Raw genomic sequence first — 56,533 nt, 5'->3', positions numbered from 1 at the left:
CTACCACAAGGACCTCGCATCGGGCGAATGGCAGGGCTTCATGATCGACTTCGGCAAGAGCCTCGCGGCCAGCCTGAATGCCAAGCTCGACATCCACGAGACCACCTGGGGCAACTCGGTGCTCGACCTGCAATCCAACAAGATCGACGTCTTCTTCGGCCTCAATCCGACGCCGGCGCGCGCGCTGGTGGTCGACTTCTCGGACCCGCTGTTCAACAACGCCTTCGTGCTGGTCGCGCGCAAGGGCTTCGACCCCAAGACCTGGGAGGAGCTGAACAAGCCCGAGGTCAAGATCGCGGTCGACATCGGTTCCTCGCACGACCAGGTCGTGACCAAGACCTGCCCCAACGCACAGATCATCCGCCTCGAGAAGGCCCAGGACGCGACGCTCGCGGTGCAGACCGGCCGCGCCGACTGCCAGGTGCTCGCCGTCGTGCTGGCGCTCACGGTCATGAGCAAGAACCCGTCGGTCGGCCACATCGTGCTGCCGACGCCGACGCAGGCCACCACCACCAATCTGGGCTTTCGCAAGGAGAGCGACCATCGCTGGGTCGAGTACGTCAACAAGTGGATCGCCCAGACGCGCGCCAGCGGCAAGGTCAAGCAGGTGGTGCTGGCCAACATGCAGACACTGTCGGGCGTCAAGCCCGACCAGGTACCGGCCGAAATCAGCTTCTGACGCGCAAGAGCCGCCGTGTACCACTGGGACTTCGAATTTCTCTGGGGCTTTCGCCAGCTGCTTCTCGTCGGGCTCGTCTACACGGCCGCCTACACGGTGATCACCACGGGGCTCGGCCTGCTGATCGGGCTGGCGGTGGCCATGGGGCGGCTCGCGCGCCCCGCCTGGCTGCGCGCGCCGCTCAGGGCCTACGTCGAGGTGTTCCGCTGCACGCCGGTGCTGGTGCAGCTGGTGTGGTTCTACTACGCGCTGCCGGTGCTCACGGGCATCCAGATCTCGGCCGCGCTCGCGGCCGTGCTGGCGCTCTCGCTCTACGGCAGTTCGTTCTATTCGGAGATCATCCGCGGCGGCATCATCTCCATCGACCCCGAGCAGTCCGAAGCAGCGCGCGCGCTCGGCATGCGCCGTGGCCAGGTGATGCGCCGCGTGGTGCTGCCGCAGGCCTTCAGGCGCATGGTGCCGCCGCTGCTCAACCAGTCGATCCTGCAGCTGAAGAACACCTCGCTGCTGTCGGTGCTGGCGCTGCCCGACCTGCTCTACCAGGGCCAGAGCATCGCGCACGAAACCTACCGTCCGCTCGAGGCCTACACCGTGGTCGCGCTCGCCTACTTCCTCGTCCTGCTGCCGGCCACGATCCTGGTCAAGCGCGCCGAGACGCGCCTTTCGAAAACCGCCAACGCATGAATGCTTCCATGATCGAGGTGAGCCACCTCGGCAAGCGCTACGGCAGCAACCAGGTGCTGCGCGACGTCTCGCTGTCGGTCGACAAGGGCCAGGTGGTGGCGCTGATCGGCCCGTCGGGCTCGGGCAAGTCGACGCTGCTGCGCTGCCTGAACCTGCTGATCGTGCCCGACGAAGGCACGGTGCGCGTCGGCGAGCAGTCGCTGGCCTTCCAGGGCGCGGCCACGCGATTGCCCAAGGACGCGGTGCTGGCGGGATTCCGCGCGCGCACCGGCATGGTCTTCCAGCACTTCAACCTGTTCCCGCACATGACGGTGCTGGGCAACGTGATGGAAGGCCCGGTCACCGTGCTGCGGCAGCCCAAGGCCCAGGCCGCGGCCAAGGCGCTGGTGCTGCTGGGCAAGGTCGGACTGCAGGACAAGGCCGATGCCAGGCCCGATCAGCTCTCGGGCGGCCAGAAGCAGCGCGTCGCCATCGCGCGCGCGCTCGCGATGGAGCCGCAGGTGATGCTGTTCGACGAGGTCACTTCCGCGCTCGACCCCGAACTGGTCGGCGAGGTGCTGCGCGTGATCAAGGTGCTGGCCGAGGAAGGCATGACGATGCTGCTGGTCACCCACGAGATGGCCTTCGCACGCGAGGTCGCCGATCGGGTCGCCTTCATGCGCGACGGCGTGATCGTCGAATGCGGCCCGGCGCGCCAGGTGATCGATGCGCCCGCCGAGGCCGCGACGCGCGCCTTCCTGTCACGCTTTCATGAAGGCAGGCCGGCCAGCGCCTGAGTGGATTCGGACTCGGGTGCGCGCTCCGGCTGCGGCGCATGAGCCAGCGCCATCACCGCATGCGGCGCCAGCGCCTTGAACCTGTGGTCGCTCCAGACCTGGCGCCAGCGTCGCGCGCCCGGCAGGCCGTTGCGCAGGCCCAGCATGTGGCGGGCGATGTTCGACCATGGCGTGTCATGCTCGGCCGCCTCGCGCGCCATGTAGTCGCACATCTGCCGTTCGACCTCTTCGCGCGTCAGCGAGGAAGGCGCCTCGCCGAAGAAATCCGCATCCCACGCAGCCAGCCACCACGGGTTGTGATACGCCTCGCGGCCGACCATGACGCCGTCGAGCAGCCGAAGATGCTCGTGCATCCGAGCGCTGCCATCGAAGCCCCCGTTGATCGAGAAGCGCAGCGCCGGGAAGTCGTGCTTCAGACGATGCACGAGCTCGTAGCGCAGCGGCGGCACCTCGCGGTTCTGCTTCGGCGACAGGCCCTTGAGCCACGCATTGCGCGCGTGGACGATGAAGGTGCCGCAGCCCGCTTCGCTCACCGCGCCCACGAAATCCCGCACGAAGGCATAGCTCTCGGTCTTGTCGATGCCGATGCGGTGCTTGACCGTGACCGGCACGTCCACCACGTCGACCATCGCCTTCACGCAGTCCGCCACCAGCTGCGGCTCGTTCATCAGGCAGGCACCGAAAGCGCCGCGCTGCACGCGCTCGCTCGGGCAGCCGCAGTTGAGATTGATCTCGTCGTAGCCCCAGTCCTGGCCGAGGCGCGCGCAGTGCGCGAGATCGGCCGGCTCGCTGCCGCCGAGCTGCAGCGCGACCGGATGCTCCTCGGCGTTGAAGCGCAAATGCCGCGGCACGTCGCCATGGACCAGCGCGCCGGTCGTCACCATCTCGGTGTAGAGCAAGGTGTGGCGCGTGAGCAGGCGATGGAAGAAGCGACAGTGGCGGTCGGTCCAATCCATCATCGGCGCAACGGAGATAACTCTCTCTCCTGGATTCAACAGCTTCGCGTTTTCATTCATTCACTTGGAACCTCTCGTGTGGACTCGCCCGAACAGGCCCATCTCGCGCTGCCCCCATGCACACGGAGCGCACACAAATTACCCATCTTCAAGCAGCTTCCTGCCGGCAACCGACACGCGCAAGTCCACCGCATCGATCTGCATGTCACTGCCATGAAGGACGTGCTGCGGGATCTCCGGCGATCAAGGCCTTTGCCCTCGATGCGAGTTTCTCACGCAGCGGCCGCGTACGGGATTCGCGGCGCAAGCCTACAAGGGCACGGCCGTATTCGCCATGACGGCCTCTGGCGTGCGCGTCAGGCCCGATGCGGGGGGCCGACCGCGAGCGGTGGCTTCCAGGTAGGCGCCGAGCTCCTGCGCATGGCGCACCACTTCCCTGCCGAAGGCAAGGCGGCGCACCTCGTAGCGCTCGAGCGCGGATTCGATCGAGGCGGCATCGCGCAGCGCTTGTGCAAGTGCCACGGCATCCCCCGCGGCCTTGGTGACGCCCATGCCGCAGTGCGGGCGTGCGACGAAGGCGCAGTCGCCCAAGAGCGTGACGCGACCGAAGACAAGGCGCGGGCTCTCCAGGTCATGGATCGGCTGGAACAACAAGGCCGTGGTCTTCTCGACCAGTTCGGCGAACTGCGGCGCCAGCATTCTCCGCGCGTCGCGCCGGGCGGCGTCGAGCAATTCCTGGCGGATGAGCGGCGGCGGAATGCCGTCGGCCCACAGCTTGCCGTCGCCATCGATCAGCATGTCGCGCAACGCCTCTTCATCGACCGGCCGATACCAGACGAAGTTGTAGCGGCGCTGGCCGGGCGCTACGCTGTTGTGCCGGCCGGCGACCGGGTAAGCGATCATCTGCTCATTCGGCGGCAGGCCGAAGGCGAAGTAGGGAAAGACGTCGCGTCGCGCCTGCTCCGACAAGGCCGACTCCTCGACCAGGCCGCGCCAGGCAAGATAGCCCGCGTACACCGGCCGCAGCCGTGGCAGCAATTGCTGGCGCACCGTCGATCGGATGCCATCGGCCGCCACCAGCAAGTCGGCTTTCGCCGCTTCGCCGTCAGCGAAGCGGGCCTCCACCCCACCGGCCTCCTGCGTGAAGGACACGAGGTGCTTGCCCGTGTGATAGCGCGCATCAGGCAGCCCCGAGCGCAGGGTTTGGTACAGCCGCGACCAGGCCGTCAATGTCTGCGGTAGCCGGCATGCAGCGATCCGGCTGCCGTCGGTATCGAGCGTGACGCGCTCCTGCACCTGCACGCCCAGGCTCTCGCCGGCGGGGATGCCGGCCAGCGCGAGCGCCTCGAACAGTTCGGGATGCGTCACGATCCCCGCGCCGCGACCCTGGAGTTCCTCGGCCGCGCGCTCATAGACGTGCACGTCCCAACCTGCGCGCAAGAGCAGATTGGCTGCGAACAAACCCCCGAGCGAACCGCCGACGACGATGACCTTGCCTGCCACTGTGCGCCGCCTGCTCAGACGGCTTCGGAAGCCGGGAAATTCAGTTCGATCACCACGCCCGACGGATCCTCCACAAACAGCTGGTGCAGTCCGAGGTCGGGAACGGTGCGCTCGCGACACGGCAGGCCGGCCTCGGCGATACGCCCGCGCACCCCCGCAAGGTCGGTAGCGGCAAATGCAAGGTGGTCAACGGCGGCACTGCCGCGCAATGTGTCTTCTGCCTTGTCGCCCAAGTACTGCTTGAGGCCTTCGGGGTCATTGCGATCGATGCCGATCAGATGGACCACGCCGTAGTCGGCTTCGTCGCCGCCGCGGTACAGCCAGAGGCCGGGAAAGGGAAAGTGCGGCCGGTAGCCCTCGCGCAAGCCGAGCACCTTGCAATAGAAGTCCCGCGAAGCCTCCAGCGCAGTCGTGCGCACCGAGAAGTGGGCGAGCTTGCCGATGGCCATGGAGATCTCCTGTTGCATTTAACTTATCGAAAGATAAATATTAAGCGCAACAGCAGATCGGCGCAAGTGGCGTCACCTAGCGACCCTTCGGGCCTTCAAGACCGGCGGCACGCCGAGCAGGAAAGTATCGACGCGCAAGTCGATCTGCTCCTCGAGGTTCTTCGGAATCGGCTGCTGGTAAATCCACTTGCGCACGCCCAGGTAGAACACGCTGGAGTGCATCGCCCAGACCAGTTCGACCTCCTCGTCTTCGGCCGCGGCATCGGGCGGATCGGGGATGTCGCAGGCGTGGCGCAGTTCGCGCGCGATCACCAGGAAGTGGCGCTCGCGCAGCCGCGTCAGGTATTTCTGGTTGATGCCGGCGCGGCTCAGGCCGGCATAGATGAAGATGCGCACCCATTCACTGCGCAGCACATAGCGCGCGTAGTCGTGGAAGTAGCGCTTGAGCCGGTCCGACAGCGGCACGGAACGATCCGCCAGCCACTCCTCCCATTCGGGATTCCAGCGGCGGGCGAACACTTCGTCGTAGACCCGATCGACGAGTGCCTCCTTGGTCGGGAAATAGCGGTACAGCAACGGCTGCGTGACCCCCAGTTCCTTGGCCAGGTCGCGTGTGCTGGCGTCAAAGCCGTGGCGCGCGAAGAAGGTGATCGCCGCTTGGACGATCTGGTCCTCGCGGTCCTCGGGGGCCAGACGGCGGCGCGGCGCCGCGACTTCCGCGACAGACCCGTTCGTGATCGAGTCCAGCGCTTTGCGCGGTTCGATGGCGGCTCGGGTTTTCCCTAGTTTATTTATCATATGAACAGTTAGACTAACCAACGAATTATCAATCGATAATCAAACAATAGACGGTAACGGACGTTCGCGCAATTGCCATAGACCCGCCGTCGAAGAGAAACCACTGACCAGGAGACCACGCCGTGAGCAGCGACATCCGCATGGAAGACGAGTATTCCCTCTCGCAGCAAAGCCTGGATCAATTCCGCCACGAAGGTTGGGCCCCGCTGCCCGGGCTGATCAGCCGCGAGCTGGCCGGCGAGATCATGCACAGGCTCTACGCCTCGGACAACACGGTCGCGCCCACCGCCACCGAAAAGTGGATGACCGCCACCGACTACCAGCGCGTGCTGCGCATGCACGACGGCATGGCCTGGAAGGACGACTGGTTCAAGGCGCTTGCACTGTCCAGGCGCATGTCGCAACTGGCGCTGCAGCTGATCGGCGAGGACGAGGGCCTGTTCATCCACGACATGTCCTTCATCAAGACCGGCGACGACGGCGGCGCGACCCCATTCCATCAGGACTTCCCGCACTGGCCCTTCGACCGCACCGGGGCCTTCACCATCTGGATCGCGCTGACCGACATGACCGAGGACATGGGCACGCTGCAGTTCCTGTCGGGCTCGCACCAGGCGGGACCGCTGGGCCGCTTCAGCCGCAGCGTGGGCGACGACATGGTCAAGGCCAAGCCCTGGCTGCTGGAGAAATACCGCAAGGCCGGCGGCCAGCCGCTGCGCGCCGGAGATGCCACGGTGCACGTGGACCTGATGGTGCACGGCGCCGGCGGCAACACCACCGGACGGGACCGCGCCGCCTACACGCTGCGCTACATGCCCACCGACGTGCTCTACACCGGCGCGCCCCACCGGCACTTCGAGAAGTTCGGCCTGACACCAGGCGACGACTTCGCCGATTCCCCACTGGTTCCGCATATTCACCGGAGGCCCGCATGAAGCCCTCCCCGCTGCGCTGCGCGATCGACGATGGCCGGCCGGCCATCGGCATGTTCGTGATGATGGATGGCGGCGCGAGCGCCCGCCTGCTCGCCCACCTCGGCTACGACTTCGTCGTCTTCGACCTGCAGCACGGCGCGATCGACCTGGCAGGCATCGAGGCCGTGCTGGGCGGCGTGAAGGGCACCGAATGCGCGCCGATCGCGCGCGTGCACCCGCGCCGACCAGACCAGATCGAATGGGCCCTGGACCTCGGCGCTCACGGCGTGGTGGTGCCGATGGTCAATTCCGCGGCCGACGCCCGGCTGGCCGTCGACGCCTGCCGTTACGCGCCACAGGGCCGCCGCAGCGTGGCGGCGCTGCGCAACGTGCTGCAGCGAGGCAATGGCTACATGACGAAGGCCAACGACGACGTGGTCTGCATCATCCAGATCGAGCACATCGAGGCTGTGGAGCGCATCGACGAGATCCTGGCAGTGAAGGGCATCGATGCCGTCATGCCCGGCCACGTCGACCTGGCGCTCTCCATGGGTCACACGCTGAGTTACGGCGGCAGCGTATCGAACACCGTGCCGCAGGAAGTGACGGACGCCATCGCCCGCGTGGAGAGCGCTTGCGCCGCGCGCGGATTGCCGGTGATCCCCGTGGCCGGCACGCCGCAGGAATTCGCCCGTGCGCAACAGCGCGGCCAGCGCATCGCCTGCTGCAACACCGATTTCCACCTGTTCCTGCAGGCTGCCGGCGCGCAGCTGCAAGCCTGCCGTGCAGCCATGAACCATCCGACTCCAGGAGACAAGACATGAAGAAGACCCTCCGCGCCATCCTGCTCGGCGCCATCGTCGCTGCTGCCGCGCTCGGTACAGCCGCGCAGAACGCACCCAAGCTCGGCACGATCACCTATGTCGGCTACGAAGGCGCACCGCTGAACCTGACCGAGCAGGTCGCCATCGACCGCGGCCTCTTCAGCGCGCGCGGGCTCGATCTCAAGTTCGTCGGCGCAGCCAATGGCGGCCAGATGGTGTCGTCGCTCATCGGCGGCAGCGCCCAGATCGGCACGCTCACCATCTCCGCCACTGCGCCCTTGCTGAAACAAGGCCAGTGCTTCCAGTACCTCAGCGCCGGCGCCCGCACTTACTACAACCTGGTGGCGCAGCCGGACTTGAAGCTGCCCCATGCCAAGGAGCCGTACCCGAAGAACCTGATCGACCTGAAGGGCAAGAAGATCGCCATCAACGCGCGCGGCACGGCCATGGAATTCATGATGGACGCGATCCTGCGGCAAGCCGGCCTGACACCGGCCGACGTGACCTACATCGCGACCGGCGGCGCGGCCACGGCGGTCGCCGCCTTCCGCAACAAGCAGGTCGACATCGCACTCGACTTTCCGATCCAGGAACAGATGCTCAGGCCAGGCGAGTTCCAGTACATGGCGAAGCTTGCCGAGATGGCCACCAACAATCCGATCTACCACCTGACCCAGGTGTTCTCGGGTGCGAGCTGTGACTACGTCAAGAAGAACCCGCAAGTGGTCGAGGCGTTCTGCTCGGCGGTCGGCGACGCCTACCGCTTCGTCAACGATCCGGCCAACAAGGAGGCCGTGGTGGCGGTGGTACAGAAGTCGCTCAACATCGACAAGCCGACCGCCGAAAGCTTCTGGCAGCAGTACCGCGATTCCTGGCCGTCGGGCAAGATCGACACGGCATCGTGGAACGCTCAGAAGATCCTGCTGCCGGCCGGCACCGAGCTGCCGAACTTCAACGAGTACGTACCCTCGGCCTGCCAGGCCAGGATGTGAGATCGGTGCCCGCCCCGTGAGCTGCATGGATGAAACCGAACCGATCGACATGACGATGGCCAACGCGAAGGCCGCCGCTGGCGGCGCGGCGTCAGACAAGGCACGCGGACTCCCCGAGTGGCTCGCCATCTTGCTGCTGCAGTTCGGCGTGGTGCTGGCCGCCCTCGCGCTGTGGCAGATGGCGGCCAGCTTCGGCTGGGGCGTGAAGGTGGTGGTGCAAAGCCCCGCATCGGTCGCGAAGGCATTCATGGCACTGGTCGCTGGCGAGCAGCTCTGGCCGAATTACTGGGCGACGCTGAAGGCCACCATGGCCGGCCTCGTCATCGCCGTGCTGATCGGCACGCCGATCGGCCTGGCGCTGGGCCTCATGCCCATGGCACAGCGCGTCGTCGCCCCGTTCCTGAGCGCGATCAACGCCATGCCGCGCATCGCGCTGGCGCCCGTCTTCATCGTGGTGTTCGGCATCACGATGTCGGCCAAGGTGGCGCTGGCGGTGAGTCTCGTGGTGTTCATCATGATCCTCAACGCCATCGCCGGCGTTGCCGCGGCCGACCCGGAGTCCGTGCGCATGATGACGGCGCTCGGCGCCTCGCGTGCGCAGACGCTGCGCATGGTCGTCCTGCCTGCGGCGCTGCCGTCCATCCTCACCGGCGTGCGGCTCGGGCTGATCTACTCACTGCTGGGCGTGATCGCTTCCGAGCTGATCGCCTCGGCCGACGGCCTGGGCCAGATGATCGCGCGCAGTGCCGGCGTGTTCGACCTGGCCACCGTGTATGCCGCCCTGCTGTTGCTGATGGTGACGGCGGCGATTTTCAACACCGCCAGCGAGGCGCTCGGCCGCTGGCTGCTGCGTTGGCAGGCGCCCACCGCTCACTGACGCCATGACGAGCCTTCCCATGAACCAGGCCGCCCCAGTGGCCAGCCTGCGCGGCGTGACCGTGCGCTTCGGCAACCGCACCGCCGCGCCCGTCGCCATCCTGCGCGACTTCTCGCTCGACGTGCAGCCCGGCGAATTCCTGGTGATCGTCGGCCGCAGCGGATGCGGCAAGACCACCGTCCTGAACCTGCTGTCCGGCCTGCTCGATGCCAATGCCGGCGCCGTGCAGGTGATGGGCAAGGCGCCCCGCGCCGCACGCGATCATCTCGGCTACATGTTTGCGCGCGACGCGCTGGTCCCCTCGCGCACCGCGCTGGGCAACGTGGAGATCGGGCTCGAGGTACGCGGCGTGCCTCGCACCGAGCGACGGGCGCGCTCGCTCGATTTGATGGCGCGGCTGGGTCTTGCCGGCGCCGAGGCGCGCTATCCATGGCAGCTCTCGCAGGGCATGCGCCAACGGGTGGCGCTGGCGCGCACCTGGGCGCTCGACCCCGACCTGATCCTCATGGACGAGCCGTTCGCCGCCCTCGATGCGCAGACCCGCGAGTCGGCCCGCGCGCAGTTCCTGGCGCTGTGGGAGCGCAGCCGCAGCAGCGTGATCTTCGTGACGCACGACCTGACCGAGGCGCTGCTGCTCGGCGATCGCCTCATCGTCATGGCGCCCGGCGGCCGCATCGTCGAAGACCTGAGCCTGCCTTTCCGCCGCCCTCGCAACGCGCATGAACTGCCTTTCACCGACGAGTTTCGCGCGCTCGAGCGCAAGCTGCGAGACGGGCTGGGCGAGGAGCTGGGCGGATAGCGATCCGAAGCAGAGATTCAGCCCTGCCATCAGTTCAGCGCTTCCCCTGTTCGGTCTTTGATCCAGATCAGTGCCAGCGACGAGACGACCAGCACAACGATCAGGTAGAGCGCCGGTGACAGCTTGCTGCCGGTGTTCTCGATCAGCCAGGTCGCGACGAGTTGCTGGAAGCCGCCGAACAGGACCGAGACGCCGATGACGAACGACATCCCGGTGACGCGCACCTTCTGCGGGAACATCTCCGGGAACAGCGTCAGCGACGGACAGTTCATGAACGCGAGCAGAAGCGACATGCCGGCGACAGCGAGCAGCAGCGTCGATTGCGTCGGCGAGGCGATCAGCCACAGAAACGCCGGATAGATCAGCACCAGCATGCCGATGCGGCCGATGATCACCAGCACCTTGCGGCTGTACATGTCGGCGCATCGGCCGATGAATGGCGAGACGGTGAAGCTCAGCGCGCCCGAGACGAGCGCAGCGAGCAGCGCGGTCGTCGGCGGCAGGTGCAGTTCGCGGATCGCGTAGATCGGCATGTAGAACGCGACCGTATAGGCCGCGACGGCGTTGCCGATACTCAGCAGCGAGCCGAGCCAGATCTCGGTGCCATGGCTCTTCAGTGCCGTCGCGATCACACTGTGCGAACCGTCCCTGTGGCGCAGCGTCTCGCCGAGGTGGCGCCGCAGGTAGGCGCCGACCGGTGCGATCAGCGCGCCGAGCAGGAACGGCACGCGCCAACCCCAGCTCTCGAGCGCGGCCGGTTCCAGGCTCGCCGTCAGCAGCAACGCGACCGCCGCACCGACCGCAATACCCAGCCCCTGGCTGGCGAATTCCCAGCTGCCGAAGAAGCCGCGGTTGCGCGTGTCGGCCTGCTCGATCAGCACGGTCGCCGACGCGCCGACTTCGCCGCCGGCCGAGATGCCCTGGATCAGGCGCGCCAGCACCAGCATCGTCGGGCCGATCAGCCCGGCCTGCGCGTAAGTCGGCGCAAGGCCGATCATCAGGCAACCCAGCGCCATCAGGTTCATCGTGAGCACCATCGCGGCGCGACGTCCGACCCGGTCGGCGAACGCGCCGATCAGCACACCGCCGACCGGCCGCATCAGGAAGCCGACGCCGAAGGTCGCGACCGACAGCATCAGCTGCCCATACGCGCTCGCGCTCGGAAAAAACAGCTTTCCGATCGTGATGGCGAAAAACCCATAGACCGTGAAGTCGAAGAACTCGAGCGCGTTGCCGGCGGTGGTCGCCGCGATGATCTTCCGGCGGCTCGGTCCGGCCCGTGTCACGGAGAGTGCGACGGATGCAGAGGCGGGCATGGGCGCAGCTGTCATGGATTTGTCTCGTTGTGTTGGCGTTGGAATGCTGCCTGCCTGTGTTGCATTGCCTGGCCCGCGGAAACAAATATCATACGTATTACAAGATCAGGCCCGCCAAACCCCGCGTCCCGGTAGCACCTACAGTCTTTGCAGATGAAAAAGAAATCGCAGGTTGCAGCACCCGCGAAAGGCGCCTCACCGGCCCCTGCGGACAAGAAGCCGCAGATGCCGCTTCGGCGGCCGACGCAGCGCGACATCGCGGCGGCCACGGGCCTGTCGCAGACTGCCGTCTCGCTGGTGCTGCGCCATGGCGACGTGCCTGCGGTCTCGGCGGATGCCCGCGCGCGCATCCTGAAGGCCGCGCAGCGCCTGGGCTATGTGCCGAACCGCATCGCACAGAATCTGCAGGCGACCCGCTCGCACACGCTCGCGTGCATCGTCCCGGACATCACGAATCCGACCTATCCGGCAATGGTGCGCGGCTTCCAGGCAGTGTCCCAGGCGGCCGGCTACGACGTGATGATCTTCGACACCGATGCCCAGCCGGAGCGTGAGCGCCAGGCGCTGAACTGGTTGCTGCAGGGCCATGTCGACGGCGTGCTCGCGTCGTTCTTCCATATCGCCGAAGCGGAGCTGGCCGGCCTGGTCAGGCGCGGCACCGCGCTCGTGCTGATCGGGCGCCCGGCGCGCAAGACGTCGACGCAGATCGACAGGCTCTATGTCGACAACGCCGGCGCGGCCCGGGCCATGACGCAGGCGCTGATCGCCAAGAAGCACCGGCACATCGCGATGATCTCGCATCCGCTCGGGCCGGGCGCGGAACGATGCCGTGGCTATCGCAGCGCGATGAAGGATGCCGGGCTGCGAACGATCGACATCCCGGCCGACGGCTTCGTGCAGGACGCCGGCATGCGCGCGATGGCGGAATTCCTCGCGCAGCGGCCGCTCTGCAGCGCGGTGTTCGCGGCCAACGACCTGCTCGCGATCGGCGCGATGGCGGCGATCCGCGCCGTCGGCCTGCGCATTCCGCAGGACATCGCGGTGGCTGGCTTCGATGACATTCCGGCCGCGGCGCTGATGTATCCGGCGCTGACGACGGTGCACCGCTCCGAGCCGGCAATGGGCCGCATGGCCGCCGACATGCTGATTGCCCAGCTCGACGCGCACGGGGCCGAGCGCCCCGGCCGCAGCATCGAGTTGCCTTACCAGCTGGTGATGCGCGACTCGGCCTGATCCTCGGGGCCGCCCGCTCCAGGACGAGTTCCAACAGCCGGCTAAGTCAGCTCGCAACTGACACGTTCCACGCCCCGGTCGGGCGGCTCGTCGAAGCCGGGCTCCAGTCCATGCTTGCGCATGAAAGCCAGCATCCGCCGATTGGCGTCCAGCACGTCGCCGTAGAGGTGGCGCAAGCCTGCATCGCGTGCGCCTGCCATGAGGGTGGTCATCAGCCGGCTCGCCACCCCCGTGCCCTGCCATCCATCCAGCACGCTCAGGGCCAGCTCGGCGCTGCCGCGTTCGGTATCGACGACGAACCAGCCCGCCTCGCCGATGATCTCCTCACCGTCGGCACCCCAGATGCAGGCCACCCAGGCCGAATGCCGGATGCCGTCGGCATTGACCAGGTAGGCGACCAGCTTGGGCGGGGCGCCGCTGATGCCTCCATGGAAGCGATTTCGCCGCGACGGCACGCTCAGTCCCAGCAGAAAGATTTGCATCGTTTGTGCATCCTCCGTGCGCACGCGACGGATGAATACGGCGGGTCGCGCTGGCTGCTGCATGGTCAAGCACTCCGGGCAAGTTCAAAACAAAGGCGCAGTGGAAGGCCGGCCGTCGACAGCCTCGGCGCCAAGGCCAGGCACCGTCCAGGCATCCCATCGTGAATCGTGCCGTTCATGCGCAAGCGGCTTCACGCATCAGACCGAACAAGGTCACGTCGTCATGCGGCTCGAACGCGCCCACGTGCGCAGCCAGTTGCGTGCGCGCGCTTTCGACCATGGCCTGCGCAGAGTCGGCTTCACGGGCCAGCGCGTGTCCCAGTGCTTCCTCGCCAAAGGGCCCCGACACGCCGCGCGCCTCGCTCGCCCCATCGGTGTACAGGAGCAGCCTGGAGCCCGGCTGCATCGTCAGGCTCCGCACTTCACAACGTTGGCCGACCAGCAGTCCCACCGCCGGCCCCGTGATGTCGAGCCGCGTCAGGGTGCCGCCTTCTGCTTGCTGGACAAACGGCGCTTCATGGCCGGCATTGAGGTAGTGCATGCGCCCGCTGTCCGGCTCCAGAAGTGCGAAAAACAAAGTGGCGAACATGTTCTCGTGCCCGTGCACGGTGGCGATGTAGTCATTGACGAACGCCACGCTGCGCACGAGCGTCGCAGGGGGAGGCTCTTCGAGCGTGGCCTGGCAGGCCACCGCGCGCAGCAGCGTGCGGAACAGCGCCATGTAGAGCGCCGCACCCACGCCCTTGTCGCACACGTCGGCGACCGCGAGAGCGAGCGAGCCTCCGGGTATCGCATACGCATCGTAGAAGTCGCCGCCGACCTGCCGGGCAGGCGTACAGCTGGCGCCCAGCGACCATCCCGCCAGGCTCGGCAGTTCCGCGGGCAGGAAGCCTTGCTGGATCCGCTGGCCGATCTGCAATTCTCGGGAGAGTGCCTGCAGCAGCTGGCTCTTGTGATCCTGCAGTCGCTTCTTGGCCAGCGAGGATTCGATGCGCGCTTGCAGCACCACCGGATTGAAGGGCTTGGGGAGGTAGTCGTCGGCCCCCAGCTCCAGGCAGCGCACGACGCTGTCGCTCTCGTCGATGGCCGAGACCATCACCACGGGCAGCTGCGCCAACAGGGGGCTGGCCCGGATGCGCCGCAGGGTTTCGTAGCCGTCCATCTCGGGCATGGTGATGTCCAGCAGCACCAGATCCCAGTCCTGCTGGTGCAGCTTGTCGAGTGCATCGCGGCCGTTGACGGCGACGCCCGCCTCGTGGCCCAGACGCTGGATGCGGCGCGCCAACAGGTCGCGATTGAGCTCGAGGTCGTCGACCACCAGGATGCGCATCGTGCGTTCCAGGTGCTGCGTTGGCGTCGGCTTGGACATCAGGGCTGGGTTCGCAGGATGCTGGCCGCGCCTTCAGGCGGAGACAGGTTCAAGGCGTTCGCGATCTGCGTCGAGCAGCGCGTGAAGATAGGGCAGTTGCTGCAAGGCGGCTTGCTCGCCCTCTTCGATGATGTAGGGCACCTTGTCCGTGTCGAACAGGCGCACGCGTTGCTTGAACTGCGGCAGGATCAGAATCATCTCGGAGTGGTGCGCCGCGCTCTGAAAGGCCAGGCGCGACTTGAGCAGATTGTTCGCGAGGATCGCACTGAGCTGGGCCGCAAAGCGCCCCGCATTGCGGATGTTGTCCTGGTACGGGCTCTCGAAGCCCACCGCGACGATCACGCGGCTGCCGTTCTTCATCGCCACGCTGATCGGCAGCGGGTCGGCCAGATAGCCATCGACCAGAAGCCGGCCGCCCAGTTTCACGGGCGGAAACGCCAGAGGCAGCGAAACGCTGGCGCGGATCGCATCGACCAGGTCGCCGCGGGTGAGATCGACCAGTTCGCCATTCAGGAAGTCCGTGGCCGTGATGTGGAGCGGGATCGGCGTGTCTTCGATGCGCCGTTGCCCGAAAACGTCGCGAAAGGCCGAGAGCATCGGGCCATCGTCACGCAAGCCGAAACTGTCCGCCCGAAAACCGAAGAGCCTGGGTGCCAGCAGGCGCAGGAAGCCCATGTTGTTGCGCTTGGAAGTCATCTTGCGGGTCCAGGTGCGCAAGGTGATATCCGTCATCCTGGCGGCATCGAAGCCGAGGGCGACCCCGGCCGCGAACAGGGCGCCGCCGCTGCAGCCGACCACGCGATCGATCCCGATGCCCGCCTCGGCGAGCGCCTTGACCACGCCGATGGAGGCAGCGCACTTGACGCTGCCCGAGCCGATCACCAGCGTGACCGCAGGCCCCCGGGCCGGCGCGCGCTTCATGCGGCCTCCGTGAAGCTCTCCACCGCGTGGCGCACGTCGGGGAAGATCTTGAGAATGCTGGTGAAGCCGGCGATCTCAAGCACCCGCTTGACCTGAGGCTGCACCGCGGCCATGCGCAGGTCGCCACCGGCGAGGCGGCAGCTCTTGACCGCGCCGAGCAGCGACCGCAGGCCGGCGCTGCTGGTGTAGTTCACGAGCGAGAAATCGGCCACCAGATGGACGTTTCCCTGGGATGTCGACGCCGCAAAGCGCTGAGTCAATTCGTCGGCGTTGAGACTGTCTACGCTGCCTGTGATGGCCAGGACGAAGATCGTGTCGTGTTGGGTGATGGCGATCTGCAAGAGCGTTCTCCGGAAGTCAGTGGGGGTCAGTGGGATGCGGACGGCATCAGGTATTTTTCGATGGTGAAGACGTTGCCGCGCAATGGATGGCGTTGGTAGTGCTGGCGGTCGGAGAGTTGCCGGATCAGGTGCACGCCCAAGCCGCCCAGCGCACGCGCCTCGACCGCGGCGGTGGCGTCCACAGGCGCTACCGACAGCGGATCGAAGGGCCTGCCGCTGTCTTCCAGTGTCAACACGATGCGGCGCGGACCGCCCTGACGCGCGATCCGGACCTCCAGCGTCAACGGCCCCTCCTGGCCTGCCGGATAGGCGTGGTGCATGACGTTGACACAGGCCTCCTCGACGATGAGATGGAGCTCATGGCACGTCGGGCCGTCGATCTGCTCGCGCCGGCACATGGCGGCAACCAGAGCCAGCAGTGCCGGCAGGTTGGCGAGCACGGCACCGCACGCGATGCGATCGGTCGCCCCGGCGGATGCGGTGCGCCGGTCCGTCATGCCCCGCGTTCCGATGGGGCGCCCGGCGGCGGTGGCCCGGGCCGTCGCGAAGGAACCGGCTGAGGCAGCCAGACGGTGAAGCATGAGCCCGCACCAGGCGTGCTGCTGACCTCGATGTCTCCGCCCATCAGGCGGCACAGACGGCGGCTGATGGTCAAGCCCAGGCCGATGCCGCCAAACGCACGCGTGGTGCCCTCGTCGGCCTGCAGAAAGGGTTGAAACAGTTGACCGATCTCCACGGGGCTCAGGCCGATGCCGGTGTCTTCGACATCGAGTCGCACCGCCGGTACGCCGGGTTGTCGCTCGCACGTGGAAGCGCGCAGCTGCACGTTCCCATCCGCCGTGAACTTGGCCGCGTTGGACACCAGCGCGATCAGCACTTGCCGCAGGCGCAGCGCATCCACATGGATCAGCGCCAGGCCCGGCTGCACATCGACCTCCATCCGATTTCCGTTGGCGATCAGCAGCGGCTGCGCGGAGACCTCGACGGACGACAGCAGGCCCCGCAGGTCGCAGTCTTCGAGGTGGAGCTGAAGCTTGTCGGCATCGAGCCGGGTCAGATCCAGCACGGCGTTGATCATGGACAGCAGATCCTTCGCCGCATGCTTGATGCGGCCCAGATCGGCGCGGGCCGCGGGCGGCGTGCTGTCGGCCAGTTCTTCTTCGAGCAGTTCGGCGTAGCCGATCACGGCGTTGAGCGGCGTTCGCAGCTCGTGGCTCATGTTCGCCAGAAAGGCGCTCTTGGCCTTGTTGGCCAGCTCTGCTTCCTGTCGCGCCTGTTCGAGGTGCACGGCCTGGGCTTCGATCTCGCGATTGCGCTCTTGCAAGGCCGCGCGCGTGCGGGCAGTGCGCAGCGATTCGGCGTGAATCGCATGGCCGAAGAGCGACAGGTAGAGCGCCGCGGCCGCGGCCGACAACGCGATGGTCAACAACGACGTATCCGGACGGAACTCGAAGCCTGTCGCGGCGGCGCCCGTCCCGATGCCGATGGCCATGGCCATCAGGCCGCGCAACGCATGGCGCCCCCCGCCCGAACCGAGGTTCGATGCATGCATGGCGCCGCCCAGGGCGACGATGATCCAGGGGTTGACGCCCGAGAGTCCGCCGTAGATTCCGATCAGCAAAGAGTCGACCAGCAAGGCGCGCATCTCGCTGCGCCTGCTGTCGATGGCGCGACAGCTCAGCCAGTAGGCAAGATGCGGCCACGTCAGCATGACCGCCCCCGCCCACCACAGCGCGGCCGGCGGATGCGTGGTGAAGACCGAGCCGAGCAACAGGGCAGCGGCCAGATGGGCGCCGATACGCACCGGGTAATTCACGCGCACCCCGCCGTACAGGCGTCGCGGCACGGCAGAAACGCCGTTGGCGGTGCGCGGTGGATCGGGGACGGCATCGACGCCCGTCGCCGCAGGCACGCCGGGCAGCGCCGTCACAGCAGACCTTCGATCTTCGCCAGCAAGCGTTCGAATTCGATCGGCTTGGTGTCGAAATCGTCGCAGCCCGCGTCCATCGCACGCTGGCGGTCCCCCTCCCTCGCGTGCGCGGTGAGCGCGACCACCGGGATTGCGCGCAGATCGGGGTTGGCCTTCAGCCGGCGCGTCGCCTCCCAGCCGTCCATGATCGGCAGGCTCATGTCCATCAGGATCAGCGCCGGCCGGGCGCTCGCAGCCGCGCTCAGCGCATTCGGGCCGTCGAAGGCCATCACCACCTCGTAGCCACGCCGCCGCAGCCGCCGCGACAGCATGTCCCGGTTGAGCTCGTTGTCTTCGACCAGCAGGATCTTTGGCATGTCAATCCGAGGCTGCGTTTTCGACGAGAGGCAAGTTCGCGAGCACGGCCGCGCGAAACTGGCTGCCCTCGCCTTGCGTGCTGATGGCGGTCACGTCGCCGCCCAGCAGGCGGCACAGACGGCGGCTGATGGCCAATCCAAGGCCCGTGCCGCCGTAATTTCGCGTCGTCTCGGCGTCGGCCTGCACGAAGGGCTGGAAGAGCCGGCCCAACTGCGAAGGCGTCATGCCGATGCCGGTGTCGCTGACCTCGAACACCAGGAGGGGGCGGCCGCCCGCGTCGAGTTCACCGATGGTTTCGATCGAGATGCGGCCATCGCTGGTGAACTTGGCCGCGTTCGACACCAGGTTGATCAGCACCTGTCGCAGCTTCGTCAGATCGGACTGCACCGGGCCCAGCCCCTGCGCGCAATTCACCTGCAGGCTGTTGCGGTTGATGGCGAGAAGCGGCTGCGTGGTCGAGACCACCTGGTCCAGCAGTTCGGTCAGCTCGAAGGACTCGACATGCAATTCGATCTTGCCCGCTTCGATTTTCGAGAGATCGAGCACATCGTTGATCATTTGCAGCAAATGCCGCGCAGCACCCTTGATGCGGCCCAGGTCGGCGAGCGAGGCGTCGGGTTCGCCGCGATCCAGGAAGTCTTCTTCCAGCATTTCGGTATAGCCGATCACGGCATTGAGCGGCGTGCGCAGCTCGTGGCTCATGTTGGCCAGGAAGGCGCTCTTGGTGAGGTTGGCGGCCTCTGCCTGCGCACGGGCCCGCTCGGCAATCACCCGGGCCTGTTCGAGATCGGCCTTCTGTTGCTCGATGACCCGGTTGCGCCCGTGAGCCTCCCGCTTGGCACCAATGGCCTGGCGCGTCTGGAAATGAGACACCAGGCCGAACGCGGCCGTGTAGGTGACGACGGCGAGTGCCGTCATCGCGTGCGCCAACAGCGGTACCTGCAACACGTCGAACCCTGTGTTGAGCCCCGCGACCAGGATCCCGAGCAAGAAGCATCCGGCGCCGATCAAGCCCAGGCGTAGCCCGCCGATACTCAGGTTGGCTGCGTTGATGGCGGTGAAGGACACCACGCAAATCCACAGATCGAGGCCGGTCAGCAGCGAGAACGCGCCCATGAGGAAGCTGTCGACCAGCAGATTCCGCTGCTCGGCGGCCTTGCTGTCGCGCGCGCGGCTCGCCACCAGATAGGCCAGATGCGGCCACAGCAAGGCAATGCTGCAGATCAGCACCAGGATGCCGACGGGAATGGTCCGCAGCTGCAACACGGAAAGCGCCACCGCGCCGAAGAATCCCTGCCCCACCACACGCAGACCGTAGTCCAGGCGCACGGTGGGATGGGCGCGCAGCGGCGCCCCCTGGGACGACAGATCTTGCGGGGCGATGTTCAAGAAAGGGCTCTGTGCAGTTCCATTGCGGATGGGGCCATGTGCAGTGCTGTTCCAGCCCCGCGGCGAGCCCGCCCGCAGGGGCTTCACTGAAGGTGAGTGTAATACGTATTACAAAATGACTCGATTTTTCCTCGCGTCCACGAGGCCGGAACGCTTCAACACCGGCCAAGGCAGTCAGTTCATCGGCTTGGAGGTGACCGATCAGCGGAGAGACGCCAACGCCCAATCTCAGTCGACGAGAAAGCGCTCGGCGAGACAGGTCCAGTACGCAGCACCCATCGCAATGTTGTCGTCGTTGAAATCGTAGCCCGGGTTGTGCACGTGGCAAGCGCCCTCGCCGTCTCCATTGCCGATGACGAGGTAGCAGCCCGGCACTTTCTCCAGCATGAACGAGAAGTCCTCGCTGGCCGAGAGCGCCGGCCCCTGCAACTCGGTGTGATCGGGGCCGACCAGATCGAGCGCGACTTCGCGTGCAAACGCCGTCTCCTCCGGGGTATTGACCAGCACCGAATAACCGCGCCGATAGTCGACCTCCGCGTGCACACCGAAGCTCACAGCCTGCGCGGCGACCAGCGCCCGGATGCGCCGCTCCAGCAGCGCGCGCATTTCGCGGGTCAGGGCACGAATGCTGAGCTCGAGTTGCGCCGAAGCGGGGATCACGTTGTTCGCCTGGCCGGCATGCAGCGCGCCGACGGTGACGATCGCCATCTCCATCGGATCGGCGTTGCGCGAGACAATGGTCTGCAACGCCATCACGGTGCTCGCCGCAGCCACGATCGGGTCGGCCGTCTGGTGGGGCATGGCGCCATGCCCGCCGACACCGTGCAGCGTGATCGTCGCGTAGTCCGAGGACGCCATCATCGGTCCCTCGCGGAACACGAAGCGTCCCTGCGGCACGCCCGGTCCGTTGTGCATCGCGAACACCGCCTCGCACGGGTACTTCTCGAACAGGCCCTGCTCGATCATCCGCAACGCGCCGCCGGCGCTCTCCTCCGCCGGCTGGAAGATCAGGTTCAGGGTGCCGCTGAACTCGCCGTGCCGCGCCAGATGATGCGCTGCGGCGAGCAGCGTCGCCGTGTGGCCGTCATGGCCGCAGGCATGCATGATGCCGGGCCGGCCGCTGGCGTAGCGCAGGCCCGTCTTCTCTTCGATCGGCAGCGCGTCCATGTCGGCGCGCAGGCCGAGCCGCTTCGCACCATGGCCGCGCTTCAGTTGGCCGACGACCCCGGTGCCGCCGAGGCCGCGCTCGACCGCGTAGCCCCATTGCTGCAGTTTCCCGGCCACCAGGTCGCTGGTGCCGAACTCCTGGAACGCAAGCTCGGGGTTCGCGTGGATGCGGTGACGAATCCCGATGAATTCGTCTGCCTGGTCGCGCAGGGCGGCAAGGTGCTGGGCAGCGGTGGCCGGCATGGTTGAGATGGAACGAAGTGAGTTGAGATGATTCAGGGCCGGCGCGCGATATCCGCCGGCAGCTTGCGCCACGGCAGATCGGCCGGATCGGCGGCCATGGGACCGGCTGCCTTGGCAACCAGAATGGCTTCGGCAATGGGCGCAAAGTCGGCACGAAAATGGACCGAGCTCTTGTTGACGAGAATCTTCATGCGTTCCGGATCGACACCGACGCAACGAAACAACTCGCGGTCGAGCATCTGCGTTTTCGCGCTCGCGACGACGACAAGCACGCCGTCGATCTCCAGGCATGCGGTCGGCCCGAGTTCGACGCTCGGCTCCATCGCCATGGGGCCCTTCAGCGCGACATGCCCGTCGCTCAACGCATGCACTCTGAAATCGCCGCGCAGCGGCGCGTCGCTGCGCGCTCCGGTGAACGTGGGCACGGCCGCGCCGAGCGACAGCGACAGCGTCGCGCCCACGCCAGCCGCATGAGCGGCCGTGGCGGCCGCCGGATCCCACAGCAGGCCGAGCGCCACCTGCTGCGGGAAGCGGCGTCCCGCGCCTTCGGCGATCAGCGCGTGCAGCATGCCGGTGGTGTTGCTGTCGGCGCCGGCGCCGGGGTTGTCCTGTGTGTCGGCGATGACGACCGGGCGCATCGCGCCTGCGGCGATCGCCAGCGCGCGAGCGACCGCCGGACGCGGCGCCAGCACGTCGAGCCGCCATTGCGAACGCGGCTCCACGATCCGCGCATGCAGCTGCCGGACGGCGGTCTCGGCCGCTTCGCCGTGCGCCCAGACCACGGGCCCGCAGGCTGCGATGTCGGCCGCCGGGAAGCCCATCGCAAAGCTCAGCACGACGTCGTGCGTGGCGTCCAGCGCCTCCAGCGCCCGATAGATTGCCGCGGCCGGCTCGGCCATCGTCGTCTGCACGTTCAACGGCAGCAGGAAGGGCACGCGCAGCGCATGCATCGCTTCGCGTTCGCCGCGTGCGAGGCGCCGTTCGAGCAGCCTCGCCGCGCGCTGCCCGGTGTCGGCCATGTCCACGTGCGGATAGGTGCGATAGGCCACGAGGGCGTCCGCCGCATCGAGCATCCTCGGCGTGACGTTGGCGTGCAAGTCCAGGCTCGCAACGATGGCGACCCGCGGCCCGACCAGCGCGCGGATGCGCGACAGCAGTTCGCCCTCGGCGTCGTCGTGGTGCTCGGCGACCGCGGCGCCGTGCAGGTCGAGGTAGACGGCATCCAGCGTGTCCGCGCCCTGCGCATCACGCACGTCGTCGCAGATCACGCCCGCCAGGCGCTCGAAGGCGTCGCGGGTGACGTGCGCCGACGGCGTCGCGCCGGCCCAGCACGAGGGAATCAGCGTCCAGCCGCGCTCGCGCGCTGCGCGCATGAAGCCGCCGATCGGAATGTTGCCGGCGGACAGCCGCTCGACCATCGCCTGGCCCCGAACGAATGCCGGAAAGGTTTCGCCCCGATTGAATGCGGCCCAGTCAGCGCGACTGGGCGCGAAGGTGTTGGTCTCGTGCAGGAAGCCGCCGATCACGATGCGGCAAGTCATGCGCACGCTCCCGGTGCTGCCGTTGCATCGCTGCTGCCGAACGCGAAGCCGCGCCCCGGCGCGGCCGCGAGCAGCGCCTTGGTGTAGGGATCGCCCGGCGCGAAGAACACATCGCCGACGGGACCCTGCTCGACGATGCGCCCGCGCTGCATCACGATCACGCGGTCGCAGATCTGGCTCGCGACGCGCAGGTCGTGGGTGATGAACAGGATGCCGATCGACAGGCGCTGCTGGATGTCGTTCAGCAGATCGAGGATCTGCGCCTGCACCGACACGTCGAGCGCAGACACCGCCTCGTCGGCGATCAGCACCTGCGGCTCGCAGGCGAGCGCGCGCGCGATCGAGATGCGCTGACGCTGTCCGCCGGAGAACTCGCTCGGGTAGCGGTGCAATGCATCGGGTTTCATGCGCACCAGTCGCATCAGGTCTTCGGCGCGGGCCCAGGCCTCGGCGCGAGGCACGCCGAAATTCAGCGGCCCTTCGATGATGGACGCGCCGGCCGTCTGGCGTGGATTCAGCGAACGGTACGGATCCTGGAACACGACCTGCACCCGGCGGCGAAACGGAGACAACGCGCGACCGCTGAGCCCGGCGACCGACATGCCGCCGGCGACGATGTCCCCGCTGCTCGGCTCGATCAGCCGCGCAATGCAGCGCGCCACGGTCGATTTGCCGGAGCCCGACTCGCCCACGATTCCGACCGTCTCGCCCGGATGGACCGTCAGCGACACCTCGTGTGCCGCATGCACGACACGGCGCCTGCCGGGCCACGCGCCGCTGACATAGGTCTTGCTGACGGCACGCGCGTCGAGCAGCGCATCGCCGCCGGGCAACGGCGCGCGTGCGTGGCGGCCGAGCTCCGGCACCGCGGCCAGCAGCATCCGGGTGTAGGGCTCGCGCGGTGCGCGCAGCACCTCGAGCTTGTTGCCCTGCTCCACCATGTGGCCGAGCTGGAGCACGACCACGCGGTCCGCGATCTCGGCGACGACGCCGAAGTCGTGCGTGATGAACAGCACCGCCGTGCCGTTCTCGCTTTGCAGCTGCGCGATGAGCTTCAGGATCTCGGCCTGCGTCGTCACATCCAGCGCGGTGGTCGGTTCATCGCAGATCAGCAGCGCCGGCTTCAGGATCAGCGCCATGGCGATGACGATGCGCTGGCGCTGGCCGCCGGACAGCTGGTGCGGATAGGAGGCCCAGATCCGCTCCGGCTCGGGCAGCTGCACGTGCTCGAAGATCGCCAGCACCCGCGCACGTCGCTGCGCCGCCTGCAGCCGGGTGTGCTGGCGCAGCATCTCGTCGACCTGGTCGCCGCAGCGACGCACCGGGTTCAAGGCCGTCATCGGCTCCTGGAACACCATCGCCATCGCGGCGCCGCGCCGGCTTCGCAGCTGCGGCTCGCTCAGCTGGAGCACGTCGTCACCGTGCAGCAGGATGCGCCCGCTCGATGCCCTCAGGCCCTTGGGCAGCAGCCCCATCGTCGCATGCGCGATGACGGACTTGCCGGACCCCGATTCGCCGAGCAGGCAGACCGTCTCACCGGCGCGCACGTCGAAGCTGATGCGCTGGACCGCGAACGGCCGGTCGGCACCACCCGGCAAGGCGACGCAAAGTTCCTGCACGGAAAGCACCGGACGCTGGCCCGACGTCACTTCGATCGATGTGGACGACATGGGCTTACTCTCCCCGCTTGCTGAACTTCGGGTCGAGCGTGTCGCGCAGCCCGTCGCCGAGGATGTTGACCGCCAGCACCGTGACCGCGAGGAACAGGCCCGGAAACAGCACGTTGTGCGGATACTGGGTGAACTGGATGCGGCCTTCGGCCATGATGTTCCCCCAGCTCGGGATGTCGGCCGGCATGCCGACGCCGAGGAAGGACAGGATCGCCTCGACCAGGATCGCCGAGGCGCAGACGTAGGTGGCCTGGATGATCAGCGGCGCGATCGCGTTCGGCAGGATGTGGTGCGTGATGATCTTCCAGACCGGCGTGTCGAGCGCGATCGCCGCTTCCACATAGGGCTCTTCGCGGATCGAGAGCACGACCGAACGCACCAGGCGTGCGACGCGCGGGATCTCCGGCACGGCGATGGCGACCACGATCGTCAGCAGGCTGGCGCGCCAGACGGCGACCAGCGTGATCGCGAAGAGGATGCCGGGGATCGCCATCACGCCATCCATCAGGCGCATCACGATGCCGTCCAGTCGCCGGAAGTAGCCGGCAGCCAGGCCCACCGTCATGCCCAGCGCGATCGCGAGCGCAGCGACCGCGATGCCGACCGCCAGCGAGACGCGCGCGCCGTACAGCACGCGGCTCCAGATATCGCGCCCGAGGCTGTCGCTGCCCATCAGGAACCAGTGCGGGAAGCTGTCGCCGGCCAGGCTCATGAACTCGGCGTGCGTGCCCGGCAACAGGTTCGCGCTGCCCGGATCGATCAGTGTCGGGTCGATGGTGCCGAGCCAGGGTGCGGCGATGGCCGCGGCAACGAGCAGCGCCAGCGCGATGCTGCCGGCCCGCACAGCACCATTGCGCAGCGCGCGGCGCCACAGCGGGAGTCGCTTGCGTTCGCGCGGCGGTGCGAGATCGGCATCGGCGTCGCCGAAAGTGCCGTCTGCTGCGAGCGGCGGCGTGGCGAGCGATTTCTGGTTCATGGGCTCTCGCGTTCAGTAGCGGATGCGCGGATCGAGCAGCAGGTAGCTCAGGTCGACCAGCAGGTTGATCAGCACGTAGATGAGGGAGAAGAACAACGTGATGCCCTGGATCAGTGGATAGTCGCGCGACAGCACGGCATCGACGGTCAACTGGCCGAGGCCGGGAATCGCGAAGACCGTCTCCGTCACGACGACGCCGCCGATCAGCAGCGCGACACCGATGCCGATCACCGTGACGATCGGAACCGCGGCGTTGACGAGCGCATGCCGCACCAGCACGTGGCGCTCCGAGATTCCCTTGGAGCGGGCGGTGCGGATGTAATCCTCGGTCATGGCCTCCGCAACCGCGGCGCGCGTGACGCGCGCGATCAGCGCGACGTAGACGATCGACAGCGTCACGGCCGGCAGGATCAGATGGCGCAGCCACGGCCACAGCCCGCCATCGATCCGCGCATAGCCCTGCACCGGCAGCAGTCCGCCCTTCAGCGCGACCGCCCAGATCAGCACATAGCCGATCACGAAGGTCGGGATGGAAAAGCCGAGCACCGAAAAGCTCATCAGCGCGCGATCGAGCCAGCCGCCGTGCCGCCAGGCGGCGAGGATGCCCAGCGGCACGGCCACGAGCACGGTGAAGACGAGCGTCAGCCCGGCCAGCGAGAGCGTCGGTTCGATGCGCTGGCCGATCAGCGACACGACACTCTGCTTGAGAAACAGCGATTCACCGAGATGGCCGCGAACGACCTGGGCCGACCATTTGAAGAACTGCACCGGCAGCGGCTGCTCCAGACCCAGTTCGACGCGCACGCGTGCAATGTCGCTGGTCGAGGCGTTGTCGCCGACGATCAATGCCACCGGATCGCCGGGAGCGAGCCGGGTCATCAGGAACACGATCAGCGCGACGACAATGAGGACCGGCACGGTGGACGCAAGGCGGCGCAGCAGGAATGTCAGCATGGCGGAATCCGTCCTGTGGGCTCAGACGACTCAGTCGGTCTTCTTGATATTCCAGAACACATTGACCGGGGCCGTCAGCACGCCGCTCACCACACCGCGACGAATCACGGACAGCGTCTTGAATTCGCCGATCGGCGCAAACAAGCCACTCTCATAGACATCGAGCTGGATCTCCTCGGCCAGATGCTTGCGCGCCCCGGCATCGGTGGTCGCGACGAATTCGCGCTTGAGCTTCTCGAGCCGTTCGTCGGTCGGCCAGCCGAACCAGCCCTTCTCGCCGTTGCCGGTCAGCGGCGCAAAGTACATCGGGTTCATGGTGTCGCTGGCGCCCCAACCCGTCATGAACAGATTCCAGCCGCCCTTGTCGGCCGGTTCCTTCTTCGCCCGGCGCATGAGCAGCGTCGGCCAGTCCATCGCCTGCATGTCGACGTTGAAGCCCGCCTGCTTGAGCAGTTGCGCCAGCACCGGCGGCAGCTTGTTGAGCAGCGTGAAGTCGGCCGGGTACATCAGCACCACCGGCTTGCCGTCATAGCCGGCCTCCTTCAGCAGCTTCTTCGCCTCCTCGAACTGCGGCTTGCCGGTGAAGTAAGCCGTCTTGTCGGACGCCAGCGGCGAGCCGCAGGGAAAGATCGACGTGCAGTCGCGGTACAGGTCCCGGAACACCAGTTGCGCGCGCATCATCGCCTGCTGGTTGATGGCCATCAGCGCTGCCTTGGCGATCTTCGGATTGTCGAACGGCGGCACCAGGTGATTGAGGTGCAGGAAGTAAGAGCCCGGGACTGTCGCCTCGACCATGTCGAGCTTCGGATTCGTGCGCAGCGTGGCGTAGTGCTCGGCCGGAAGCCACGACAGCATGTCGACCTCGCCGTTGGTGATCGCGCTGGCCTGGGTCTGCGCATCTTTCAGGATCACCCACTCGACACGGTCCACATAGACGCGCTTGCCGCCTGCGGTGCCCGACGGCGCTTCGCTGCGGGGCACGTAGTGCGTATTCTTGACGTAGACGACCTTCTCGCCCGGGCGGAACTCGTCCTTCTTGAAGATGTACGGGCCCGAGCCGGTGTAGTCGTCGATCTGCTTGTCGGCCGGCGTCTCGGCCACGCGCCGGGGCATGATGAAGGCCGGGCTGCCCGACGGCTTGGCGAGCGCTTCCAGCACCATGCCGAAAGGCTCCTTGAACACCATGCGGAAGCTGCGTTCGTCGACCGCTTCCAGCTTGTCCATCACCGCGAACATCTTCTGGCCCAGGCTGTCGCGTTTGCCCCAGCGCGTGAGCGAGGTCACGACATCCTGCGCCGTGACGGGCGCCGCATCATGGAACGCGAGGCCGCGGCGCAGGGTGAAAGTCCAGGTCTTCGCGTCGGCGGACATCCGGTAGGTATCGACCATCTGCGGCTGGACCTTGCCGGAGGCATCCAGTCCGAACAGGGTGTCGTAGATCATGTAGCCGTGGTCCCGGGTCACGAAGGCCGTGGTCCAGATCGGGTCGAGGATCTTCAGGTCCGTCTGCGGCACGATGCGCAGGACCTTGCCCGGATCTTGCGCCGAGGCGGCAACGGCCGCCAGCGCGAGCAGCGCGGCGCCGGCAAATCGAACGAAGGAGAAACGTGACATGGCACCGGCCTTTGAGTAAGGGAAAAAGTGGGGAAGCGAACCAGGAAAAAATCGCGGCGCCGGCTCAGGCAGCCCGGCGCGCCCTGGAGCGCAGGAGGTGCTCTTCGACGCGGGCCACGATCTCGTCGCCCGACTGAATCAGCTTCTGCAGGCAGCGCTCGAACACCGCCTGTTCCTCGGCGGTCAGCGCCGAGCGGAATGTGGACTCCGCGAAGCGGCCGATGGGCTCGGCGCTCATCACCGTGTCCACGCCTGCATCGGTCAATTCCAGATTGATCTGGCGCGCGTCTTCGGTGCCCACCGATCGCACCACCAGACCGCGCCGCACGAGCGCCGTGATCGCCTTGGAGGCCAGCGTCTTCTCCAGATAGGTCTGCTCGATCAGGCGCGTCAGCGTGAGGCCGGGCTCGCTGCCGATGAAGCGCAGCAGCCGCACCTCCCGAAGGGTCACGCCGCATTCGCGCTCGTAGATGCTCGACGCCTGCGACTTCACGCGCTCGTTCATCACGTCGAGCGTGACCGTCACGTAGTCGAGCTTGACCTTGAGCGGCTTGCGCAAGGTCGTTGGGGATCTCTTAAGAGGTGGTGTATTCATCAGTTGATGTTTGCAACTAAATGGATGGTAGCGGCCGCCGCGGAACCGACCAACAGGGGTAAACACCGAGGCCGGGCGCGCTTCCCGTATTTGATCTGGCTCGGCTTTGCTGATAGCCTTATTTAAGTGGAATTTTCACCTAATTCAATATTCATCATATGAAGAAGCCTGACAAGCTGCGCAAGCCATTGAAGGTCAAGCTCGACTACGTGTCGGTCCTGCTCGATACCGTCAACGAACGCGTCAAGGCGGCCGGGTCGGAGATCTACGAGCGCGAGTGCGGCGTGAACGTGCGCCAGATGCGGGTGCTGCGTGCCGCCGCCCATGAGCCCGGAATGACTCGAGCGCGCCTGATCGAGCACGTGCACCTGGAGAAGACGCTGGCCTCCAAGACAGTGACCGAACTGGTACGCCGCGGCTTGATGTCGCGTACCGTCGGCGCGACGGATGCGCGCCAGGTCTGCCTCGAACTCACCGACGAGGGCGAAGCCATCGTCCTGCAGGCCGAGCCCATCGGACGCCGCCTCGAAGCCACAGCGCGCGGGCTGCTGGGCGCGCAGCGCTACGACACTTTGATCGGCTGCCTGCAACAGCTGGCGCAGTTCGGCGAGGACGCCTCGGCAGATGTCGAGCGGCACCTGAAGCGCTCCGCCAGCAGGCGCCGCGGCTGACGATCGCACCCCCTGACCCGACCATGAAAAGGAAGTCCATGCGATATCGAATCTTTGGGCGCGCTGCCTGCGCGGCGATGCTTGCGCTTGCCGCTGCCGTTGCACCGGCGCAGGATGCCGGCACGGTGCTGCGCGTCGTCCCACCGGCGGAGCTGAAGATCCTGGACCCGATCTGGACCACCTCGTCCGCCACGCGCAATCACGGCTACATGGTCTACGACACGCTGTTCGGGACGGACGCCGACGGCCACGCGCAGCCACAGATGGTCGACAAGTACAGCGCCAGTGCCGACCGCAAGACCTGGGAATTCACGCTGCGCCCCGGGCTGGCGTTCAGCGACGGCACGCCGGTCACCTCGCAGGACGTGATCGCCTCGCTCACCCGTTGGGGCCAGCGCGATGCCATCGGCCAGAGAATGTTCGCGGCAATGGACAAGCTGCAGGCGATCGACGCCAACAGTTTTCGCATGAGCTTCCGGGAGCCCTTCGGCCTGGTCGCCGAGGTGCTGGGAAAGACCTCGGCGAACGTGCCGTTCATCATGCCCAGGCGTGTCGCACAGACGCCTGCCGACAAGCAGATCGATGACCCCATCGGGTCCGGGCCGTTCGTGCTCGACAAGGGCGGCTTTCGAGCCGGCGATCGCGTGGTCTACCTTCGCAATGCGAAATACAAGCCGAGGCCCGAGCCGGCCTCCGGCACCGCCGGCGGCAAGCGCGTCCATGTCGACCGCGTCGAGTGGATCGCGTTGAAGGACGCGCAGACGCAGGTCAGCGCACTGCTCAACGGCGAGATCGATGTCATCGAATACGCACCGGCCGAGCACTACCCCACCCTGCGCACGGATGCCAGGACCGAGCTGGTCGACGTGCTCCCGCCGCAGATGATGACGGTGCACTTCAACCACCTGGTGCCGCCATTCGACAACCCGAAGGTCGTTCGGGCGGCCCTGCTGGCCATCAACCAGGAGGCAATGCTGCGCGCACAGGCGCCCTATCGCGACCTGTACCGGCCCTGCGCCTCCATCGCACCGTGCGGCGCCGCAACCGCCGCTGGCGATGCGCCATGGTTCACCGGCAAGCCGCAGTTCGAGCAGGCCCGCAGTCTCCTCAAGGAGGCCGGCTACGACGGCAAGCCCGTGGTGCTGATGCAGCCCACCGATCAGGTGCTGCTGAACAAGTATCCGCTGGTCTATGCGCAGCTGCTGAAGCAGGCCGGCTTCAACGTCGAGGTGCAGTCGATGGACTGGGGCACGCTGATCTCGCGGCGCGCTCGCAAGGAGCCGGCCGACAAGGGCGGCTGGAACGTCTTCATCACGGGCTGGTCCGGCAGCGATGCGATCAACCCGCTGTTCTATCCGCCGCTGACCGGCAACGGCGAGCAAGGCTACTTCGGCTGGCCGAGCGATGCGCAACTCGAGAACCTGAAGACCCGCTTTCTCGCCGCCGGCGATCCGGCGGAACGTCAACGTGTGGCGGCGCTGATCGGACAGCGCGCACTGGAAGCCGGCGTGATCGGGCCGATCGGCGAGATGAACGTTCTCACCGCCATCCGGCGTGGCGCACTCAGCGGCCTGCTCAAGGGGCAGCTCGGTGTGTACTGGAACGTACGCAAGAACCCGATCGGCACCCGGAGCCAATGACATGCATGTCCTGATCGCCGGCTTCCAGCACGAAACGAACACATTTGCACCCAGCCGGGCGGATTGGCCGGCCTTCAACCGAGGCGACGGATTTCCGGCCTATGCGCGCGGCGCCGAGATGCAGGCGCGCATGGCCCCCCTGAACTTCGGCATCGGCGGCTTCATGGCAGCGGCGCGCGAGGCGGGCTGGCAGGTCGTGCCCTCCGTGTGGGCCGGCGCCACGCCGTCGGCCCACGTGACGGACGATGCGTTCGAACGCATCGCCGGCGAGTTGCTGGAAGACGCCCGCGACGCGCTGGCACGCGGCCAGCTCGATGCCGTGTTCCTCGACTTGCACGGCGCTGCGGTGACCGAGCGTTTCGAGGATGCCGAGGGCGAGTTGCTGGCTCGGCTGCGGGCATTGATCGGACCCGATCGACCGATCGTCACGACACTCGACCTGCACGCCAACGTCAGCCCGCGCATGCTCGAGCTCGCCGATGCCATGGTCGCCTACCGGACCTATCCTCATACCGACATGGCCGCTACAGGCCGTCTCGCTGCCCAGGCTTTGCAGCGACGCATCGCGCGCGGCACGCGCGAACCGATGCATGCACGCCGAATCCCCTTTTTGCTGTCGCTCAATGTGCAGTCCACCATGACGGAGCCTGCCGCTTCGGTCTACCGCCAACTGCTCGAGCTGGACGGCGCACGAGGCACCCTGCTGAGCTTCGCCATGGGCTTTCCGGCCGCCGACATCGAACATTGCGGGCCGGTCGTCTGGGGCTACGGCGATCAGGCCGAAGCGGCCGCGCAGGCGCTCCACGAGTGCGCCGTCACGGCCCGGTCGCAGTGGCGTCTCGACCTGCTGGCGCCGGCCGAGGCCGTGGCGCGTGCGCTCGCACTGGCCGAAGGAGCCCGACGGCCGGTCGTGATCGCCGACACGCAGGACAACCCGGGTGCCGGCGGCAACAGCAACACGACCGGGCTGCTGCACGCCCTGCTTGCCGCGGGGGCCGGACGCCTTCATCCGCACCAGGTGGCGCTCGGCCTGATGTACGACCCCGACGCCGCGCGCGCCGCGCATGCGGCGGGCGTCGGCGCGCGCCTGCACCTGAGCCTGGGCCGCAGCGAACCGACCTGGGGCGGTGCATTCAGCGATGCGCCGGTGCAAGGCGAGTTCACCGTGCTGGCGCTGAGCGACGGCCGCGTCGTCGGAGCCGGCCCGGTGCTCGGCGGCACGCCGGTCTGTCTCGGCCCCAGCGCATGCCTTGCCATCGACGGCGTGCAGGTGGTGGTCGTCAGCGGCAAGTGCCAGATGATGGATCGCGAATTGTTCCGCTTCGCCGGCGTCGAGCCCGAATCGATGAGGATCCTGGTCGTCAAGAGTTCGGTGCATTTCCGCGCCGACTTCACGCCGATCGCTCAAGACATCCTGGTCGCGCGAGCGCCGGGTCCCGTCGCAGCCGATCCCGCGGACTTCCCATGGCGTCGCCTGCCCGCGAGCGTCGACAGGCGGCCATGAGCTTGCGGATCAAGCCGAGAAGCCGCCCACGTAGAGGAGCCTGAGAGACTCGATCGAGGGCAGCTCGGGAATCCCGGACCTTGCTCGACCTGGTGGGCGGGACTCGAACCCGCGTCTCCTGGCGTGACGGACAGAGAGACGCCAACCCTGACTCATCGCACGGCTGCTGTACCGCTCGACGCTGCCTTCAGCCGCGCCACGGCGCTGATCACGGCCTGGACCGAGGCCGTCAGCGTGTTGACGTTGCGGCCGACGCCGAATCGCGTGCCGTTGACGCCGCGCATCGCCATCTCCACGATCGCCAGCGCGCTGGCCTCGGCGCCCTGGCCCAGGCTGCGCTCCTCGAAACTGTCGACCCGCAGCGTCGTGCCCAGCGCATGGACCGTCGCTTCGAGCGGGCCCGTGCCGACACCGCGAACGCGGCAAGGCCGGGCGTCGATCACGAGATCGAGCTCGATCCCCTGCCCGGCCGGATCGTCGAAGAGCCGATGGCCTCGATAAACCAGCGAACCCTCGGGATCGACGGCCGGCGCCAGGTAGGTCTGCTCGAACAGCGCCCACAGCATGGATCCGCTCACCTCCGCTTCGCTCGCATCGGCCACTTTCTGCACGATGGCGCTGAACTCGACCTGCATGCGGCGCGGCATCACCACGCCGTGGTCGCGTTCGAGCAGGAACGCGATCCCGCCCTTGCCCGACTGGCTGTTGACGCGCACGATGCTGTCGTAGGTGCGGCCCAGGTCCTTCGGATCGATGGGCAGGTAGGGCACCTGCCACGGGCCGTCCTCGGCCTGCGCCGCGAAGCCCTTCTTGATCGCATCCTGGTGCGAGCCCGAGAAGGCCGTGAACACCAGGTCGCCGACATAGGGATGGCGCGGATGGATCGGCCCGTTCCCGGCTGGACGCCCGCATCCGATTCTTATAGGATACCCCCCTACCCTATCTGAACAACCATGAGCCACACCATCCACGAGAAGCAGAAGCTTCTGAACCGGGTGCGCCGCATCCGCGGTCAAGTCGATGCCATCGAGCGCGGGCTGCAAGGCGGAGTGGGCTGCGCCCAGGTCATGCACCTGATCGCCGCCAGCCGCGGGGCAATGAACGGTTTGCTGGCCGAGGTTGTCGAAGACCACATCCGAACCCACCTGGTCGATCCGGTCAAGCACCGCGGCGCACTCGATCGCGATGCCGCCGACCAGCTCGTCGATCTCGTCCACAGCTACTTCAAATGAGTGAGGCGAATATGACCTCGAAGAATGCGGCACACAGCCATGTCTTCCTCGGCGCCCGGCACGAGCGCAGCGAACGCAAGACATGGATCGTGATCGGGCTGTGCGGCGTCATGATGGTGACCGAGATCGTCGGCGGCATGCTGTTCGGCTCCGTGGCCCTGGTGGCCGACGGCCTGCACATGTCCACGCATGCCGGCGCGTTGTTGATTGCGGCGGTGGCGTACACCTACGCCCGGCGCCATGCGACCGACGCGCGCTTCACCTTCGGCACCGGAAAGCTCGGGGATCTCGCGGGCTTCACCAGCGCCATCGTGCTGGCCGTGATCGCTCTGCTCATCGGCTATGAGGCCGTGAGCCGCTTGCTGACGCCTGTCGGTATCGATTTCAACCAGGCCATTCCGATTGCGGTCCTCGGCCTTCTCGTCAACCTGGCCAGTGCATGGCTGCTGAGCAGCGGCGGGGATCATCACGGGCATGGCCACTCGCACGCTGAGCATGAGCATGAGCATGAGCATGAGCATGAGCATGAGCATGAGCATCTCAGCGTCGGCGCAAAGACGCACCAGGACAACAACTTCCGGGCCGCCCTGGTCCACGTCATGGCCGACGCCGCTGTCTCGGTGCTGGTGATCCTGGGATTGATCGCTGCGCGACTCTTCGGCTGGCTCTGGATGGATCCGGCGGTAGGCATCGTCGGCGCGCTCGTGATCGCCAACTGGTCGTACGGGCTGATCCGCGACACCGGCGCGATCCTGCTGGACATGAACGTCGATCGGGAGATGAGCGAGGATGTTCGCAAGGCCATTGAAGCCGACGGTGATCGGCTGGTCGACCTGCACCTTTGGCGTCTTGGCCCCGGTCACCTCGGCGCGATCGTCTCGGTCGTGACCGCTGCGCCGCGCGGGTGCGATTTCTATCGGGCCAAGCTAGGCAGATTCCGCTCGTTGTCGCACGTCACCGTCGAGGTCCGGACGCCGTAGCGCCTGTCCCGCGGATTCGACCTGCCGTGCATTGAGATAGGTCGTTTCGCACGATCGATGCCCGGGTGCTGCGCGCGCAATGGAGGCCGTCGTTGAAGGTCAACCCGACCCTTCGCCGAAGGCCACGGCTCTGACCGTCCTCAAAAGGATCCTGATGTCGAGCCAGAGCGACCATCGACGAACGTATTCGACGTCCAGCGCGACGCGTTGTGCGTACGAGAGCCGATTGCGCCCGCTCACCTGCCACAGACCGGTGATGCCCGGTTTGACCGAACAGTAGTGGCCCCAGTGCTGCCCGTACAGGCTTCGCTGGCGCTCCATGCAAGGCCGGGGACCGACCAGGCTCATGTCACCTTTCAGCACGTTCCAGAGCTGGGGCAGTTCGTCGAGACTCGACTTGCGGATGAGCCGCCCCAGGAACGTGATGCGGGGGTCCGCTTCCAGCTTCTGGAAAGTGTCCCACTGCGTGCGGGCCATGTCGTTGCGGCTCAGGTATTCCTCGAGCACCCCTTCAGAGTTGCGCAGCATCGACCTGAACTTGTAGAACCGGAAGCGCTTGCCGCCCTCGCCGACCCGGTTGTGCCAGAAATGCACGGGGCGGCCCATGCTCACCTGCACGGCCACGCACAAGGCAAGGTACACCGGACTGAGCACGATCAGGAGCGCAGCCGCCCCGACGATGTCGACACAGCGCTTGAGGCGTTTCTGCGAGCGCGTGAGAGATCGTGCGAGAGCTTCCGGTGCGGTGCTGCCATCCGTGGCCTGCCAGAGCGATCGTCGCTGCGGATCATCGGCACTATCTGATTCGGGTCTGAACATCGAACGCTCCAATGGACAATGAGCGCAACGGCCTGATGGTCGTTGGCACGGGACAACATGGGAAATGGGACGGCAAGGCGACCTCCGCCAGGCTGTTGCCAACCATCGGTCAACGTCGCTACTTCACGGGCATCGAGAGGATCTTCTCGGTGCCCGGCCCGGCCTTCAATTCGCCCATCGACGGCATGCTGGAGGGCGCCTTGCCCACCTGCACGGGAATCGAGATCGAACTGGTCGTGCCGTTCTGCGTCGTGAACACATGGAGATAGCCGATGCCCTGGGCCGCAGGCACGACCTCGACGGTCCAGTTCGAGACTTCGCCGGCCGGCAGCGTGCGCGTTGTCGCGGCGGCGCCGAGCTTGAGCCCGGCGTCGCTGCGCAACTGGACCGTCGCGCCTGCGGGATCGGTGATGCCGTCGAAGCTCAGCACGATCGAGGTCGCCTGGCCCGCCTGCGGCAGCGGATCGACCCGGTACTGGACGGTGACACCCGAACCGTTCACCTTGCTCGGCGCCGTTGTCATGCCGGCAGCGCTCCTGTTTCTGCCGTCGGCGCAGGCCTGCAATGGCGCGCAGAGCACGAGCGCAAGCAGCATGAACGGCGCGCCCAGATTGCCAGTTCTGTTCATGGATCTGCTCCTCATTGGATGGTGACGGTGAAGCAGGTGTTCGCCGAGGCATTGTTGAAATCGTTGATCGCCAGCACGCTGGTACCGGCAGGCAGGTTGACCAGCGCGCTCTCGGTCGGGCCGGGGCCCTCGCTTTGGGCGATCGGGTGTCCGCTGTAGACGGTGACATCCGGGTCGGAGGCCAAAGGCCCGGCGACCGTGATCATGTGGTTGGCCGCGGCCGGCAGGTTGAAGCGCAGGTAGGCGAAGTTGCCGAGCTTGTTGCCTGCACCGGCCAGGTTGGACACGCAGGCAGTCGTGTTGCCGCCGACAGTCGCTTGCCGGTACATGGGCAGTGCGAGCGCGATGCCGCCATTGTTCGTTTCGGCGTTGCCGAAGGGATCGCTCGTGGCCGCGCTGATGCTCTGGCCGACGAGCAGGCTCGCCAAGGCCGACGCACTGCCCGGGGCAGCGGCATCGAAGGCCGCGGTGAAGGAATGGATGGACGTCAGCGCGACCCCGCTCTTGAAGGGGCCCGTGAGCGTGTCGTGAATCGGCTTGAAGCCGATCTGGCTGTTCAGCCTCCACAGGATCGAGTGGATCGAGGCCTCGCGAAACCAGCCCGGGTTCGATGTCACGCCGGCTGTGAGATCGAGATTGGCGCCCTGGACCTGACCCGGTCCGGCGGAGTCGGTGTAGTTGCTGCGTTCCAGCGAAATGCCGGACCATGCGTTGCCCCAGCCTTCGGAGAATGCGACGCGCCGATCCAGGCGGTCGGTCAGGGAATGGCTGCCGCCGGGCGAGTCGTCACGGCTGAAGACCGATTGGTAGTAGTGGCCCCATTCGTGCGCAATGACCGAGGCGTCGTATTCGTCGGTGTCCACGTCGGCTTTGCCGAGGACGTAGATCGCGCGGCCGCTGGGGTCGCCCGCGGTGAAGAAGGTCGAGCCGATCTGACCGAGCGAGGGGTCGCCGCTGGCCGGCAGGTTGTTGACGCTCCAGAACAGCCGCAGCGGCGGAAAGATGGCCATGGGCGCCACCGACAGGACTTTGGCCTGCGTGGTGTAGACCGTGTCGAGAATCGAGAACGGCGCCGCCACCCGGGTCGCGCTGTAAGCTGTGCCGTCCCAGCCGGAAGGCGCATGGACGTCGCGCACGATTGCAGCGGTGCCGGACGAGAACACGGGTGTCTCCATGCTGTAGATGGCATCCGACTGCGTGTTGTCGCGCACACTCACATCCCACGCAGGGCCGCTGCCGACCTGCAGCAACTGCGCCTTGACTCTGACGGCAATGGATGTGCCTGAAGGCACTGTCACCGAGTACGCGCCGTTGGCGTCTGTGGTCGTGGTGGCGATGACCGACGCGCCGTTGACGATCTCGACGACCGCGCCGCGAACGGGCCTGGACGCACTCGCCGAGTAGACCAATGCACCTGCCGGGTTCGGGACCGCGTCGTAGCTCGCAGTGCCGCTCAGGTTGACAGATGCAGTGCTCGGCGAACCGGCTGCGGGGAGTTCGACCACCGGGAAGCCGCCGCCCCGCCCCCTCCCCACCGCCGCAGGCGCCGAGCACAACCGCCACCGATATCGCTGCCTTCTTCACCCACTCAGCAATTCGCATGCGTCATCCTTCCGAAAGAAGAAATGATCTCGCTGTCTTCGGCAACAAAGGTGGTCGGTGGCATTGGAATAGCGTCATGGTGTTATGAATCAGCGACTCGCACTGCATTGCTCGAATGCGCGGCGAAGACCACGGCAAACATCGGCATGCGCAGCTTGTTGCCGAACTCATTCGGACGGTTGTCGTCGAAATGGATCGGTCGACGGCGCAGCGCATCCGAACAGCGCCCGTCGCGACGTTTGAAACAAGCGTCGATCCGGGTTCAATGGCTGCTCCAATAACCTCTGTTGCGCGTTCATGAACGAATTCTGGAAATGTGAAAAACTTCCATTTTGTAATGCTGTTTTCGTACATGGTGCGGCATGCACTTGTAAGACGACAACTCGAATTCGTGCACGGCGATTCGTCATGGGTTCGGACGCACCGCGCCTCATCGAAATCCAGGGCGACATAGCGGCCGCAAGGGAGCATCGCTGCCGGGGACGCAAGTGGGATGGCTTGCGTGGCGCAAGGCCTCGGCCTCCCGTCGCGCTGGCATGCGCGTCAAGACGAGCGGCGACTTCAGAAGCTAGGGTGGACCGTCGGTGCTTTGGAGGAATCTGCCTTGCGCATAGCGAGATTGAAATGCGTGGCGCTCCGAATCTGACGCAGATGAAAACACGCTCGCCCTCGCGTCAATGGTTGTGCCCGCGACCATGTCCAGGGCCGCGATCATGGCCATGGCCACGATCGTGCTCGTGGTCCCAGCCACGATCGTGGTCACGGTGACCGTGGTCCTCCCAGCCACGATGCCGGCCGCGCCCCCAGCCAGGATGCTCTGCCTCGTAGCGCTGGCGAACCCAGGATTCCTGTACGAAATACACCGGCTGGCCGCAAGCGTTGTAGCGCCCGCAGTAACGGCGCCAATTCTGCTGATGCGCTGCTGGCACGTAGAGATAGATCGGCGGGCGCTGCACTGGCGCGGGGGCAATGATCACCGGTTGGGGAAGAATCAAAGCGGGTCTCGGAAGATCACCAATGTTGATGCGGCCGTAGACGCCCGGCTGGTTGATGCCGATCGACACACCGACACTGGGCTGCGCGTTGGCAGAACCCAGCGCGGCGACGGCGAGCATCAGAGTCAGAATCTTTTTCATTGTGTCTTTCAATTTCAAGAGTGCTGGTGGAAGCGTAACGCAAGCCGGCTGATCGCCTCGATCGCGGCTATGGGCCGAAGCTGACCTGGCTGGCGAGCAGGATCCCATTCACGACCTCGGCGCCCACGGCCGTCACCTTCACGCCGTTCGCCAGGTTTGCTTGTGTTCCGTTCACGAACACCACGTCAGGCGCGCTGGCATCCACCAATTGCCCATGCACGCGGAAGCTCGCTGCCGAGACATAGTTGCCTATCGAGCCGATGAGCGTGAAAGAAGGCAGCGCGCCGGCGCCCGGAATGTGCTTGATCTTGATTTCCGTCGCAACCAGCACGCCATTGACAAGCGTGCCGCCGACCTGGATCTTCACCCCGTTGCCGATCTTGGAGGCTTGCCCTCCGGTGATCTGGGCGGCGGAAGCATTGATGGATCTTCCCAGGACCTGGAAGGAGTTCAGCGCTGCGTAGTTCGTGATCACGCCTTCCAGTTGGATCGGCGTGCCGGTCGCCCCGGGGATCGGGTACCAGCTTTCGACCTGCGTGGCCATGAGCAAGCCTGGTGAGGCCTGGGTGTCCGCACGGACACGCACGATGGTGCCGTTCGTCAGAGTGGTCGGGTTGATGCCGCCGGCAAAACTCGCTGAACCGTACGCGACCGTCAGGCCGCCCAGCGCAAAAGTACCTCTTGCCAAATCCAGTTGCTGAACGGTTCCCGTTGCAATGGGTGCTGCACTCGGGATCTGTTGCTGGACACGCGTGGCGCGCAGTACGCCAGGGCTTGCCGGAAGGCCCCAGACCTGTATCGTGGTGCCAGGTATCAGGCTGGCCAGTCCGGGCACATCGGCCCAGACGGTTGCCTCGTCGATGGTCACCGTCGTCCCCATGACGGCGAAGCTGCCCCCGATAGGATCGATGGCCGTGACCGGCCCGCGCAAATCCGCAGCGGACGTCACTTGCGTGGCGACACCATTCGTGAACGAGGCGTCGACCGAGCCCATGACCTTGACCGACATGCCGATCTGCAGGGTCGCAGCATCCCGAAGATCGATGGTCGCGCTGTCGATGTCGTAGCGAAGGCCGTTGACGATGATGCTTCCAATGCCGTCGACCGCGCCCACGCTGGTAGCGTCACCCGCGACGCTGATACCCGTTCCGCCAGACCCCACGCCCGAGCCATTTCCGTTCGAGGCGGTGGTTGTCGATCCACTGGCCGCGCTGCTGCTGGCGCTGTCCGTGCCGCCGCCCGCTACAACGGTCGCAGTGAGCGTGCCGCCGTCGGTCGAGGCGGCGACGTTCGCCGAAACGCTGCCGCTACTGCTGCCGCCCCCACCGCACGAAATGAGCAGTGCGATCAAAAGGGTGTTGAGGCCGCCGCGCCAAAATCTGGTGTTCATGATTCGCTTCCGCCGCTACCCGATGGTTTCTCGGCGTCTTCGTAATAGGTATAGATGCCGACACGGATCCGGCCCGAGCCTGCGTCTCCCGCCCCATCGACAACACGGGTCATCTCGCGGGTGAGTTCGAGATGCAGCGCGTTCCAACGCCGTCGCACGAGTTCATGGATATTCTCGCAGTCCTGCAAGCTCAGGCCGTTCGCATACACCGACCGCTCGAGCATTGGCGATCGTTCGCCCAGGATATTGGAGACGGCAGCAAGCAGATGATCGCGTGAATTGTCCCCCATGAACGCGAGCATCGACTGGAGATCCTGCGCGGGCACGAAGCCATCGGCCTTCAGCTCGACGTATCCGCCGTCCTCGCTCACCATGTTGAGCCGCACCAGTTCGTCCAGGATCGCGCGATGATGGACGTTGCCGCGGCTGCCTTGCCTGGCCAGCTTCTCGAAGGACTGCGCCTGCGCCTCGCCGGTGATCGGCAGACGCCGGGATGCGGGGTCATCGGCGAGTACCTGCAACCACATCGTGAACGTCTTTGCGGCGGCCGATACGTCCATGCTGGGCAAAGCGTCGGCCGTCTCCCGCACCTTGGCGGTGATCGCCTTGCGGTTCAATCCCGTCGTGACGGACAACTGGCTGATGTTCGGCTCGCTGACGCCCTGGGTGCGCCACACGCGGCGTGCCTCGTCCAGGAGAAGATCCCGCATCAACTCTTCCAGGTGCCGATGCTTGAGCCCTAAGGCCAACCCCAGCCTGACCAATGGACGCATGACGCGTGCACAGGCGGCCTGGGCCCAAGCGAGTCGGTTATCCATGAAGAGATGACACGTCCGTTCGGTGAAGCCAGTGGATAGCTGGCTAATGTAGCAAACACGTGACGGTCGGTTCGATGCCGGACAGCCCCTTCCGACGAAGGTGCTGTCCGACATCGAGCGAACCGGAAAGGCGGGGAAATCCGCGCGAGCTCAACAATCAGGGGTCGATGTTCCGATACCAATAGGTCCTCTTCCTCGCCGCCTTGATCGGAATGTCCGGCCTTTGTGCGCCGATGCTCGAGCGCGAATCGGCGCCACCGCCGCCGCCGCCCGCGCCGATCAGGAAGGGGATCTGCTTCGATTTTCCGTCGATGATGAGCGTGACCATGCCGAATACCGGCGAGGGCGCAAGGCCGCCGCCATCGAGGACGGTCTGGTTCGTTGTGCCGTTGATGAAATTGATCTCGTAGCTGCGTGCCGTACCCAGATTGGCCTTGCAGCTGTTCGCGCTGGGCGCCGAGGGCTGGTTGGTTCCGAAGTGAACCAGCCCACCCACGGTGGTGGGTGCGTTCACCCCCTTCTCGCCGAGCGACGTATTGCCCTTGCTGTCCAGCCCGAGCAGGGTCACGTAGAAGCCATTGAGAGACCCGGCATAGGGCGTCGATGTCGCATTGAACAGCGAGAGAGGCTGAGCATCGGCGGTGCTGCTCGTGTCGTCGCGCATCGCGGTCCAGCCGGACGCGCTCATGCCCACGTTCGTGTCCTTGATCATGTAGAAGCGATTCACGATGCTGTTGGCCTGCTGGCTCGCCAGCGGGTGCTCCCGGTCTCCCGTGACCGCCAGCACGGCGTCGAAGTTCTTCGTCAGCACGACGTCGGGCGGGAAGAAGAACTTGCGCTTCGTGGTCCCCGTGCCGCCCAGCGCCGCGAACAAGGTCGTCTGCCAGGTACTCGGGCCGAAATTCGGCGCGCCCGCCGGCGGCTTCAGGTCCACACGCCAGATATTGCCGCCCAGATCGGCCGTGTACAGCCTGTCGATGAAGCCGTCGAAATCACGGTCCACCAGCGTGACGTCGGCCGGCACGGCGTACGTCATGCTCAGCAGCTTGCACGGGTTCCCGATGCAGCTGTCGGTGCTTCCGCCCGGCTTGGCACTCCACAGGAGATTGCCGCTGACGGCATCCACGATGAAGATGCCGCGCCCCATCGTGTCCGCAGCCGGCGGCTCGATGTCCTCGTTCGTGTCGTAGCCGGCGCCGAATACCAGCACCGGATATCCCGGATCCTTCGGCGGAGTGGCCGAAGGATCGCAAGCCAGAGGGTCGTAATTCGGGTTCTGGCGACAGCTGAGGATCGCCACCTTGGGTTGCGACCAGGTCTGGCCGAGTTCGGTGAATCCGGCATCCTGGTTCGTGTGCTTCCACATGAATCGCGGCGCCGTCGGCGAACTCACATCGAGCGCGTAGAGGACCGGGCCGCCGCGTCGCGCCGCGAGAAAGATGTAGGCGTTGCTGCCGTTCTGGTAGACGCTCGGACTCCCGTCGAAGAAATAGTCCTTCGACTGCGGCGTGGGAACGATGCCCGTCGGCGTGCTGGGCATCTTGACGACCGGGCTGTTGTTGTAGAGCCGCTGAAGCTTCGAATAGAACTCGGTCGGCACGAAGCTCCACAGTTCTCCGCCCGGCGCGACCCCTCCGATCGCACAGTCGGAAGACACGGTGCAGAAGCCCATCGGCGCCGGTGCGCCATTGGCGGTGGGCGGCTGATTGCCGTTGACGGCACGGAACATGCCGTCGTTGGCGCCGTAGAACACCACGACCCCGGTCGAGCCTCCGTAGTTGACGACGGCCGGGCGCGAGTGCAGCACATCGCCGTGCACGGACGGACGGACCGTGATGCCGCCGCCCGGGCTCGGCTCGTCGCCGACGTTGTCGCTTCCGCGCACCCAATTGATCAGCGCATCCCGGCTCACGCCTTGCGCCGAGGCCGTCATGCCCGCGGTGGTATCGGTGCAGCTCGAGGCACTGCCGGGGCTGGTCTGAATGTTGTAGGTGAAGCCGGTGGATGAGACGCCGACGACCTTGAAGCTGCCGACGTACGCGCTCTCGTTGGCTGCGACCGTCCCTCCCACACTCACCGTGTCTCCGGCCGCGAAAGTCGGCTTCGACGGCGTAGTGGCAGTGACAAGCACTGTCGAATAGGCGGTGGCCGAACAGGGGCCCGTCGTGTACGTGAGGTTCGTGATGGCGAGCGGACTGGTCCCACCGTCTGCGGTGATCGAGGAACCGGTGTCCGGTGAGTTGGGCGTGGAAGGGATATTGAAGCAGAAGCTTTTCTTGCTGGAGCCGCTGGGGCAGCTCGTGACGGTCCAGGTCCCGTTGTACGGGCTGACACCGCCCGTGCCGGCGCCGCTGATCGTGACCTGGTTGCCGGCGACGAAGGTGATGTTCGAAGAGAACGAGACGGTGACGTTGGAGACATTGCTCGCATTGCTCGCGTCGCGCACGATGCTGGCGGCGGGAATGACATACGACGTAGTCCCGACAGTGGCCTTGCCCCCGCCGTCGGGCGTCGCAGGGCCATCGGTGATGACGTAGGTGAATGTGTTGGCACCTGTGCTGGTGACTGTGTAGCTGCCGTTGTAGCGCGAACCCGCCGCACCGGCGATCGTGACCGTCTTTCCCGTCACATAGCCATGCGCTGCGGCGGTGGTGGCAGTGACGGTCGTCCCCGATCGGACCAGCGACGTGATTTTGATCGGATTGGAGGGCACGCTGACGCTGTAGCTGCCGCTCGATGGCGTGGGCGGATCCACGGTCACGGGATAACTGAAGGTCGTCGCGGTCAGCGGCGTGATGGAGAAGTTCCCGTTGAATTCCGGGTACTTCGATCCCGCGACTGTGATGGCCTGGCCCGGCGTGAGCGCAGGACTTGGCGCCGCAGCCAGCGTGACCGTCGCAGTGTTGGTGCTGCGAGTGATCGACGAGATGGCCATCGCCGGGCCATTGGTGCCGAGGATGCTTGCCGTGATGTTCGTGTTGGTCGTTGCGAAAGGCATCGACGAAAGCAGGGTATTGGATGCGCAGTTGGCGCCGCCTGTTGCCAGGCAGGTATAGACATTGCGCGGCCCGGCGGGATTCGCCGCATAGTCGTCCTTGAGGTTGGCAAGCCGGATCTGCTGGCCCACGCCGCCCTTCTCGACGAACTCGCCGTCCTGAGAATCGAACGCACCGCTCGCGCCCTGCGGATGGTTGACCCAGAACCCGTTGGTGCCGGTCGGTGGCGCTGCATCCGGCGAGGTGGTCAGATCCTTGCGGGTCCAGAAGCTGATCGCCGTCGGCGAAATGAAGCCCGTGCCGGCCGAGCTCAAGGCCGAGTTGGCCGTGGTATTGGGTTGATACGGACCCCGGGATGCATCGGCGAGATAGACCACCGGACTCACGGGATTGCTGGTGTCCACACCCAATTGATACTGCTTCAGATTGCCCATCCAGCGGGGAGCGCCCGTGGCGTCCGGCCGGAAGGTGCCCATGAAAACCTGATTGAGATAGGTGCCCTGGGCATTCGTGCTGACAGGCAGGCTCGCCGAGGCGAAGACGCTGTTGACGGCCTGCACTTCGTTGAAGATCTGCAGGAGCGCCTGAACCATCGAGTTGTAATCGCCGGCGACAAAGGATTTACCCCCGCCCTGGATACCTGTGCTGCGCAGAATCTGGGTGTAGTCAGGCGCAGTTCCGCCGGCAGCGATCGTGTAAGTGACGATGTTCTGCGGATCGGTCGGATCGCTGGTGTTGAAATTCGACTGGTTGAAGAAGCGCGCCCATTCGTCGATCCATGCGCTGTCATCACCTGTGTTGGAGCCCAGGTTGGAGGTGTTGATCGGGACCTGCTGCGCAGCGGTCGCGCCGGCAGCGGCGAGGTCGCTCGCGCTGGTGAAGCCGGATCCGTTGTCCGGCCGGCCCTGTTTCGACGCCGCGCCGATCAGGATGATGAAGCTCTTCTGGCAGGACTGGGTGCCGATGTGGGCTGCATAGGACGTCCCCGATCTCGGCCCGGTGGTACCCGTGTACCAGGCCCACGCTTCCTGCATGTCGCCATCCAGCTTGGCGTTGCCCGTCGCCTTCGGAATTCCGGCGGCAATGACGCTTTGGAAATTCGTGATGCCGGTGAGATCCATCGACGGCAGGTTGTAGGGCGATGTGCCGGGGTAGTACATCTGACCCCCCTTGTTGGAGCCCGAGCCGCCGCTCATCAGGCCGATATTCAACTTGCCATACAACGAAGGCTGACTCTTGATCGCATCCAGCGCACCATAGACGGAGCAGTACACCATGTCCAACAAAGTGATGTTGGGCAGGTTCGGTGCCGCGCTGGAGAATGGGCAGGATGACGGGTAGTTCGCGTCGTTGCTCGATGTGTTGTCGACAATGATGAGGATGTTGGGAGCCGCCCCGCCGGCGACCCCACCGTAGATATCGATATCGTCGGCGCGGGCGGCGACCCCGGCAAGCAGGAGGGCGCAGGCCCATGCCAGTTTGATGAAGACGGAGGATTTCATGGCAGAGACTTCCTCGGAACAAGGCGGGTCAGAAAGTGGGTGGGGCAGTACATGGGCGGGTTGCCTAGCAGGAGCTACCCAGTGCGACGCGCGTGGCAACGCCCTGGACCGCCGTGGTGTTCGTTGTCGCCATGACGCCGGGCGCGCTCGCTGCAGCGCCGGGCGCGGTCGCGGTCGCCGTGATCTCCCAGTTCGAGTTCGCACACAGCGAGTCGCCGCTTGTTCCTGCGCCGACGATGCCGGTGTTCTGCCCCGCGCCGCTTGCATAGCAAGGCACGTCCTCGGCGTTGCTCGCATCGAGTTCGCTCAGCTTGATGGGCTTGACGCTGACGCATGTCGGCGGCGGGGAGATGCTGACCTGGTAGGTCGACCCGGGCTGCCCGCTGTTGTTGATATCGACGGGCACCGTCTGGGGCGGCGCCAGCGTGGTGAAGTCGGTGCTGATGACGGTCTCTATCGCCTGCTGGGCAGCCGCTTCCGATTCCTTCTGGATCTGCATGTTGGTGGCCAGCTTGGTGTTGACGTTGGTCACCTTGATGGCCGACACGACAATCAGCGTGAGCACCACCAGGAAGATCATCGAGATCAGCAACGTGGCCCCCGATTGGGTGTGCTTCGCACCGCGATGCGTGAGGTCGTTCATGGCGCTTCCCTTTGGCCCGAGATGTTGTACAGGCGCGCGACCGTGCTGTAGACGTGGCGCTTGATCTGGTCGTTGAACGGGCCCGCGGCCGGCACGGCCAGACCCAGGTCGTAATTCCGCTTGTCGGTCCAACCAGCGCTGCCTTCCGTACTGCGTGCGAGGACATGAATGCGTACCGCCATCACGTTGCCCCAGTTGTTGGCAGCGATCGTCCAGTCGTAAGGCGGCGTCGTCTGCGGACAGACGGAAGTTGCGATCTCGGCGAGAGGCGGGCTGGTCGGATTGCTGGTGTAGCAGTCGGGCGAACCGTTGCCATCGATGTCGATGCCGTAGTCGAACTGCAGATTCTCGATGCCCTCGACCAGCGGCGTGATGGTCATCGCGCCGTTGACATATTCGGCCATCTTGAGCGTGGGGGTCGTGTCGGTACCGCACACATTGCAGGTGCTCACGTAGTAGAGGTGCTGCACGACCTTGCGCAGGGGCGCGGGCTTGCTCGACACGCAGTCCTTGCTCATCAAGTTGAAACTCGCGGTGGAGGCGCCGCTGGCGATTGCGAAAGGCACCGTGTCGGTGCCGCAGGCGGAGACTTGGAGGTAGATTTCCGTCGCGACGGCCGATGCAGGCGCCAGCACGGGGTTCGTGCTCACACGTACAACGACCAGCATGGCCGTGCCCACCATGACATTGCTGATGCAGGACGGTGCCGCGTTCGGCCCGTAGATCGGCAGCGGTACGCTGGATGTGCCTGGGTTCGTGGCCGCCGAGTAGCCCAGGCTCGCGATGTTCGTGGGGCAGGCGATCGGCAGGACAGGGTTGAAGGCGGTACTCCCGGTCCGGCCGATAAAGCCGGCGGCCTGGATATCTTCGCTGAGCAACTCGAGGGCGTAGCGGCCGTTCTCGATCTGGCGCGAGGACTTGTCCAGCTCGGAGCGCGTGCTGATCGTCGAGACGATGAGACTGATGAGGCCGATGATCAGGAACAGGCCGAGCGTGAGGGCCACCATCAGTTCGACCAGCGTGAAGCCGCGATGATGGCGAGGCCCGCGAGACAGCTTGCGCACCTTCATGACAGCGTTCCGATCTGAACCTTGGTGGTGATGACGCGATGCAGTTTCTCGTCGCCATAGGCACCGTTGCCGCACGGGAAGGCGGAGCCGGTGGACAAGGTCGGCGCCGCGGTTTTGGCGAGGCCCTGCCAGGAGACGGCGATCAAATAGATGTTGTTGACGGGGTCGTCGAGCGTCACGCAGCCGACCGCGCCGATCATGGCGCCGAGACTGGTGCCCGACTGGGTCTTTTCGGCCTGTCCCTTGATCATGTTGCTCCAGGCCGCGAGGTCGGCAGCGGCTTGCGTCTGCTGCTGGACATTGCCCGCCGTGCAGGCCGGGATGGTCGTGGCGCCGGAGCCGAGTTGAACGCCGGTCGTCCCGTTCGAGTAGCAGGTCGCGACCTTGCGGTTCGCACTCAGGCGGTCGGCCATGTCCTGCACCAGCTGCACGGCCACGATGCGCTGGTAGGACTCCATTTCTGCAAGGTTGGCGCGGCTGCTCACGCCAGCCAGACCGAGCAGGCCGAACAGCAGGATGACGAGCGAAACCAGCACCTCGATGAGCGCGATGCCGTTCTGGTGTTTGATCCTGTGGACGGTGCGCGTCCGGGAGCGAAGCATCATTGGCAAGCTCCCATGCTGCTGCTCGGCACGCCGCTCAGGCCGATCGAGATGCAGCGCGAACTGACACCCGTCATCGCGATCGATGGCGCCACGGTGAACTTGGTGCTCGCCGTCACGGCGCGGCCATCCTTCCCGTAGGAAACGGCGCCGAGCGAGGCCGAATCGGTGATGGAGAGGCCTTTGTAGGCCTCCTGGTTCTGGATGATCGTGTTGCTGGCGTCGGTCGCGATCACCTTCCAGCCCTGGTCCCAACTGGAGGAGGACTGTTTCAGCGTCACGGGGATGCCGCGCGTCACGGCCTCGCTGCGCGCGAGCGTCAACGAGGCCATCAGGTCGAAGGACACATTGCGGATGCGCTGGTTGGCAACGAACTCGCGAAACGAGGGAAGCGCCAGCCCGGCAAAAATCGCCATCACCGTGATGGTGGTCACCAACTCGATCAACGTGAAGCCGCGTGCATGACGCCGCGGATGGCCGCGGCTTACCAGCACCCTGCAACTCCTTGAGGTCCTGTCGCGTTCTTCAACCCGGTTTCGTCGATGGTCAGCGTCGCGCAGGCGGTGTCCCTGGCGGCTTGGGCGTTGATCGGCTGGGCGGTGACGGTAAAGCCCGGTGGCGTCGTTCCGGACTTGAGCGGTGTCGTGATGTTGTAGTTGGACGACACGTTCGCGGGGATGGTCGAATTCAGCGTCGCAAGGTCCGGGGCATACGCCCGCGCATCGAGCAAGTAGCGCTGCTGCAGGTTGGTGAGCTCCAACATGTAGCCCTGCGCCGCCGCCCGGTTGGAGCGCACGATGTAGGCGATGTACGACGGATAGGCTATCGCCGCGAGGATGGCGACGATCGCGACCGTCACCATCAGCTCGATCAACGTGAAGCCTCGCGCCGGCAAGCACCGAGCCCGCGGGCGAGGTCGGCTTGCGAGCGAAAGTGCGTTCGGCAGCTGTTTCTTCACCTGATGCATCGGTCATCTTTCGATCGCTTCGCGATCCGGATCCTGGTCGGGGACACCTCGTGGAGCACGTGTCTAGATGTGTCGTGATACTACCTTATGTGACATCTTCACATTTAACATTTGCTCTGCACCATGGGTTCATTGGATCGACAGCGCGAGTGGTGACAAATTGCTCGAACCCAGGGGTCATCGGCGTGGCTTTTTGGCGAAATCGTTTGCGAGCGCCACGGCTTGACATAGTTTCCCTGGAAACTATGCTGGAAAGCACCCGTCAACTCCCCGTACCGCCATGCCGCAGCCGCGTCGAACCAGCGCTCCACCGCAACGCCGCCCCCACGCGGATCGAGCCGTCAGCGCACTGGATTCGCATGTCGGCTTCTGGCTTCGCTTCGTCTCCAACCATGTGTCCGCCGCGTTCCAGGCACGGGTCGAGGCCGAGGGCGTCTCGGTGTCCGAATGGGTTGCGCTGCGGCATCTCTTCGACGCGCCGGACGCTGTGCCGGCAGCGCTGGTCGCGGCACTGGGCATGACCAAGGGCGCGGTGTCGAAGATCGTCGCGCGCCTGGTCGCCAAGGGTTGGGCCGAAACCGTGGCCCACGCGACGGACCTGCGCGCGCACCGCATCCGGCTGACCCGATCGGGCCGCGAGTTGGTGCCTCGTCTGGCCCGGCTCGCGGATCGGAACGACGCGGCGTTCTTCGGCACGCTGCCCGCAGCGTCGCGCGAAGAGCTCGTCCGGCTGATGCGGGAGCTCGTGCGGATTCATCAACTGCGCCACGTGCCGACCGACTGAGGGCGCGCGATTTTTTCAAGGGAGAGCATCACCATGGACCATTCGATCAAGAGCACCATCGAACGCAGCGCAGCCGACGCGCATGCCGGACGCAGCACCTTCGGCGAGGGCGTGGGCCTGCTGAAGGCCGCAGGCGTGGAGGCCTACCACGCCGATTTCCGCCGCCGCGAGGCCACCTACTACCTGCCTTCCGGCGAGTGGCATGCGGTGCCGCTGCCGGCACCCGAGATCGCGGTTCCGCAAGCCTTCGATGCGGCCGCCTTGCAGGCCGCCATCCGCGGCGCGCAGCGCGACGAGCTGCGCTATCCGGAATTCATGCAGCTGGCGATGGCGGCCGGCTGCGTCGGGTACTTCGTCTGGATTGCCGGGCGCCACGTCGAGTATTTCTCGCACCGCGGACAAGGCCACATCGAACGATTTCCTGACGCGATGGATTGAGCGTCGACGGCGACGCGAGCCCGGTTCGCGGCGCGGCGCGGCGCGTCAACCCTTGCGTTGCGCCCGGGCCTCCGCGATGAACGCGTCCAGCAGCCGCTGCGCCGGCAGCGTCAGCGGCGCATCGGCGCGATACACCGCGTGGATCGTGGTGTTGGGCAACACATCGGTGATTGGCAACTCGACCAGATCCATGGCGGGCCCGTAGCGATCGAAGAAGCCCCTGGGCATGATCCCGATGACGTCCAGGCTGGGCATCAGGGCCAGCAGGGTGGCGAAGGATTCGCACTCGAGCCGGACCTGCGGCGTGCGCTCGCCCGTCGCATCGAAGGACAGGTTGCGCGGATCGCCCGGCCCACCCGCCGGACCGGTGAGCACCCAACCCGCGTCGACCAGCTGCGCCAGTTTCTTCGCGCGCGCGAGAGGATGACCGCGGCGCGCCGCAAGCAGGGCCTGGCTCTCGAAGAGCGGCTGCACCAGCAGATCGCGCCCGGCGCCCTCGCCGGGCAAGGGGCCGAGCGCCAGATCCAGCTCGCCAGTGCGCAGTTGTTCCAGCGCGCGCGGGTACAGCGTGTCGCGCATCCGCAGCCGTACCTGCGGCCAGCGCGTGCCGAAGCGCGCCACTGCGCCGGGCGCCAGCAGGATCGCCGCCACCGGCGAGACGCCGATCGTCACCTGCGCTTCCGCATGCCGCAGGTGCCATGCCACTTCTTCACGCGCGCGCTCGATCTCGCGCACCACCGTCGCGGCCCGCGCGGCGAGCAGCTCGCCGGCCGGCGCCAGCCGCACACCCTTGGGCGTGCGCACCACCAGCGCGGTGCCGAACTCTTCCTCGAGCTGGCGCAGCGCCTTGGTCAGCGCCGGCTGCGAGACGCTGAGGATCTGCGCGGAGGCGCGCAGGCTGCCGGTCCTGGCAAGGGTCAGCAGCAGATGGAAGTGTTGCAGTCGCACGAGGACTCCGGGGGCGATAACCCATGGTAATCGACATCAAAACATGTGACGCGACACCGGCCGATGCGGCCACTAGCATCCGACCGCATGACCACTTCCGCCCCCAGGAGACCCGGATGAAACGACGCGTGAAGAACATCCTCTTCGTGATGTGCGACCAGCTGCGCTACGACCATCTCTCGTGCTTCGGCCACCCGACGCTGAAGACGCCGAACCTCGATGCGCTGGCGGCGCGCGGCGTGATCTTCGACCGCGCCTATGTGCAGTCGCCGGTGTGCGGACCGTCGCGCATGAGCTACTACACCGGCCGTTACGTTCACTCGCATGGCGCGAGCTGGAACTTCGTGCCGCTCAAGGCCGGCGAGATGACGATCGGCGACCACCTTCGTCCGCTGGGCGTGCGCTCGGTACTGGTCGGCAAGACGCACATGCGCGCCGACCTGGCAGGCATGTCGCGGCTGGGCATCGATCCGGCATCCACCATCGGCGTTCGCATCGCCGAATGCGGCTTCGATCCCTACGAGCGCGACGACGGCATTCATCCCTATTCCGGCCACGATCCCGACCCGAGCTACAACGACTACCTGCGCGCACAGGGGTTCGGCGGCGACAACCCCTGGGAAAGCTGGGCCAACTCGACGGTCGACGACCAAGGCCGCATCCGCTCGGGCTGGTTCCTGAAATATTCGAACCGCGCAGCCCGTGTGCCCGACGAGCATTCGGAGACGCCCTACATCACGCGCCGCGCGATGGACTTCATCGCGGAGTCCGGCGAGCAGCCCTGGTGCCTGCACCTGTCCTACATCAAGCCGCACTGGCCCTACATCGTGCCGGAGCCCTACGCGAGCATGTACAAGCCCGAGGACGCACTGCCGGTGGTGCGCAGCGAGGCCGAGCGCCACGATCCGCACCCGGTCTACGGCGCGATGATGAACCACCGCGTGTCGCGCACCTTCTCGCGCGAAGGCGTGCGCGATGCCGTGATGCCGGGCTACATGGGCCTGATCAAGCAGATCGACGACCAGCTCGGCGAGCTGTTCCGCTTCATGGAGGCGCGCGGCCTGATGGAGAACACGATGATCGTCTTCACCTCCGACCACGGCGACTACCTGGGCGATCACTGGATGGGCGAGAAGGATCTCTTCCACGAGCCGATCATCCGCGCGCCGCTGATCGTCTACGACCCCGATCCGCGCGCCGACACCACGCGTGGCACGCGCTGCGACGCACTGGTCGAGGCGGTGGACCTGGCGCCGACTTTCCTCGACGCCTGCGGCGGCGTGGCGGTGCCGCATGTCATGGACGGCCGTTCGCTGCGCCCGCTGCTGTTCGGCGAGCGGCCGCGTGACTGGCGCGAGCACGTGGTCTGCGAGTACGACTACGCGTTCCAGGATTCGCGCATCGAACTCGGCACGCCGTCGCGCGACGCCTGGCTGCGGATGATCTCCGACGGCCGCTGGAAATACGTGCTGGCCGAAGGCTACCGGCCGATGCTGTTCGACCTCGCCTCGGATCCGCACGAGTTCATCGATCTGGGCGCGGCACCGGAACACGAGGACGTGCGGCGGCGCCTGCATGAAGCCCTGTTCCGCTGGGCGCGCCAGCCGCGCCAGCGCGGGACCATCGCCGACGGCACCATCGAGTCGATCGAGATCCAGCCGCGCATCTCCGAGGGCGGCATCCTCATCGGCTACTGGGACGAAGAAGACCTGGCCGAGGCGCGCCAGCGCTTCAAGCCGCGCTTCGCCTCCACCAATCCTCTCGTCCATCCCACCCTCGACCGGCTCACCCGCCTGGAAGGAGTCTCCCAGTGACCAGCGAAATCCCCGACATCACGCGCGCGCAGACCGGCATCGACGGCGTCTCGTGGAACATCCTCGGCCAGATCTATGTGCCCAAGCAGGTCAGCGACGACAGCTTCTCGTGGCACGCGACCTTCCCGGTCGAGACCTTCGTGCCGCCGCACGTGCACCCGCACCAGGACGAGTACATCTTCGTGCTCGACGGCCGCATCGACCTGCTGCTGGCCGGCAAGAAGACCTCCGCCGGCGCCGGCGACCTGGTGCGCATGCCGCGCGGCATTCCGCATGCCTTCTTCAACAACTACGGCGAGCCGGTGACGGCCCTGTTCTGGGCCGCGCCGGCAGGCAAGCTGCTGGACCTCTACCGGCGCATCCACAACATGGCGAGCCCCGCCGAGGTGGTGGCGGCGGCGCGCGACTACGACGTCATCTTCCTGCCGCCCGTGTCGTCGGCGGCGCAGGCATCATGATGAAGCGCAGGCAACTCCTCGGCGCGCTCGGTGCGGCGCCGCTCGCGGCCGCCGTGCCCGCATGGGCGCAGGGCTATCCCGCAAGACCGATCCGGATCGTGGTGCCGCTGCCGCCGGGCAGCCCGCCCGATGTGCTCGCGCGCCTCGTCGCGGAACGCCTGCAGCAGGCCTGGAAGCAGCCGGTGATCGTCGACAACCGGCCGGGCGCGACCGGCATGATCGGCATGGATGTCGTCGCCAAGGCCGCGCCCGACGGCTACACCGTCGGCGTGATGTTCCTCACCCACGCGGTGCTGCCCGCGCTGTTCGGCAAGGTGCCCTACGACACCGCGGCGGACTTCGCACCGATCGCCAATCTGGTCTGGCTCTACAACGCGCTGGTGGTGGCACCCACGGTGCCCGCGCGCAGCGCGAAGGAACTGGTCGAGCTGGCGCGCGCCGAGCCGGGCAAGCTCACCTACGCATCGGGCGGCAACGGTTCGCCGGCCCACCTGCTGGGCGAGTCCTTCCGCCAGCTGACCCAGGTCGACATGCTGCACGTGCCGTTCAAGGGGCCGGCCGAAGCGGTGCAGGCTCTGCTCGGCGGCTATGTCACGACCATGTTCGCCACCACCTCGGCGGCGGTGCCGATGGTGCGCACGGGCAAGCTGCGCGCGCTGGCCGTGACCAGCCCGAACCGGCTGGCCGCGCTGCCCTCGGTGCCGACCATGGCCGAGAGCGGCGTCGCGGGCTTCGACCTGCGCGAATGGGAAGGCCTCGTCGCGCCGGCCGACACGCCGCGTGACATCATCCTGCAATGGAATCAGGAACTCGCACGCATCATGGCCCTGCCCGAGCTTCGCGAAAAGCTGTCGGAGTACGGCATGGAGGCGGCGCCCGCCAACTCGCCCGACCAGTTCGCCACGTTGGTGCGCAGCGAGTTGCAGCGCTGGACCCGGTTCGTGAAGACCTCAGGCCTCAAGGCCGACTGAGGACATGAACGATCCGCAGTTCCAGTATGTGCAGGGACAGGCGCGCGAAACCTTCCCGGCGCTGCTGGCGGCCTACGAGGCCGAGAGCCGGGCTGCGGTAGCCGCCGAATCCTGCGTGCTGCATGTGCGCTACGGACCGCTGGAACGTCAGACCTTCGACTTCTTCGCCGCGCGCGGAAGGCCGCGCGGAACGCTGGCCTACTTCCATGCCGGTTACTGGCAGTCGCGCGACAAGTCGACCTTCCGCTTCATCGCGCCGGCCTTCACCGCGGCCGGACTCAACGTGGCGCTGGTCAACTATCCGTTGTGCCCCGACGTGTCGCTGGCCGAACTCGTGGACGCCACGCGCGCTTCGGTGCCGGCGATACGCGCGCACGCGGCCGCGCCCGGCGGCGCGTCGCCGCCGCTGGTGGTGGCGGGGCATTCCGCGGGCGGCCACATCGCGGTCGAACTGGCGCTGTCGCGCTGGCCATCGGCACCCGACGCGATCGCGGGCATCGCTGCGCTGAGCGGCATCTTCGACCTCGTGCCGCTGGTGGCAACCACGCTCAACGACAGGCTGCGGCTCGACGAGGCCGGCGCCATGGCCTGCTCGCCGCTGCATCGGGTGCGCGGCGGCATGGTGCCCGCGTTGATCGCGGTCGGCGGCGCAGAGACGCCGGCCTTCCTTCGACAAAGCCAGCGCTTGCACAAGGCCTGGACGGAGGCCGGCAACCGCAGCGCCCTCCACGTCGAGGCAGAGGCTGATCATTTCAGCCTGCTGCGGCAGCTCGCGTCGCCCGGCAGCGCGCTGTTCGCGAGCGTCCTGGGCCTGTTCGACTGAGTCTTGCGCCCGCCGTGGCCCATCCCTGGTTTCCAAAATCAGGGAAGGTACTGATCCGCTGGTGCAAGCAAGTATCGAAGTCGACGATTCGCGTACCAATTCTGCAAGCCAGAGTCTCCAGAATCCGGCCACGGCGACCGCCTCGTCGTCGAACACTAGGAGACATCCATGAAGCGTTTTCTGAAGGCGGGCCTGGTGCTCGCGATCGCGGGAACGGGCCTCGCCCACGCCGCCACCACCGAACTCGTGGTGGCCACGGTGAACAACCCCCACATGATCGAGATGCAGAAACTCACCAAGTTCTTCGAAGAGGCCCATCCCGACATCAAGATCAAGTGGGTCACGCTCGATGAAGGCACGCTGCGCCAGCGCGTGACCACCGACATCGCGACCAAGGGCGGTCAGTTCGACGTCATGACCATCGGCATGTACGAGACGCCGATCTGGGCCAAGAAGAGCTGGATCATCCCGATCGCCACCGACGCCGCCTACGACGTCGACGACCTGCTGCCCGCGATGCGCAACGGCCTGTCGGCCGACGGCAAGCTCTTCGCCTCGCCCTTCTACGGCGAGAGTTCGATGCTGATGTACCGCAAGGACCTGGCCGACAAGGTCGGCTTCAAGATGCCCGACCAGCCGACCTGGGCGCAAGTGAAGGAGCTGGCCGACAAGGTCAACGATCCCAAGGGCGGCGTCTACGGCATGTGCCTGCGCGGCAAGCCGGGCTGGGGCGACAACATGGCCCTGCTCACGACCATGGTCAACACCAACGGCGGCCAGTGGTTCGACATGAGCTGGAAGCCGCAGATCGACACCAAGCCCTGGCATGACGCGATCAGCTTCTACGTCGACCTGATGAAGAAGGACGGCCCGCCCGGCGCCTCGGCCAACAGCTTCAACGAGAACCTTGCGCTGTTCAGCGAAGGCAAGTGCGGCATGTGGGTCGACGCGACCATCGCGGCCTCCTTGGTGAGCGATCCGAAGCAGTCGAAGGTGGCCGACAAGGTCGCCTTCGCGCAGGCGCCGACCGCCGTCACGCCCAAGGGCGCGAACTGGCTGTGGGCCTGGGCGCTGGCCATCCCGGCCGGCTCGCAGAAGGTGGACGCGGCGCAGACCTTCATCAAGTGGGCGACCTCCAAGGACTACATCAAGCTGGTGGCCAAGGAAGAAGGCTGGGGCTCGGTGCCGACCGGCACGCGCAAGTCGACCTACGACAACCCCGACTTCCAGAAGGCCGCGCGCTTCGCCGCCGCGGAGAAGAAGGCGATCGACAGCGCCAACGCGAACGACAGCACGCTGCCCAAGTCGCCGTATGTCGGCGTGCAGTACGCGGCCATCCCGGAGTTTCAGGCCATCGGCGTGGCAGTCGGTCAGCAGATGACCGCGGCGCTGTCGGGCAAGGTCACGGTCGATCAGGCCTTGAAGACATCGCAGACGGCTGCCGAGCGCGAGATGAAGAAGGGCGGGTACTACAAGTAGCACAGACTCCCTCCCCCGCTGGGGGAGGGCTGGGGTGGGGGCACGCAGCGCTCGCCGCGGACGCAGCGTGCCCCCATCCCGACCTTCCCCCAGAGGGGGAAGGAGCAACTCCTGAAAGGCCGTCGCCATGAACCGACTCCTGCCCCGCGCCCTCATGGCGCCAGCCGTGGTCACGCTCTTCCTCTGGATGATCGTGCCGCTGCTGATGACGATCTACTTCTCGTTCGTCAACTACAACCTGATGCAGCCGGGCGAGCACACTTTCTCGC

Annotated in this window: 55 protein-coding genes and 1 pseudogene (2 of these 56 cut by a window edge); 22 read left to right on the top strand and 34 right to left on the bottom strand. The window is 66.3% G+C overall.

Annotated elements, in window-relative coordinates; all coding sequences use genetic code 11:
- The 3 genes in view from WDLP6_RS09885 to WDLP6_RS09875 are tightly spaced (at most 15 nt apart) and all read left to right on the top strand, a layout consistent with a single transcriptional unit that may run on beyond the window.
- Positions 1-679: the 3' portion of a transporter substrate-binding domain-containing protein gene (locus WDLP6_RS09885; RefSeq protein WP_162592189.1), read on the top strand. 164 nt of this gene lie to the left of the window's left edge; only the last 679 of its 843 coding nucleotides appear in the window; the start codon falls outside the window, past its left edge; its stop codon occupies positions 677-679.
- Positions 680-694: 15 nt separating this feature from the next.
- On the top strand, positions 695-1,363 hold the full coding sequence (locus WDLP6_RS09880; RefSeq protein WP_162592188.1) for an amino acid ABC transporter permease: 669 nt from the start codon (positions 695-697) through the stop codon (positions 1,361-1,363).
- On the top strand, positions 1,360-2,139 hold the full coding sequence (locus tag WDLP6_RS09875; RefSeq protein WP_269475565.1) for an amino acid ABC transporter ATP-binding protein: 780 nt from the start codon (positions 1,360-1,362) through the stop codon (positions 2,137-2,139). The genes WDLP6_RS09880 and WDLP6_RS09875 overlap by 4 nt, the downstream gene beginning before the upstream one ends.
- Here WDLP6_RS09875 and dusA read toward each other — a convergent pair.
- The 4 genes from dusA to WDLP6_RS09855 form a co-directional block, all read right to left on the bottom strand.
- Positions 2,112-3,155 (bottom strand): tRNA dihydrouridine(20/20a) synthase DusA, encoded by a 1,044-nt coding sequence (dusA, locus tag WDLP6_RS09870; protein WP_162592187.1) that lies wholly within the window; start codon positions 3,153-3,155, stop codon positions 2,112-2,114. The genes WDLP6_RS09875 and dusA overlap by 28 nt on opposite strands.
- A gap of 249 nt (positions 3,156-3,404) precedes the next feature.
- On the bottom strand, positions 3,405-4,598 hold the full coding sequence (locus WDLP6_RS09865; RefSeq protein ID WP_162592186.1) for an FAD binding domain-containing protein: 1,194 nt from the start codon (positions 4,596-4,598) through the stop codon (positions 3,405-3,407).
- A gap of 14 nt (positions 4,599-4,612) precedes the next feature.
- A complete protein-coding gene (locus WDLP6_RS09860) occupies positions 4,613-5,047 on the bottom strand; it encodes a VOC family protein (RefSeq protein WP_162592185.1) in 435 nt (144 codons plus the stop codon).
- A 72-nt stretch (positions 5,048-5,119) separates the two neighbouring features.
- Positions 5,120-5,866, bottom strand: coding sequence for a TetR/AcrR family transcriptional regulator (locus tag WDLP6_RS09855; protein ID WP_232077015.1), 747 nt, complete (start codon positions 5,864-5,866; stop codon positions 5,120-5,122).
- A gap of 101 nt (positions 5,867-5,967) precedes the next feature.
- Between WDLP6_RS09855 and WDLP6_RS09850 the strand changes: the two genes are divergently transcribed.
- The 5 genes from WDLP6_RS09850 to WDLP6_RS09830 are packed head-to-tail and all read left to right on the top strand — an operon-like array spanning position 5,968 to position 10,251.
- Complete coding sequence (locus WDLP6_RS09850; RefSeq protein WP_162592184.1) at positions 5,968-6,780, top strand: phytanoyl-CoA dioxygenase family protein; 813 nt, start codon at positions 5,968-5,970, stop codon at positions 6,778-6,780.
- Positions 6,777-7,583, top strand: a complete 807-nt coding sequence (locus WDLP6_RS09845; protein ID WP_162592183.1) for an HpcH/HpaI aldolase family protein — start codon at positions 6,777-6,779, stop codon at positions 7,581-7,583. The genes WDLP6_RS09850 and WDLP6_RS09845 overlap by 4 nt, the downstream gene beginning before the upstream one ends.
- Positions 7,580-8,575, top strand: a complete 996-nt coding sequence (locus WDLP6_RS09840) for an ABC transporter substrate-binding protein (RefSeq protein ID WP_162592182.1) — start codon at positions 7,580-7,582, stop codon at positions 8,573-8,575. Before WDLP6_RS09845 ends, WDLP6_RS09840 begins: the two co-directional genes overlap by 4 nt.
- 25 nt (positions 8,576-8,600) lie before the next feature.
- Positions 8,601-9,452, top strand: a complete 852-nt coding sequence (locus WDLP6_RS09835; RefSeq protein WP_162592181.1) for an ABC transporter permease — start codon at positions 8,601-8,603, stop codon at positions 9,450-9,452.
- 4 nt (positions 9,453-9,456) lie between these two features.
- Positions 9,457-10,251: an ABC transporter ATP-binding protein gene (locus tag WDLP6_RS09830; protein ID WP_162592180.1), complete on the top strand. Its 795-nt coding sequence runs from the start codon at positions 9,457-9,459 to the stop codon at positions 10,249-10,251.
- 29 nt (positions 10,252-10,280) lie between these two features.
- Here the strand turns inward: WDLP6_RS09830 and WDLP6_RS09825 are convergent, their stop codons facing one another.
- On the bottom strand, positions 10,281-11,582 hold the full coding sequence (locus WDLP6_RS09825; RefSeq protein WP_232077014.1) for an MFS transporter: 1,302 nt from the start codon (positions 11,580-11,582) through the stop codon (positions 10,281-10,283).
- A 210-nt stretch (positions 11,583-11,792) separates the two neighbouring features.
- Here WDLP6_RS09825 and WDLP6_RS09820 point away from each other — a divergent pair, with 210 nt between their 5' ends.
- Positions 11,793-12,800 (top strand): LacI family DNA-binding transcriptional regulator, encoded by a 1,008-nt coding sequence (locus tag WDLP6_RS09820; RefSeq protein ID WP_162592179.1) that lies wholly within the window; start codon positions 11,793-11,795, stop codon positions 12,798-12,800.
- A gap of 41 nt (positions 12,801-12,841) precedes the next feature.
- Here WDLP6_RS09820 and WDLP6_RS09815 read toward each other — a convergent pair whose 3' ends face one another.
- The 15 genes from WDLP6_RS09815 to WDLP6_RS09745 all read right to left on the bottom strand — a co-directional run bounded on the left by WDLP6_RS09815 (position 12,842) and on the right by WDLP6_RS09745 (position 28,313).
- Positions 12,842-13,282, bottom strand: coding sequence for a GNAT family N-acetyltransferase (locus tag WDLP6_RS09815; protein ID WP_162592178.1), 441 nt, complete (start codon positions 13,280-13,282; stop codon positions 12,842-12,844).
- Positions 13,283-13,457: 175 nt separating this feature from the next.
- Positions 13,458-14,651 carry a PP2C family protein-serine/threonine phosphatase gene (locus WDLP6_RS09810; RefSeq protein WP_162592177.1) on the bottom strand — a complete coding sequence of 398 codons (1,194 nt, stop codon included), beginning with the start codon at positions 14,649-14,651 and terminating at the stop codon, positions 13,458-13,460.
- A 33-nt stretch (positions 14,652-14,684) separates the two neighbouring features.
- Positions 14,685-15,572, bottom strand: coding sequence for a patatin-like phospholipase family protein (locus tag WDLP6_RS09805; RefSeq protein WP_162592176.1), 888 nt, complete (start codon positions 15,570-15,572; stop codon positions 14,685-14,687).
- Complete coding sequence (locus WDLP6_RS09800) at positions 15,569-15,913, bottom strand: STAS domain-containing protein (RefSeq protein ID WP_162592175.1); 345 nt, start codon at positions 15,911-15,913, stop codon at positions 15,569-15,571. Before WDLP6_RS09800 ends, WDLP6_RS09805 begins: the two co-directional genes overlap by 4 nt.
- 26 nt (positions 15,914-15,939) lie before the next feature.
- Positions 15,940-16,410 (bottom strand): ATP-binding protein, encoded by a 471-nt coding sequence (locus WDLP6_RS09795; RefSeq protein ID WP_162592174.1) that lies wholly within the window; start codon positions 16,408-16,410, stop codon positions 15,940-15,942.
- Entirely contained in the window at positions 16,407-17,843 is a 1,437-nt protein-coding gene (locus WDLP6_RS09790) for an ATP-binding protein (protein ID WP_162592173.1), read from the bottom strand. Before WDLP6_RS09790 ends, WDLP6_RS09795 begins: the two co-directional genes overlap by 4 nt.
- Positions 17,840-18,199 carry a response regulator gene (locus WDLP6_RS09785; protein ID WP_162592172.1) on the bottom strand — a complete coding sequence of 120 codons (360 nt, stop codon included), beginning with the start codon at positions 18,197-18,199 and terminating at the stop codon, positions 17,840-17,842. The genes WDLP6_RS09790 and WDLP6_RS09785 overlap by 4 nt, the downstream gene beginning before the upstream one ends.
- 1 nt (position 18,200) lies before the next feature.
- Positions 18,201-19,589 carry an ATP-binding protein gene (locus WDLP6_RS09780; RefSeq protein ID WP_162592171.1) on the bottom strand — a complete coding sequence of 463 codons (1,389 nt, stop codon included), beginning with the start codon at positions 19,587-19,589 and terminating at the stop codon, positions 18,201-18,203.
- A gap of 228 nt (positions 19,590-19,817) precedes the next feature.
- Positions 19,818-20,999: a M20 aminoacylase family protein gene (locus WDLP6_RS09775; protein WP_162592170.1), complete on the bottom strand. Its 1,182-nt coding sequence runs from the start codon at positions 20,997-20,999 to the stop codon at positions 19,818-19,820.
- A gap of 32 nt (positions 21,000-21,031) precedes the next feature.
- Entirely contained in the window at positions 21,032-22,540 is a 1,509-nt protein-coding gene (locus tag WDLP6_RS09770; RefSeq protein ID WP_162592169.1) for a M81 family metallopeptidase, read from the bottom strand.
- Entirely contained in the window at positions 22,537-24,210 is a 1,674-nt protein-coding gene (locus WDLP6_RS09765) for an ABC transporter ATP-binding protein (protein WP_162592168.1), read from the bottom strand. Before WDLP6_RS09765 ends, WDLP6_RS09770 begins: the two co-directional genes overlap by 4 nt.
- A 4-nt stretch (positions 24,211-24,214) precedes the next feature.
- Entirely contained in the window at positions 24,215-25,186 is a 972-nt protein-coding gene (locus tag WDLP6_RS09760; RefSeq protein ID WP_162592167.1) for an ABC transporter permease, read from the bottom strand.
- A gap of 12 nt (positions 25,187-25,198) precedes the next feature.
- A complete protein-coding gene (locus WDLP6_RS09755) occupies positions 25,199-26,140 on the bottom strand; it encodes an ABC transporter permease (RefSeq protein ID WP_162592166.1) in 942 nt (313 codons plus the stop codon).
- 30 nt (positions 26,141-26,170) lie between these two features.
- On the bottom strand, positions 26,171-27,754 hold the full coding sequence (locus tag WDLP6_RS09750) for an ABC transporter substrate-binding protein (RefSeq protein WP_162592165.1): 1,584 nt from the start codon (positions 27,752-27,754) through the stop codon (positions 26,171-26,173).
- 64 nt (positions 27,755-27,818) lie between these two features.
- Positions 27,819-28,313 carry a MarR family winged helix-turn-helix transcriptional regulator gene (locus WDLP6_RS09745; protein ID WP_162592164.1) on the bottom strand — a complete coding sequence of 165 codons (495 nt, stop codon included), beginning with the start codon at positions 28,311-28,313 and terminating at the stop codon, positions 27,819-27,821.
- 194 nt (positions 28,314-28,507) lie between these two features.
- On the opposite strand from WDLP6_RS09745, the gene WDLP6_RS09740 reads away from it, so the two are divergent.
- The 3 genes from WDLP6_RS09740 to WDLP6_RS09730 are packed head-to-tail and all read left to right on the top strand — an operon-like array spanning position 28,508 to position 32,164.
- On the top strand, positions 28,508-29,020 hold the full coding sequence (locus tag WDLP6_RS09740; RefSeq protein ID WP_162592163.1) for a MarR family winged helix-turn-helix transcriptional regulator: 513 nt from the start codon (positions 28,508-28,510) through the stop codon (positions 29,018-29,020).
- Between the two features lie 38 nt (positions 29,021-29,058).
- Positions 29,059-30,660: an ABC transporter substrate-binding protein gene (locus WDLP6_RS09735; protein WP_162592162.1), complete on the top strand. Its 1,602-nt coding sequence runs from the start codon at positions 29,059-29,061 to the stop codon at positions 30,658-30,660.
- Position 30,661: 1 nt separating this feature from the next.
- Positions 30,662-32,164, top strand: coding sequence for a M81 family metallopeptidase (locus WDLP6_RS09730; protein WP_162592161.1), 1,503 nt, complete (start codon positions 30,662-30,664; stop codon positions 32,162-32,164).
- Positions 32,165-32,316: 152 nt separating this feature from the next.
- Here WDLP6_RS09730 and WDLP6_RS09725 read toward each other — a convergent pair.
- Positions 32,317-33,051: pseudogene (locus WDLP6_RS09725) on the bottom strand (alpha-isopropylmalate synthase regulatory domain-containing protein); the annotation flags it as partial.
- A 66-nt stretch (positions 33,052-33,117) separates the two neighbouring features.
- Here WDLP6_RS09725 and WDLP6_RS09720 point away from each other — a divergent pair.
- Together WDLP6_RS09720 and dmeF are read left to right on the top strand one after the other, a co-directional pair.
- Positions 33,118-33,396 (top strand): metal/formaldehyde-sensitive transcriptional repressor, encoded by a 279-nt coding sequence (locus WDLP6_RS09720; protein ID WP_162592159.1) that lies wholly within the window; start codon positions 33,118-33,120, stop codon positions 33,394-33,396.
- Positions 33,393-34,376: a CDF family Co(II)/Ni(II) efflux transporter DmeF gene (dmeF, locus tag WDLP6_RS09715; RefSeq protein ID WP_162592158.1), complete on the top strand. Its 984-nt coding sequence runs from the start codon at positions 33,393-33,395 to the stop codon at positions 34,374-34,376. The genes WDLP6_RS09720 and dmeF overlap by 4 nt, the downstream gene beginning before the upstream one ends.
- A 99-nt stretch (positions 34,377-34,475) precedes the next feature.
- Here dmeF and WDLP6_RS09710 read toward each other — a convergent pair whose 3' ends face one another.
- From WDLP6_RS09710 to WDLP6_RS09655, 12 genes are all read right to left on the bottom strand, one after another.
- On the bottom strand, positions 34,476-35,195 hold the full coding sequence (locus tag WDLP6_RS09710) for a sugar transferase (RefSeq protein ID WP_162592157.1): 720 nt from the start codon (positions 35,193-35,195) through the stop codon (positions 34,476-34,478).
- Positions 35,196-35,313: 118 nt separating this feature from the next.
- Positions 35,314-35,823 (bottom strand): hypothetical protein, encoded by a 510-nt coding sequence (locus WDLP6_RS09705; protein WP_162592156.1) that lies wholly within the window; start codon positions 35,821-35,823, stop codon positions 35,314-35,316.
- Positions 35,824-35,834: 11 nt separating this feature from the next.
- Positions 35,835-37,328 carry a pollen Ole e 1 allergen/extensin family protein gene (locus WDLP6_RS09700; RefSeq protein WP_232077012.1) on the bottom strand — a complete coding sequence of 498 codons (1,494 nt, stop codon included), beginning with the start codon at positions 37,326-37,328 and terminating at the stop codon, positions 35,835-35,837.
- 771 nt (positions 37,329-38,099) lie between these two features.
- Positions 38,100-38,561, bottom strand: coding sequence for a hypothetical protein (locus WDLP6_RS09695; RefSeq protein ID WP_162592155.1), 462 nt, complete (start codon positions 38,559-38,561; stop codon positions 38,100-38,102).
- A 67-nt stretch (positions 38,562-38,628) separates the two neighbouring features.
- Complete coding sequence (locus tag WDLP6_RS09690; RefSeq protein WP_162592154.1) at positions 38,629-39,951, bottom strand: DUF5666 domain-containing protein; 1,323 nt, start codon at positions 39,949-39,951, stop codon at positions 38,629-38,631.
- Positions 39,948-40,769 carry a DUF6502 family protein gene (locus WDLP6_RS09685; protein ID WP_162592153.1) on the bottom strand — a complete coding sequence of 274 codons (822 nt, stop codon included), beginning with the start codon at positions 40,767-40,769 and terminating at the stop codon, positions 39,948-39,950. Before WDLP6_RS09685 ends, WDLP6_RS09690 begins: the two co-directional genes overlap by 4 nt.
- Before the next feature lie 157 nt (positions 40,770-40,926).
- Complete coding sequence (locus tag WDLP6_RS09680) at positions 40,927-45,267, bottom strand: hypothetical protein (protein ID WP_162592152.1); 4,341 nt, start codon at positions 45,265-45,267, stop codon at positions 40,927-40,929.
- Between the two features lie 64 nt (positions 45,268-45,331).
- Positions 45,332-45,910 (bottom strand): pilus assembly PilX family protein, encoded by a 579-nt coding sequence (locus WDLP6_RS09675; RefSeq protein WP_162592151.1) that lies wholly within the window; start codon positions 45,908-45,910, stop codon positions 45,332-45,334.
- Positions 45,907-46,980: a PilW family protein gene (locus WDLP6_RS09670; protein WP_162592150.1), complete on the bottom strand. Its 1,074-nt coding sequence runs from the start codon at positions 46,978-46,980 to the stop codon at positions 45,907-45,909. The genes WDLP6_RS09675 and WDLP6_RS09670 overlap by 4 nt, the downstream gene beginning before the upstream one ends.
- Positions 46,977-47,585, bottom strand: coding sequence for a type IV pilus modification protein PilV (gene pilV / locus WDLP6_RS09665; protein ID WP_232077011.1), 609 nt, complete (start codon positions 47,583-47,585; stop codon positions 46,977-46,979). Before pilV ends, WDLP6_RS09670 begins: the two co-directional genes overlap by 4 nt.
- The gene (locus tag WDLP6_RS09660) at positions 47,582-48,076 is read right to left on the bottom strand and encodes a GspH/FimT family pseudopilin (protein ID WP_162592149.1); all 495 of its coding nucleotides are present in this window, start codon (positions 48,074-48,076) and stop codon (positions 47,582-47,584) included. The genes pilV and WDLP6_RS09660 overlap by 4 nt, the downstream gene beginning before the upstream one ends.
- A complete protein-coding gene (locus WDLP6_RS09655; RefSeq protein ID WP_162592148.1) occupies positions 48,067-48,549 on the bottom strand; it encodes a type IV pilin protein in 483 nt (160 codons plus the stop codon). Before WDLP6_RS09655 ends, WDLP6_RS09660 begins: the two co-directional genes overlap by 10 nt.
- A 280-nt stretch (positions 48,550-48,829) precedes the next feature.
- Here WDLP6_RS09655 and WDLP6_RS09650 point away from each other — a divergent pair, with 280 nt between their 5' ends.
- Together WDLP6_RS09650 and WDLP6_RS09645 are read left to right on the top strand one after the other, a co-directional pair.
- Complete coding sequence (locus WDLP6_RS09650; RefSeq protein WP_162592147.1) at positions 48,830-49,333, top strand: MarR family winged helix-turn-helix transcriptional regulator; 504 nt, start codon at positions 48,830-48,832, stop codon at positions 49,331-49,333.
- A 33-nt stretch (positions 49,334-49,366) separates the two neighbouring features.
- A complete protein-coding gene (locus tag WDLP6_RS09645) occupies positions 49,367-49,771 on the top strand; it encodes a DUF1398 domain-containing protein (RefSeq protein WP_162592146.1) in 405 nt (134 codons plus the stop codon).
- A gap of 45 nt (positions 49,772-49,816) precedes the next feature.
- Here the strand turns inward: WDLP6_RS09645 and WDLP6_RS09640 are convergent, their stop codons facing one another.
- Positions 49,817-50,719 carry a LysR family transcriptional regulator gene (locus tag WDLP6_RS09640; protein ID WP_162592145.1) on the bottom strand — a complete coding sequence of 301 codons (903 nt, stop codon included), beginning with the start codon at positions 50,717-50,719 and terminating at the stop codon, positions 49,817-49,819.
- Positions 50,720-50,835: 116 nt separating this feature from the next.
- Between WDLP6_RS09640 and WDLP6_RS09635 the strand changes: the two genes are divergently transcribed.
- From WDLP6_RS09635 to WDLP6_RS09610, 6 genes are all read left to right on the top strand, one after another.
- Positions 50,836-52,533 carry an alkaline phosphatase family protein gene (locus tag WDLP6_RS09635; RefSeq protein WP_162592144.1) on the top strand — a complete coding sequence of 566 codons (1,698 nt, stop codon included), beginning with the start codon at positions 50,836-50,838 and terminating at the stop codon, positions 52,531-52,533.
- Positions 52,530-52,991: a cupin domain-containing protein gene (locus WDLP6_RS09630; protein WP_162566808.1), complete on the top strand. Its 462-nt coding sequence runs from the start codon at positions 52,530-52,532 to the stop codon at positions 52,989-52,991. Before WDLP6_RS09635 ends, WDLP6_RS09630 begins: the two co-directional genes overlap by 4 nt.
- Complete coding sequence (locus tag WDLP6_RS09625) at positions 52,991-53,962, top strand: tripartite tricarboxylate transporter substrate binding protein (protein WP_162592143.1); 972 nt, start codon at positions 52,991-52,993, stop codon at positions 53,960-53,962. The genes WDLP6_RS09630 and WDLP6_RS09625 overlap by 1 nt, the downstream gene beginning before the upstream one ends.
- 4 nt (positions 53,963-53,966) lie before the next feature.
- Positions 53,967-54,785, top strand: a complete 819-nt coding sequence (locus WDLP6_RS09620; protein WP_162592142.1) for an alpha/beta hydrolase — start codon at positions 53,967-53,969, stop codon at positions 54,783-54,785.
- A gap of 168 nt (positions 54,786-54,953) precedes the next feature.
- The gene (locus WDLP6_RS09615; protein ID WP_162592141.1) at positions 54,954-56,264 is read left to right on the top strand and encodes an ABC transporter substrate-binding protein; all 1,311 of its coding nucleotides are present in this window, start codon (positions 54,954-54,956) and stop codon (positions 56,262-56,264) included.
- Positions 56,265-56,391: 127 nt separating this feature from the next.
- Positions 56,392-56,533: the beginning of a carbohydrate ABC transporter permease gene (locus tag WDLP6_RS09610; RefSeq protein WP_162592140.1), read on the top strand. It continues 716 nt past the right edge of the window; 142 of the gene's 858 nt are visible here — the first part of the coding sequence; the start codon lies at positions 56,392-56,394; the stop codon falls past the right edge of the window.

The sequence above is a fragment of the Variovorax sp. PBL-E5 genome, assembly GCF_901827185.1.
In the GTDB taxonomy this organism is placed as follows: domain Bacteria; phylum Pseudomonadota; class Gammaproteobacteria; order Burkholderiales; family Burkholderiaceae_C; genus Variovorax.
Note: the sequence above shows the minus strand (reverse complement) of the source record. Positions and strands in the feature narration are given on the sequence as shown.

Coding starts and splice junctions, on each gene's coding strand:
- WDLP6_RS09775 (WP_162592170.1), bottom strand. CDS start 20,999: ATGCCGGCCACCGCTGCCCAGCACCTTGCCGCCCTGCGCGACCAGGCA.
- WDLP6_RS09805 (WP_162592176.1), bottom strand. CDS start 15,572: ATGAAGCGCGCGCCGGCCCGGGGGCCTGCGGTCACGCTGGTGATCGGC.
- WDLP6_RS09840 (WP_162592182.1), top strand. CDS start 7,580: ATGAAGAAGACCCTCCGCGCCATCCTGCTCGGCGCCATCGTCGCTGCT.
- WDLP6_RS09820 (WP_162592179.1), top strand. CDS start 11,793: ATGCCGCTTCGGCGGCCGACGCAGCGCGACATCGCGGCGGCCACGGGC.
- pilV (WP_232077011.1), bottom strand. CDS start 47,585: ATGATGCTTCGCTCCCGGACGCGCACCGTCCACAGGATCAAACACCAG.
- WDLP6_RS09710 (WP_162592157.1), bottom strand. CDS start 35,195: ATGTTCAGACCCGAATCAGATAGTGCCGATGATCCGCAGCGACGATCG.
- WDLP6_RS09750 (WP_162592165.1), bottom strand. CDS start 27,754: ATGTCACGTTTCTCCTTCGTTCGATTTGCCGGCGCCGCGCTGCTCGCG.
- dusA (WP_162592187.1), bottom strand. CDS start 3,155: ATGAATGAAAACGCGAAGCTGTTGAATCCAGGAGAGAGAGTTATCTCC.
- WDLP6_RS09635 (WP_162592144.1), top strand. CDS start 50,836: ATGAAACGACGCGTGAAGAACATCCTCTTCGTGATGTGCGACCAGCTG.
- WDLP6_RS09695 (WP_162592155.1), bottom strand. CDS start 38,561: ATGAAAAAGATTCTGACTCTGATGCTCGCCGTCGCCGCGCTGGGTTCT.
- WDLP6_RS09685 (WP_162592153.1), bottom strand. CDS start 40,769: ATGGATAACCGACTCGCTTGGGCCCAGGCCGCCTGTGCACGCGTCATG.
- WDLP6_RS09730 (WP_162592161.1), top strand. CDS start 30,662: ATGCATGTCCTGATCGCCGGCTTCCAGCACGAAACGAACACATTTGCA.
- WDLP6_RS09770 (WP_162592169.1), bottom strand. CDS start 22,540: ATGACTTGCCGCATCGTGATCGGCGGCTTCCTGCACGAGACCAACACC.
- WDLP6_RS09645 (WP_162592146.1), top strand. CDS start 49,367: ATGGACCATTCGATCAAGAGCACCATCGAACGCAGCGCAGCCGACGCG.
- WDLP6_RS09735 (WP_162592162.1), top strand. CDS start 29,059: ATGCGATATCGAATCTTTGGGCGCGCTGCCTGCGCGGCGATGCTTGCG.
- WDLP6_RS09620 (WP_162592142.1), top strand. CDS start 53,967: ATGAACGATCCGCAGTTCCAGTATGTGCAGGGACAGGCGCGCGAAACC.
- WDLP6_RS09720 (WP_162592159.1), top strand. CDS start 33,118: ATGAGCCACACCATCCACGAGAAGCAGAAGCTTCTGAACCGGGTGCGC.
- WDLP6_RS09740 (WP_162592163.1), top strand. CDS start 28,508: ATGAAGAAGCCTGACAAGCTGCGCAAGCCATTGAAGGTCAAGCTCGAC.
- WDLP6_RS09760 (WP_162592167.1), bottom strand. CDS start 25,186: ATGAACCAGAAATCGCTCGCCACGCCGCCGCTCGCAGCAGACGGCACT.
- WDLP6_RS09615 (WP_162592141.1), top strand. CDS start 54,954: ATGAAGCGTTTTCTGAAGGCGGGCCTGGTGCTCGCGATCGCGGGAACG.
- WDLP6_RS09830 (WP_162592180.1), top strand. CDS start 9,457: ATGACGAGCCTTCCCATGAACCAGGCCGCCCCAGTGGCCAGCCTGCGC.
- WDLP6_RS09705 (WP_162592156.1), bottom strand. CDS start 35,823: ATGAACAGAACTGGCAATCTGGGCGCGCCGTTCATGCTGCTTGCGCTC.
- dmeF (WP_162592158.1), top strand. CDS start 33,393: ATGAGTGAGGCGAATATGACCTCGAAGAATGCGGCACACAGCCATGTC.
- WDLP6_RS09675 (WP_162592151.1), bottom strand. CDS start 45,910: ATGAACGACCTCACGCATCGCGGTGCGAAGCACACCCAATCGGGGGCC.
- WDLP6_RS09650 (WP_162592147.1), top strand. CDS start 48,830: ATGCCGCAGCCGCGTCGAACCAGCGCTCCACCGCAACGCCGCCCCCAC.
- WDLP6_RS09860 (WP_162592185.1), bottom strand. CDS start 5,047: ATGGCCATCGGCAAGCTCGCCCACTTCTCGGTGCGCACGACTGCGCTG.
- WDLP6_RS09815 (WP_162592178.1), bottom strand. CDS start 13,282: ATGCAAATCTTTCTGCTGGGACTGAGCGTGCCGTCGCGGCGAAATCGC.
- WDLP6_RS09825 (WP_232077014.1), bottom strand. CDS start 11,582: ATGACAGCTGCGCCCATGCCCGCCTCTGCATCCGTCGCACTCTCCGTG.
- WDLP6_RS09655 (WP_162592148.1), bottom strand. CDS start 48,549: ATGCATCAGGTGAAGAAACAGCTGCCGAACGCACTTTCGCTCGCAAGC.
- WDLP6_RS09670 (WP_162592150.1), bottom strand. CDS start 46,980: ATGAAGGTGCGCAAGCTGTCTCGCGGGCCTCGCCATCATCGCGGCTTC.
- WDLP6_RS09845 (WP_162592183.1), top strand. CDS start 6,777: ATGAAGCCCTCCCCGCTGCGCTGCGCGATCGACGATGGCCGGCCGGCC.
- WDLP6_RS09835 (WP_162592181.1), top strand. CDS start 8,601: ATGGATGAAACCGAACCGATCGACATGACGATGGCCAACGCGAAGGCC.
- WDLP6_RS09680 (WP_162592152.1), bottom strand. CDS start 45,267: ATGAAATCCTCCGTCTTCATCAAACTGGCATGGGCCTGCGCCCTCCTG.
- WDLP6_RS09785 (WP_162592172.1), bottom strand. CDS start 18,199: ATGCCAAAGATCCTGCTGGTCGAAGACAACGAGCTCAACCGGGACATG.
- WDLP6_RS09795 (WP_162592174.1), bottom strand. CDS start 16,410: ATGACGGACCGGCGCACCGCATCCGCCGGGGCGACCGATCGCATCGCG.
- WDLP6_RS09765 (WP_162592168.1), bottom strand. CDS start 24,210: ATGTCGTCCACATCGATCGAAGTGACGTCGGGCCAGCGTCCGGTGCTT.
- WDLP6_RS09755 (WP_162592166.1), bottom strand. CDS start 26,140: ATGCTGACATTCCTGCTGCGCCGCCTTGCGTCCACCGTGCCGGTCCTC.
- WDLP6_RS09690 (WP_162592154.1), bottom strand. CDS start 39,951: ATGAACACCAGATTTTGGCGCGGCGGCCTCAACACCCTTTTGATCGCA.
- WDLP6_RS09625 (WP_162592143.1), top strand. CDS start 52,991: ATGAAGCGCAGGCAACTCCTCGGCGCGCTCGGTGCGGCGCCGCTCGCG.
- WDLP6_RS09810 (WP_162592177.1), bottom strand. CDS start 14,651: ATGTCCAAGCCGACGCCAACGCAGCACCTGGAACGCACGATGCGCATC.
- WDLP6_RS09875 (WP_269475565.1), top strand. CDS start 1,360: ATGAATGCTTCCATGATCGAGGTGAGCCACCTCGGCAAGCGCTACGGC.